General features: G+C 73.3%; 41 protein-coding genes (1 of these 41 running past the window's edge). 20 read left to right on the top strand and 21 right to left on the bottom strand.

What is annotated here, in order from left to right; all coding sequences use genetic code 11:
* Positions 1-309 precede the first annotated feature (309 nt).
* Together HNP84_RS46690 and HNP84_RS46685 are read right to left on the bottom strand one after the other, a co-directional pair.
* Positions 310-2,520, bottom strand: a complete 2,211-nt coding sequence (locus HNP84_RS46690) for an MMPL family transporter (protein WP_185056573.1) — start codon at positions 2,518-2,520, stop codon at positions 310-312.
* On the bottom strand, positions 2,517-3,356 hold the full coding sequence (locus HNP84_RS46685) for an SDR family oxidoreductase (RefSeq protein WP_185056572.1): 840 nt from the start codon (positions 3,354-3,356) through the stop codon (positions 2,517-2,519). Before HNP84_RS46685 ends, HNP84_RS46690 begins: the two co-directional genes overlap by 4 nt.
* 92 nt (positions 3,357-3,448) lie before the next feature.
* On the opposite strand from HNP84_RS46685, the gene HNP84_RS46680 reads away from it, so the two are divergent.
* The 4 genes from HNP84_RS46680 to HNP84_RS46665 all read left to right on the top strand — a co-directional run bounded on the left by HNP84_RS46680 (position 3,449) and on the right by HNP84_RS46665 (position 7,648).
* A complete protein-coding gene (locus HNP84_RS46680; protein WP_185056571.1) occupies positions 3,449-4,075 on the top strand; it encodes a TetR/AcrR family transcriptional regulator in 627 nt (208 codons plus the stop codon).
* A 909-nt stretch (positions 4,076-4,984) separates the two neighbouring features.
* Complete coding sequence (locus tag HNP84_RS46675) at positions 4,985-5,746, top strand: ABC transporter permease (RefSeq protein WP_312927258.1); 762 nt, start codon at positions 4,985-4,987, stop codon at positions 5,744-5,746.
* Positions 5,747-5,763: 17 nt separating this feature from the next.
* Positions 5,764-6,819, top strand: a complete 1,056-nt coding sequence (locus HNP84_RS46670; protein WP_185056570.1) for a taurine ABC transporter substrate-binding protein — start codon at positions 5,764-5,766, stop codon at positions 6,817-6,819.
* Positions 6,800-7,648: an ABC transporter ATP-binding protein gene (locus HNP84_RS46665; protein WP_185056569.1), complete on the top strand. Its 849-nt coding sequence runs from the start codon at positions 6,800-6,802 to the stop codon at positions 7,646-7,648. Before HNP84_RS46670 ends, HNP84_RS46665 begins: the two co-directional genes overlap by 20 nt.
* On the opposite strand, the gene HNP84_RS46660 is transcribed toward HNP84_RS46665, so the two are convergent.
* On the bottom strand, positions 7,618-8,808 hold the full coding sequence (locus tag HNP84_RS46660) for an alkaline phosphatase PhoX (RefSeq protein WP_185056568.1): 1,191 nt from the start codon (positions 8,806-8,808) through the stop codon (positions 7,618-7,620). The genes HNP84_RS46665 and HNP84_RS46660 overlap by 31 nt on opposite strands.
* 398 nt (positions 8,809-9,206) lie before the next feature.
* Entirely contained in the window at positions 9,207-9,674 is a 468-nt protein-coding gene (locus HNP84_RS46655) for a Dps family protein (RefSeq protein WP_185056567.1), read from the bottom strand.
* Between the two features lie 129 nt (positions 9,675-9,803).
* On the opposite strand from HNP84_RS46655, the gene HNP84_RS54420 reads away from it, so the two are divergent.
* Together HNP84_RS54420 and HNP84_RS55665 are read left to right on the top strand one after the other, a co-directional pair.
* The gene (locus HNP84_RS54420) at positions 9,804-11,195 is read left to right on the top strand and encodes a MerR family transcriptional regulator (protein WP_246519504.1); all 1,392 of its coding nucleotides are present in this window, start codon (positions 9,804-9,806) and stop codon (positions 11,193-11,195) included.
* A 49-nt stretch (positions 11,196-11,244) separates the two neighbouring features.
* Positions 11,245-13,692 (top strand): VIT domain-containing protein, encoded by a 2,448-nt coding sequence (locus tag HNP84_RS55665; protein WP_185056566.1) that lies wholly within the window; start codon positions 11,245-11,247, stop codon positions 13,690-13,692.
* Between the two features lie 4 nt (positions 13,693-13,696).
* On the opposite strand, the gene HNP84_RS46640 is transcribed toward HNP84_RS55665, so the two are convergent.
* The 6 genes from HNP84_RS46640 to HNP84_RS46615 all read right to left on the bottom strand — a co-directional run bounded on the left by HNP84_RS46640 (position 13,697) and on the right by HNP84_RS46615 (position 19,661).
* Positions 13,697-13,843 (bottom strand): hypothetical protein, encoded by a 147-nt coding sequence (locus HNP84_RS46640; protein ID WP_185056565.1) that lies wholly within the window; start codon positions 13,841-13,843, stop codon positions 13,697-13,699.
* A 217-nt stretch (positions 13,844-14,060) separates the two neighbouring features.
* Positions 14,061-15,518 carry an FGGY family carbohydrate kinase gene (locus tag HNP84_RS56560; RefSeq protein ID WP_185056564.1) on the bottom strand — a complete coding sequence of 486 codons (1,458 nt, stop codon included), beginning with the start codon at positions 15,516-15,518 and terminating at the stop codon, positions 14,061-14,063.
* Positions 15,515-16,582: a 2-hydroxyacid dehydrogenase gene (locus HNP84_RS46630; RefSeq protein WP_221337623.1), complete on the bottom strand. Its 1,068-nt coding sequence runs from the start codon at positions 16,580-16,582 to the stop codon at positions 15,515-15,517. Before HNP84_RS46630 ends, HNP84_RS56560 begins: the two co-directional genes overlap by 4 nt.
* Before the next feature lie 70 nt (positions 16,583-16,652).
* Positions 16,653-17,438, bottom strand: a complete 786-nt coding sequence (locus tag HNP84_RS46625; protein ID WP_185056563.1) for a DeoR/GlpR family DNA-binding transcription regulator — start codon at positions 17,436-17,438, stop codon at positions 16,653-16,655.
* 136 nt (positions 17,439-17,574) lie between these two features.
* Positions 17,575-18,168 carry a histidine phosphatase family protein gene (locus HNP84_RS46620; RefSeq protein ID WP_185056562.1) on the bottom strand — a complete coding sequence of 198 codons (594 nt, stop codon included), beginning with the start codon at positions 18,166-18,168 and terminating at the stop codon, positions 17,575-17,577.
* Positions 18,165-19,661 (bottom strand): FGGY-family carbohydrate kinase, encoded by a 1,497-nt coding sequence (locus HNP84_RS46615; protein WP_185056561.1) that lies wholly within the window; start codon positions 19,659-19,661, stop codon positions 18,165-18,167. Before HNP84_RS46615 ends, HNP84_RS46620 begins: the two co-directional genes overlap by 4 nt.
* 199 nt (positions 19,662-19,860) lie before the next feature.
* Between HNP84_RS46615 and HNP84_RS46610 the strand changes: the two genes are divergently transcribed.
* The 8 genes from HNP84_RS46610 to HNP84_RS46575 all read left to right on the top strand — a co-directional run bounded on the left by HNP84_RS46610 (position 19,861) and on the right by HNP84_RS46575 (position 30,700).
* Positions 19,861-21,192 (top strand): extracellular solute-binding protein, encoded by a 1,332-nt coding sequence (locus HNP84_RS46610; RefSeq protein ID WP_221337622.1) that lies wholly within the window; start codon positions 19,861-19,863, stop codon positions 21,190-21,192.
* A complete protein-coding gene (locus HNP84_RS46605; protein WP_312927252.1) occupies positions 21,189-22,133 on the top strand; it encodes a carbohydrate ABC transporter permease in 945 nt (314 codons plus the stop codon). Before HNP84_RS46610 ends, HNP84_RS46605 begins: the two co-directional genes overlap by 4 nt.
* Complete coding sequence (locus HNP84_RS46600; protein WP_312927251.1) at positions 22,130-22,960, top strand: carbohydrate ABC transporter permease; 831 nt, start codon at positions 22,130-22,132, stop codon at positions 22,958-22,960. Before HNP84_RS46605 ends, HNP84_RS46600 begins: the two co-directional genes overlap by 4 nt.
* 32 nt (positions 22,961-22,992) lie before the next feature.
* Positions 22,993-26,451, top strand: a complete 3,459-nt coding sequence (locus HNP84_RS46595; RefSeq protein WP_185056560.1) for a glycosyl hydrolase family 2 protein — start codon at positions 22,993-22,995, stop codon at positions 26,449-26,451.
* Positions 26,448-27,329 carry a homocysteine S-methyltransferase gene (gene mmuM, locus HNP84_RS46590; protein WP_185056559.1) on the top strand — a complete coding sequence of 294 codons (882 nt, stop codon included), beginning with the start codon at positions 26,448-26,450 and terminating at the stop codon, positions 27,327-27,329. Before HNP84_RS46595 ends, mmuM begins: the two co-directional genes overlap by 4 nt.
* Before the next feature lie 80 nt (positions 27,330-27,409).
* Positions 27,410-28,666: a sigma-54-dependent transcriptional regulator family protein gene (locus tag HNP84_RS46585; protein WP_185056558.1), complete on the top strand. Its 1,257-nt coding sequence runs from the start codon at positions 27,410-27,412 to the stop codon at positions 28,664-28,666.
* 109 nt (positions 28,667-28,775) lie between these two features.
* Entirely contained in the window at positions 28,776-30,293 is a 1,518-nt protein-coding gene (gene adh, locus HNP84_RS46580) for an aldehyde dehydrogenase (protein WP_185056557.1), read from the top strand.
* Entirely contained in the window at positions 30,293-30,700 is a 408-nt protein-coding gene (locus HNP84_RS46575) for a DUF779 domain-containing protein (RefSeq protein WP_185056556.1), read from the top strand. Before adh ends, HNP84_RS46575 begins: the two co-directional genes overlap by 1 nt.
* Positions 30,701-31,128: 428 nt before the next feature.
* On the opposite strand, the gene HNP84_RS46570 is transcribed toward HNP84_RS46575, so the two are convergent.
* Positions 31,129-31,647, bottom strand: coding sequence for a nuclear transport factor 2 family protein (locus tag HNP84_RS46570; protein ID WP_185056555.1), 519 nt, complete (start codon positions 31,645-31,647; stop codon positions 31,129-31,131).
* 84 nt (positions 31,648-31,731) lie between these two features.
* Here HNP84_RS46570 and HNP84_RS46565 point away from each other — a divergent pair, with 84 nt between their 5' ends.
* From HNP84_RS46565 to HNP84_RS46555, 3 genes are all read left to right on the top strand, one after another.
* Positions 31,732-32,385 (top strand): TetR/AcrR family transcriptional regulator, encoded by a 654-nt coding sequence (locus HNP84_RS46565; protein WP_185056554.1) that lies wholly within the window; start codon positions 31,732-31,734, stop codon positions 32,383-32,385.
* A 96-nt stretch (positions 32,386-32,481) separates the two neighbouring features.
* Positions 32,482-32,895, top strand: a complete 414-nt coding sequence (locus HNP84_RS46560; protein ID WP_185056553.1) for a hypothetical protein — start codon at positions 32,482-32,484, stop codon at positions 32,893-32,895.
* On the top strand, positions 32,892-33,218 hold the full coding sequence (locus HNP84_RS46555) for a winged helix-turn-helix domain-containing protein (RefSeq protein ID WP_185056552.1): 327 nt from the start codon (positions 32,892-32,894) through the stop codon (positions 33,216-33,218). The genes HNP84_RS46560 and HNP84_RS46555 overlap by 4 nt, the downstream gene beginning before the upstream one ends.
* 342 nt (positions 33,219-33,560) lie before the next feature.
* On the opposite strand, the gene HNP84_RS46550 is transcribed toward HNP84_RS46555, so the two are convergent.
* Positions 33,561-34,127: a TetR/AcrR family transcriptional regulator gene (locus tag HNP84_RS46550; protein ID WP_185056551.1), complete on the bottom strand. Its 567-nt coding sequence runs from the start codon at positions 34,125-34,127 to the stop codon at positions 33,561-33,563.
* 355 nt (positions 34,128-34,482) lie between these two features.
* On the bottom strand, positions 34,483-35,397 hold the full coding sequence (locus HNP84_RS46545; RefSeq protein WP_185056550.1) for a TIGR03620 family F420-dependent LLM class oxidoreductase: 915 nt from the start codon (positions 35,395-35,397) through the stop codon (positions 34,483-34,485).
* A gap of 112 nt (positions 35,398-35,509) precedes the next feature.
* Here HNP84_RS46545 and HNP84_RS46540 point away from each other — a divergent pair, with 112 nt between their 5' ends.
* A complete protein-coding gene (locus tag HNP84_RS46540) occupies positions 35,510-36,061 on the top strand; it encodes an RNA polymerase sigma factor (RefSeq protein ID WP_185056549.1) in 552 nt (183 codons plus the stop codon).
* The gene (locus HNP84_RS46535; protein WP_185056548.1) at positions 36,061-37,275 is read left to right on the top strand and encodes a CU044_5270 family protein; all 1,215 of its coding nucleotides are present in this window, start codon (positions 36,061-36,063) and stop codon (positions 37,273-37,275) included. Before HNP84_RS46540 ends, HNP84_RS46535 begins: the two co-directional genes overlap by 1 nt.
* A 144-nt stretch (positions 37,276-37,419) precedes the next feature.
* Here HNP84_RS46535 and HNP84_RS46530 read toward each other — a convergent pair whose 3' ends face one another.
* The 8 genes from HNP84_RS46530 to HNP84_RS54400 all read right to left on the bottom strand — a co-directional run bounded on the left by HNP84_RS46530 (position 37,420) and on the right by HNP84_RS54400 (position 47,388).
* Positions 37,420-38,853 (bottom strand): L-fucose/L-arabinose isomerase family protein, encoded by a 1,434-nt coding sequence (locus tag HNP84_RS46530; RefSeq protein WP_185056547.1) that lies wholly within the window; start codon positions 38,851-38,853, stop codon positions 37,420-37,422.
* Positions 38,854-38,884: 31 nt separating this feature from the next.
* A complete protein-coding gene (rhaS, locus tag HNP84_RS46525) occupies positions 38,885-39,976 on the bottom strand; it encodes a rhamnose ABC transporter substrate-binding protein (RefSeq protein WP_185056546.1) in 1,092 nt (363 codons plus the stop codon).
* Positions 39,977-40,004: 28 nt separating this feature from the next.
* Positions 40,005-41,024 (bottom strand): ABC transporter permease, encoded by a 1,020-nt coding sequence (locus HNP84_RS46520; protein WP_185056545.1) that lies wholly within the window; start codon positions 41,022-41,024, stop codon positions 40,005-40,007.
* Positions 41,014-42,060, bottom strand: coding sequence for an ABC transporter permease (locus HNP84_RS46515; RefSeq protein ID WP_185056544.1), 1,047 nt, complete (start codon positions 42,058-42,060; stop codon positions 41,014-41,016). The genes HNP84_RS46520 and HNP84_RS46515 overlap by 11 nt, the downstream gene beginning before the upstream one ends.
* On the bottom strand, positions 42,057-43,523 hold the full coding sequence (locus tag HNP84_RS46510; RefSeq protein ID WP_312927246.1) for a sugar ABC transporter ATP-binding protein: 1,467 nt from the start codon (positions 43,521-43,523) through the stop codon (positions 42,057-42,059). Before HNP84_RS46510 ends, HNP84_RS46515 begins: the two co-directional genes overlap by 4 nt.
* Positions 43,524-43,831: 308 nt before the next feature.
* Entirely contained in the window at positions 43,832-45,862 is a 2,031-nt protein-coding gene (locus tag HNP84_RS46505; protein WP_185056542.1) for a bifunctional aldolase/short-chain dehydrogenase, read from the bottom strand.
* Positions 45,862-47,022, bottom strand: coding sequence for an L-rhamnose isomerase (rhaI, locus tag HNP84_RS46500; RefSeq protein ID WP_185056541.1), 1,161 nt, complete (start codon positions 47,020-47,022; stop codon positions 45,862-45,864). Before rhaI ends, HNP84_RS46505 begins: the two co-directional genes overlap by 1 nt.
* A gap of 45 nt (positions 47,023-47,067) precedes the next feature.
* On the bottom strand, positions 47,068-47,388 hold the full coding sequence (locus HNP84_RS54400; protein ID WP_185056540.1) for an L-rhamnose mutarotase: 321 nt from the start codon (positions 47,386-47,388) through the stop codon (positions 47,068-47,070).
* Positions 47,389-48,772: 1,384 nt separating this feature from the next.
* Here HNP84_RS54400 and HNP84_RS46490 point away from each other — a divergent pair.
* A protein-coding gene (locus HNP84_RS46490; RefSeq protein ID WP_185056539.1) for a LacI family DNA-binding transcriptional regulator crosses the window boundary here: on the top strand, positions 48,773-49,340 show its 5' portion. The gene runs 437 nt beyond the window's last position; 568 of the gene's 1,005 nt are visible here — the first part of the coding sequence; its start codon is at positions 48,773-48,775; its stop codon lies beyond the right edge, outside the window.

Genomic DNA, 49,340 nt, shown 5'->3' with positions numbered 1-49,340 from the left:
GCCCGCCCGTGCGGAGCACGGGCCATAAGCACAGCGCGGGTCGTGTCTGGAGGAGGAGCGCAGGGAGCGAAGCGACCGGAGCGACGAGGGAAGACGCGACCCTGAAGAGCGCCCAAGCCCGCCCGTGCGGAGCACGGGCCATAAGCACAGCGCGGGTCGTGTCTGGAGGAGGAGCGCAGGGAGCGAAGCGACCGGAGCGACGAGGGAAGACACGACCCTGCAAGAGCGCCCAAGCCCGCCCGTGCGGAGCACGGGCCATAAGCTCAGCGCCCAAGCCCGCGTATTGCGAAGCAATCGCCATAGGTTCGCTCAATCACGCAGGCCGATGCGGGCGTGGAGGCGGCGCAGGGGGGCCGGGGCCCACCAGTTGGCCTCGCCGGCCAGGCGCATCACCGCGGGGACGAGGACGGCGCGGATGATCGTGGCGTCCACGAGGATGGCGACGGCCATGCCGACGCCGAGCATCTGGACGAAGGTCACGTCCGCGGTCGCGTACGCGGCGAAGCTCAGGGCCAGGATGCCGCCCGCGGCGGTGATGAGGGGGGCGCTGCCGCGCAGGCCCGCGGTCACGGCCGCCGTGGTGTCGCCGCTGCGGTCGTGCTCCTCCTTGATCCTGGAGAGCATGAAGACCTCGTAGTCCATGGACAGGCCGTAGCCGATGCAGAACATCAGGATCGGGATGCTCGGGTCCAGGGTGCCGGTGGGGGTGAAGCCGAGCAGGCCCGACAGGTTGCCGTCCTGGTAGATCCACACCAGCGCGCCGAGCATCACGGCCAGGCTGAGCACGTTGAGCACGGTGGCCTTGAGCGGGATGAGCAGGCTGCCGGTCATCAGGAACAGGACCACGAAGGTGAGCGCGAAGATCAGCGCCAGCACAACCGGGAGCCGGTCCACCACCGCCTGACGGTAGTCGGCCAGCTCGGCGGGGTAGCCGCCGACCTGCACCGGGAAGGGTGAGTCGAGCGCGCGCACCGCCTCCACCATGCGCACCGGATCGCGTTCCATCAGCTCGGCGCTGGGCACCACCGAGAACCAGGTGCCCTCGCCGCCCTGGAAGCGGCTGGGATCGCCGTCGCCGACCCGCTGCCCGCCCGCGTACGAGCCGGCCGCCGAGTCCACCTGGGACACGCCCGGCACCCGGGACAGGGCCTCGGCGTACGCGGCCACCTGGGCGGAGGAGCCGGCCGGGCCGGTGGTGACGACCTGGAGGGCGTCGGTCTCCTCGGCCGGGAACTCGTTCCTGATCACCTCGGAGGTCTGCCGCACCGGGGCCGACAGGGGCAGGATGCGGTCGTCGGCCACGCCGAACTCCAGGCCGAGGAACGGCGAGCCGAGCAGGAGCAACAAGGCGGTGGCGACGCCGCCGTACACGACCGGCCTGCGCATCACGCGGCCGGCCAGGCGCTCCCAGAACGTCCCGGAGCCGGCGGCGCGGGTCCGGCGGGTCAGCACCCTGTCTCCGATCGAGGCGAGCACCGCCGGCAGCACGATGATCGCGCCGACGACGCCGCCCGCGACCACGGCGATGCCGGAGTAGCCGAAGGAGCGCAGGAAGTCGAAGGGCATCAGCAGCAGCACGGCCAGCGAGACCGCGACGACCACGCCGCTGAACAGCACCGTGCGACCGGCGCGCTCGACGGCCCGTGCGACCGCCTCGTGCCGGTCGTGGCCGAGGCGGATCTCCTCCCGGAACCGGGAGATCACGAACAGGGAGTAGTCGACGCCGAGGCCCAGCCCGAGCCCGAGTGTGAGGTTGAGCGCGAAGGTGGACACGTCGGCGTACAGCAGGGGGATGCGCAGCAGGCCCAGGGCGACGACCATGGCGAACACGCCGAGCAGCAGCGACACCGCGGCGGCCACGACGCGCCGCAGGTACAGCCACAGCAGCGCGAACACCAGCGGGATCACCACCATCTCCGCGCGCACGAAGTCCTGCCTGGCCAGCGGCACGGTCTGGCGGAACACCTCCTCGCCGCCGCCCGGCCTGACCGTGATCGCGGCGTCGCCGGCCGTCAGGCCGGGCAGGATCGCGGGCAGGATCCGGGAGCGCACGGTGTTCGCGTCGCCGGGGATGCGGGCCACGATCAGGGCGTGCCTGCGGTCCTCGCTGCGCAGCGTGGCGGGGTTGCCCCGGGTCCAGTACGACGCCGCCTCCGCCACGCCCTGGGAGCGGGCGAAGCGCTCGGTGAGCGCCCTGCCGGAGGCGACGACGGCGGGATCGTCCACGGTGCCCTGCCGGGCGGTGACCAGCAGGACGACGTCGATGCTGCCGGTGCCGAACCGCTCGCCGAGCGCGATCTGCGCGCGGTCGGACTCCGAGCCGGGGGCGTCGTAGCGGGCCAGCGACAGCCCGCCGACGGTGCCCGCGGCGAGCGCGCCCATGATCACGACCCCGAGCAGGGACAGGATCATCACCAGGCGGCGGCGGCGTACGAGGAGGTACCCGAGGCGGCGCAGCCGGGGCACCTCGTGCGGCGGCGCGGGGCGCGTCTCCTGGCGCAGCGTCTCTCCGGCGGTCATGAGGCCAGCCCCGGCAGCGCGAGCGCCGCGCCGATCTCACGCTCGAACTCCTCCTGCGTACGGGCCCGGCGCAGGTCGTGCACGAAGCGGGCGTCCGCGCCGACCAGGCGGCGGAACTCGGCCGCGGGGTCGTCGATCGCGGCCACGATCGCGTCGGCGACCTGCTGCGGGTCGCCGCGCCCGCCGGCGTGGGCGCTCGCGTACGCCTCCCAGAACGCGTCGTGCGCGGGCCGCTCCGGGTGATCGGGGCCGAAGGCGGCGGCCCAGCGGGTCTTGGCCAGGATCTCGGTGCCGAAGGAGCCCGGCGCGACCAGCACGACGCGCACGCCGTACGGGCCGAGCTCGAAGCGCAGCGCCTCCGACAGCGCGTCGAGCGCGTGCTTGGTCGCGCAGTAGGCGCCCTCGTACGGCGCGCCGGCCAGCGCCGCGACCGAGGAGACGTTGACGATCGTGCCGGCGCCCCGCTCCCGCATCCCGGGGGCGACCGCGCGGATGACGCGCACGACGCCGAACACGTTGGTGTCGAACTGGGCCCGCAGCTCGTCGTCGGACAGGGCCGTCACGGGGCCGCGCAGCACGTAGCCGGCGTTGTTGACCAGCGCGTCGATCGGCCCGGCGGCGGCCACGGCGGTGCGCACCGAGTCGTCGTCGGTCACGTCGAGCCTGCGGACCTCCAGGTCCAGCCCCTCGTCGGCGGCGATCTTGGCCAGCGACACCGCCTCGGGGGTCCCGGGATCGCGTACGGTCGCGCAGACCCGGTCGCCGCGCCGGGCCAGCGCCATGGCTGTGAGCCGGCCGAAGCCGCTGGCGCAGCCGGTGATGAGCACGCTCTTCATTGCCACCCTCGAACTCGGTAAACTACTCGTGTTTTACGGTCCGAGACGAGAATGCAAGTAAATACTCGTATTTGTCAAAGTGGGGGTGCAGCATGCCCGAGCCCGGCCCGGCCGAGGAGCGGCCCGTACGCAGGCAGGCGCGCGGGCTCAAGCGCATGGAGGCGATCCTCGACGCAGCCGAGGAGGAGATCGCCGAGGTCGGCTTCGCCAACGCCACGACCAACTCGGTGGCCGCCCGCGCCGGGATCTCGCCCGGCTCGCTGTACCAGTTCTTCCGCAACAAGGACGAGATCCTGGAAGGGCTGGTGCGCCGCTACGAGACCGAGCAGGGCGCGTTCTGGCGGGCCCACCTCACCGACGACGACGCGCACACCGAGATGGGCGCGCTGATCGACCGGCTGGTCGACGCCATGGTGGAGTTCAAGGCGTCACGCCCGGCGTTCTGGGCCCTGTTCCACGGCTCGGCCACCAGCGACCGCCTCGCCGAGGTGGCCCGCGACCTGCACGAAGGCGTCGCGTTCCGCCTGGCCGAGGTGTTCGAGCTACGCTCTCCGCACCTGCCACCCGAGCGCTGCCTCACCCTGGCCCGCATGGCCACCGCCATGGTCCGGGCCGTCATGCCCCTGGTGGTCACCGCCAAGCCGGAGGACTCCCCGGCCCTGGTCGAGGAACTGAAGACGATGCTGCGCGCCTACCTCACCCCCGCCCTGGACGGGTGAACGTCTCCCTTCACCCCTCCTCCCAGCCCGCGACGGGCAAGCGGCAACCTTCCCTCCACCGCTCCCCCGGCCCCGGGACGGGCGAGATGCCCCTTCCCCGTTCCCACAACTTGGGCTGGGCGAGCGGCACCCTTCCGCCCTTCACGCAGCCCGCGACAGGCGAGCGGCATCCTTCCCTCCACCGCTCCCCCGGCCCCGGGACGGGCGAGATCTCCCTTCCCCCCTTTCCGCAGCTTGGGCTGGGCGAGCGGCATCCGTTCCACCCCCAACCCGGGACCGGCGAGCGGCGTCCTTTCCGCCCTTCCCTCAGCCCGCGACGGGCCGCGCCCTATCCGCCCCTCCCCGGCCGGGGCGGACAAGCGGCAGATTTCCGTCTTTTCTAGTGGGAAATAGTGGGATATGCTTGGCCGGGCGCGGAGGCTCCGCCGCGCCACGCCTCACCGACCCGAAGATCGCTGCATGAGGGGAACCCGGCTACCCTCCTGTATAGCTGGATAAGTCCCGATATATCCCCACACTCGGAACACCATGCCCCAAACCCCCGCCTCCGGCCCTCCTCCTCCGACCCCCTCCCCCGCCACGACCCCGCCGGACATCGGCGTCTCTCCCGCCCCCGACCACCTCACTGACCCCGGTGGGGCGAGGGAGCCCCAGGCCGCCACCGAGCCCCGTGCCGCGGCCCAGCACGGCCGGGCCACCGAGCCACGGACCGCTGCCGCGCCCGCGGAGCCCAGTGCGTCCGCCGAGCCAGGGGCCGCCACACAGCCCGCCAGGCCCGATGCGTCCGCCGAGCCCAGTCCGTCCGCGGAGCCCAGGGGGTCCGGTGAGCCGAGTGCGTCCGCCGAGCCCAGTGCGTCCCTTGAGCCGGGGGCCGTCCCCGCGCCACGCCGGCGGCTGTCCGGGGGGCTGGTGCGGGCCGCCGGGCTGCGGATCGGGGCGGTGCTGTTCCTGCTGGTCGTCTGGCAGCTCGTGGCGGCGGCGCGGATCTGGCCGCCCGTGTTCGTGCCCGAGCCCGCCGCCGTGTGGGAGGAGTTCCTCAACACGACCACCACCGGCTTCAGCGACTACACGCTGCAGGAGCACCTGCTGGCCAGCCTGCGCCGCATCCTGCTCGGCTGCCTGTACGGCATCACCGGCGGCATCGCGCTCGGCCTGGTCATCGGCATGGTGCCCACCGTGCGCGCGCTGCTCGGCCCGTTCGTCACCTTCGTACGCACCCTGCCGCCCCTCGCGTACCTGAGCCTGCTGGTGATCTGGTTCGGCATCGACGAGGAGCCCAAGGTGTGGCTGCTGCTGATCGCCGCGCTGCCCCCGGTCGCGGTGGCCACGGCCGACGCGGTGCGCGGCGTGCACGAGGACTACCTCAACGCCGCCCGCTCGCTCGGCGCGGGCCGGCTCCAGCTTCCGTTCCGGGTCGTGCTGCCCAGCGCGCTGCCGGAGATCATCACGGGGGTGCGGGTCTCGGTCGGCGTGGCGTACACCACCGTCGTCGCGGCGGAGACCGTGAACGGCGTGCCCGGCATCGGCGGCATGATCAGCGCCGCGCAGCGCTACAACAACACCGACGTGGTGGTGCTCGGCATCATCGTGATCGGGCTGTCCGGGCTGCTCATCGACTTCCTGCTGCAAGCGCTCGACCGCCGGCTGGTGCCCTGGCGCGGTCGTGCCTGATCGCGACAAGGACCCATATGAGATTCCTCAGGACCCGCCTCTTCGGCGTGGCCGCCGTGCTCGCCGCCCTGCTGCCCCTCGCCGCCTGCGGCGGCGGTGACGACGGCGCGGCGGCCCCCAAGGACGGCATGCCCGCCCAGATCCGCATCGGCTACCAGCTCATCCCCAACGGCGACCTGATCGTCAAGGACCAGAAGTGGCTGGAGCAGGCCCTGCCCGGGACCGAGATCAAGTGGAGCCGGTTCGACTCCGGCGGCGACGTCAACACGGCCATGATCTCCGGCGCGATCGACATCGGCCTCGCCGGCAGCAGCCCGGTGACGCGCGGCCTGTCGGAGCCGCTGAACATCCCGTACCAGGTGCCGTGGATCTTCGACGTGATCGGCGACAACGAGGCCCTGGTCGTCAGGGACGGCGCCGCCACCGACGTCAAGGGGCTCGCGGGCAAGCGGATCGCCACGCCGTTCGCCTCCACCTCGCACTACAGCCTGCTCGCGGCCCTGGCCGAGGCCGGGGTGGCGGAGTCGGCGGTGAAGATCCTGGACATGGAGCCGCCGGACATCCAGGCCGCCTGGCAGCGGGGCGACATCGACGGCGCCTACGTCTGGACGCCCAACCTGGCCGAGCTGCAGAAGAACGGCGGCAAGACCCTGGTGACCAGCCGCGAGCTGGCCGGTCGCGGCAAGCTCACCGCCGACCTGGCCGTGGTCAGGACCGAGTTCGCGCAGCAGTACCCGGCCACGCTGCGGGTGTGGCTGCAGCAGCAGGACCGGGCGGTCAAGCTGGTGCGCTCCGACAAGACCGCCGCCGCGGCGGCGATCGGCCGCCAGCTCAACCTCGACCCGCAGGAGGCGTCCCGGCAGCTCGACCAGCTCGTGCTGCTCGACGCGGCCGAGCAGCGCTCCCCCGAGTACCTGGGCACCCCGGACGCGCCCGGCAAGCTCGCCGAGAACCTGCGCAGCGCCGCGGAGTTCCTCAAGGCGCAGGGGCAGGTGGACGCGGTGCCCGAGCTGAGCGTCTTCCAGAAGGGCCTGGCCACCAAGGAGCTGGCGGATGCCTTCCCCGGCCAGTGACCGCGCCACCGGCGCCACCGGCGCGACCGGCACAGTAGGCACATCCGGCACGGCGATCTCGCTGAGCGGGGTCACCCAGGTCTACCGGGGGCGCGGGCGCGGCCGGGAGGTCGCGGCGCTCGGACCGGTGGACCTGGAGCTGGCCGCGGGCGCGTTCCTGACCGTGGTGGGCCCGTCGGGGTGCGGCAAGAGCACCCTGCTGCGGCTCGTGGCCGGGTTCGCCGCGCCCACGACCGGGACGATCCGGGCGGGCGGCGCCCCGGTCACCGGGCCGGACCCCTCGCGCGGGTTCGTCTTCCAGCAGCCGCGGCTGTTCCCGTGGCTGTCGGTGGCGGGCAACGTCGGCTTCGGGCTGCGCGGGCGGCCCAGGGACGAGCGCCGGGCGCGGGTCGCGGAGCTGCTCGACCTGACCGGGCTCGCGGACGTGGCGCGGCTGCGGCCGTACGAGCTGTCGGGCGGCATGCAGCAGCGCGCCGCCATCGCGCGGGCGCTCGCCCCGGGGCCGGACGTCCTGCTGATGGACGAGCCGTTCGCGGCGCTGGACGCCTTCACCCGCGAGCGCATGCAGGACGAGGTGCGCGAGCTGTGGCGGCGCACCGGCGCCACGATCGTGTTCATCACGCACAGCGTGGACGAGGCGGTCTACCTCGGCACGCGGGTGATCGCGCTGAGCAGCCGCCCCGGGCGGATCGTGTTCGACCGGTCCTCCGAGCTGCCCGCGCTCGACCGCCCGCGCGCCGACCCCCGCTTCGCCGAGCTGCGCGAGGAGCTGGCCGAGGTGATCAAGAACTCGGCGCGTCAGTCGCGGAACGGCCCGGTGACCTCGTAGGTGATGCCCCCGGTGCCCTCGCGGGCGCCGCTGGGGCCGCGCCTGGAGGAGAAGTACAGGCGGCTGCCGTCGGGCGAGAACGCGGTGCCGGTGATCTGGGAGCGGTCCTGGCCGGTGACGCGCAGGAACGGGGCCACCACGCCCTCGCGGGAGATGATGCCGATCTCCATCAGGCCCCCGGTCTCGGCCACGAACAGGTCGCCGCCGCGGGTGCCGGTGATGTCGTCCACGCCGCGCAGCGGCGCGTCGCCGTCGTAGACGATCTCCAGCATGCCGGCCGCGGCGTCGTAGGCCCACACGCGGTTGTCGCCGCCGCTGGTGAAGTAGCAGATCCCACCGGCGTAGTGGCAGCCCTCGCCGCCCGCGAAGTGGACCGCGCGCGGCACCTGGTGGCGGGCCGGGGTGCCGATCGCGGCCGGGCTCGGCACCGGCTCCCAGCTCACCGGCCCGGGGGCTGCCTTCGCGCCCGGCCCGGTGCCGACCGGATCGCACAGCACCTCCAGGCGGCCCTCGGTCAGGTCGCCCCACACGATCGGGACGAACCGGTAGAAGCAGCCGTCGGGCTCGTCCTCGGTCATGTAGATCACCCGGCGCTCGGGGTCGCACGCGGCGGCCTCGTGCCGGAACCGGCCCATGGCCAGGCGCGGCATCGCCGCCCGCCCGCCGTAGGGGTCGCACTCGAAGACCTGGCCGCGCGGGATCTCCTCGCACGACAGCCAGGTGTGCCACGGCGTCGCGCCGCCGGCGCGGTTGAGGTCGGTGCCCGACAGGATCCGGTACGCCTCGCGCACCTCGCCGCCGGGCCCGAACCTGATCGCCGAGGCCCCGCCCAGCAACGGCACCTCGCAGTTGGAGACGTAGATCCAGCCGTCGCCGTCGGGGAAACAGGCCCCGCCGTCGGGGGCCGCGTGCCAGGTGAGCCCGCCGACCTTCTCGCCGGAGCGCGCGACGATCCGGCTGGTGAAGCCCGCGGGCAGGGAGATGCCGTTCGCGTCGGGGGCGCCGAGCGGGCCGTACGGGCTGTCGCCCGCGCGCACCCGGGGAGCCTGCCTGGTGGGACCGCCGCCCGATCCGGCGGGCGCGGTACCGTGCCAGGGCGAGCCGGCGAACGCCGCGTCCGCGGCGGCGCCGCCCGAGCGGAGGAACGTACGGCGCAGCATGAGGACCTGCCTCCACAATCTTGTTCGGCACTCGGTTGTGATGTGCGAGGTGTGCTCAAGGCCCACGCTACGCGCGTGCGAGGGGCGGCCCGGCACGATTGGACCCCTGGCACGTGAACGCACCGGGATTTACGGTGTTCGGGCCCGGTAACTTCACGCGAACCGCAGTATCCGCCCGGATCATGACCCACCCCCGCCGACGCGGTGGGGCCGGCGCCGCTGTCGATGTGGCGAGGGCCGGAGAGGGCCGCCCCCCTGTTGACGTGGCGAAGGTTGACGTGGCGAGGGTTGACGCGGCGAAGGTTGACGCGGCGAAGGTTGACGTGGCGAGGGTTGACGTGGCGAGGGCCGGGCGGGTGCTGCCCCGCCCGGCCCCGGTCATATGGACGCGCCGCCCGTTACCGCTGCGCCTGGACCATCCAGTGCTGCTTCTCCAGCCCCTGGGTGACGCTGATCAACAGGTCCTGGGTGACGGGGTCGGGCTCCTCGGTGGCCCGCACGCGCTCCCGCATCCTCTTGATCATCGCGTCGAGGATGTCGGTCATCGCGGCGATCACCTTGCCGTCCTGTAGGTAGCCCGCTTCGAGCTGCTGCACCGGCGTGCTCTTGGCCACCGTGCCGACCCGCCCGTCCGGGTTGATCCCCAGGGCGACCGCGCGCTCGGCCATGACGTCCATGTGCTCGCGCGCCAGCGAGACGATCTCGTCGAGCTGGAGGTGGATCGAGCGGAAGTTGTGCCCGATCAGGTTCCAGTGCGCCTGCTTGGCGATGAGCGAGAGATCGATCAGATCGACCAGTGCCCCTTGCAGCGCCTCGGCGACGACCTTGCGGGCTTCGTCGGGCAGCGGGCTGGTGATCGTGGACATGCTGCTACCTCCCCGTGGTGTGACAGCGACGGTGACTTCGTGCGTGTCCGCAGCCCCATACCCGGTCACATGCGCCCTATGCACCTTCCCCCATTGACAGTGTCATTATTACAGTGTCACTATCGAGGCATGAGCGAGACCTGGACCATCACGGAGCTGGCGGAGCATGCGGCCGGCGTGCTGCGCGCCGCACCCGCGCCCGGCGCCACCGGCGCGCAGGAGGCCGCGCGGCAGCTCAACGGGAGGGTCCGCGAGGTGCCCGGCGAACGTCTCATCCGCTGGTACACCACGATCGGCCTGGTGGACCCGCCGCTCACCAGGCGCGGCAGGATCGCCCTGTACGGACGGCGCCACCTGCTCCAGCTCGTCGCCATCAAGCGCCTGCAGGCGTCCGGCCGCTCGATCGCCGACATCCAGGCCGAGCTGAGCGGCGCGACCGATGCCCACCTGGCCCACGTGGCGGGCCTCCCCGCCGCCACCGACCCGGCCCCCACCCCACCCACCCGCCGCGACCGCTTCTGGACCTCCCCGCACCCCGTGGACACCCACACGGCCGCCGACATCCGCACCGGAGGTGACGTCCGGCAGGGGGCGGACGTCCGCGCCGCCACGGACACCTGGGACAACATCAGCGGCACGGGCCGCCCGCACGCCACCCGTGGAGCCGGGGAGCACCCGGCCTCGCTGGGCCATCGCGACGGCGAGGAGCGACCGGCCCCGGCTCAGGACCACGCCGGCAACGCGAGGGACCTGGACGGCCACGGCCACACCGAACCGGCACGCCCCGGCGGCCGGACCGGCACCGGCCCGGCCGACCTCGGCGGCACGGGCCGCCTCCACGCCGCCCGCGAGCCCGGCGAGCACCCGGCCCCACCCGGCCATCGCGACAGCGAAGAGCGACCGGCCCCGGCCCGAGACAGCAGCGGCGCCCCGAGAGCCGGGGAGCGCACGACCCCGGCCGGCGACCGTGACGGTGAGGGGCGGCTCTTCGCGGGCGGGCGCCGTGGCGGTGGGGAGTGGGCGGTTCCAGGGGGTGGGCGCAGTGGTGAGGAGCGGCCGATCGGGCCGTTGCCGCCGCTGGGGGGCACACCGCCTATCGCGCCGCTGCCCACCGTGGTGCCGCGGCGGGAGCGGGGGGCCGTGCCGCAGGATCCCGGGCAGCCGTACCCGGTGCCGCCCTATCCCGCGCCGCCGGCGCCGGAGCCGGCGCCCGTGCCCGGGGGGCCGGAGCCGGATCTGCCGGGGGCTCCGCAGCCGCCGGTCTCCGCGGTGCCGATGAGCGGCGTGCGGATCTGGCCCGGGGTGACCGTGCTGCTGGAGGGCGCCGGACGGCCGCTCTCCTCCGACGACCTGGCCGCCATCGCCGAGGCGGCCTCCCCGCTGCTCGACGTGCTGCGCCGCCGCGGGCTCATCGCCCCCGCGGCGATCGCTCCCCGGCGCGGCGGCCCGGCTCCCGGCACCGGAATCGGTGGCGGGAGCGGCGATGACGACGACGAGACGGGCGCGAGACGCCCGCTTTGACCCGCAGACCCGATACCGACGAAACGGTCGCCCTCGAAGGGAGCACCTCATGACCGTGCCCATCACTTCGCTCAAGCCGGACGAGTGCCGGCCGCTGCCCGACGCCGGGCTGGGCGCGCTGAGCACCGAGCGCGGCAATCTGCCGTTGCAGAGCGTGGACGTCACCGCCGACGTCGCCGGGCTGATCGCCGGGGTCGAGGTGGTCCAGGGCTTCCGCAACCCCTACGACGTGCCGCTGGAGGCGACGTACATCTTCCCGCTGCCCGACCGGGCCGCGGTCACCGGCTTCCGCATGGAGGCCGAGGACCGGGTCATCGAGGGCCTGCTCAAGGAGCGCGGCCAGGCGCGGGCCGACTACGACCGGGCCGTCTCCGAGGGCAGGCGGGCGGCCATCGCCGAGGAGGAGCGGCCCGACGTGTTCACCATCAGGGTGGGCAACATCGTGCCGGGCGAGAAGGTGCTGGTACGGCTGACGCTCAGCCAGCCGCTGCCGTACGAGGACGGCGCGGCCACCTTCCGCTTCCCGCTCGTGGTCGCCCCGCGTTACATCCCGGGCGCGCCGCTCGGCGACGACCAGGCCGGCGACGGCACGGCGCCCGACACCGACGCGGTGCCGGACGCGTCCCGCATCACTCCCCCGGTGCTGCTGCCCGGCTTCCCCAACCCGGTCGATCTGTCGCTGACCGTGAACGTGGACCCGGCCGGGCTCGACCTGCGTGAGATGCGCTCCAGCCTGCACGTCGTACGGGAGGAGCGCACCGGCGAGGCCGCGACGGTGCGGCTGGATCCGGGCGAGCGCCTGGACCGCGACTTCATCCTGCGCCTGTCCTTCGCCGCCTCCACCTCGCTGGTGCTGGTGCCCGACGAGCAGGAGCGGAGCGCGGGCACGTTCTCGCTGACCGTGATGCCGCCGGAGGCGCCGCAGACGCGGGCGCCGCGCGACGTCGTACTGCTGCTGGACCGCTCGGGCAGCATGGGCGGCTGGAAGATGGTCGCGGCCCGGCGGGCGGCGGCCCGGATCGTGGACACGCTCACCTCCGGCGACCGGTTCGCGGTGCTGTCCTTCGACAGCGTCGTGGAGCGGCCCGAGCGGCTGCCCGAGGGCCTGGCCGAGGCGAACGACCGCAACCGCTACCGCGCGGTGGAGCACCTGGCGCGGCTGGAGGCCCGGGGCGGCACCGAGCTGCTGGCCCCGCTGGAGCAGGCGCTCAGGCTGCTCGGCGGCGCCGAGCCGGCCCGGGAGCGGGTGCTGGTGCTGGTCACCGACGGGCAGGTCGGCAACGAGGACCAGATCCTGGAGCGCGTGGGCGCGGGCCTTTCCGGGGCGCGCGTGCACACGGTGGGCATCGACCGGGCGGTCAACGCCGGGTTCCTGGGCCGCCTGGCGATGCTGGGCGCGGGCCGGTGCGAGCTGGTGGAGTCGGAGGACCGGCTGGACGAGGCGATGGAGCACATCCACCGGCGCATCGGCGCGCCGCTGGTCACCGACCTGGCGCTGAAGGCCGAGGGCGTGGACCTGGTGGCCGGGAGCGTGACGCGCCTGGGCTCGCTGTTCTCCGGCGTGCCGCTGACGGTCTCGGGCCGCTACTCGGCGCAGGCGGGCGCCGACGGGGCGGCGCTCACCGTACGCGGGCTGGCCGCCGACGGGCAGCCGTGGGAGCGGCGCGTCGCCGGCACGGTGTCGGCGAACGCGGCGGTCCGCGCGATCTGGGCCCGCGCGCACCTGCGCGAGCTGGAGGACCGGTACGCGGTCGGCGAGCGCTCCCTGGAGCAGGCGATCGTGGACACCTCGCTGAAGTACGGCGTGCTGTGCCGGTTCACCGCGTTCGTGGCCGTGGACACCAAGGTGGTGGCCGAGGGCGGGCCGCAGCACCGGGTCGTGCAGCCCGTGGAGCCGCCGAGCGGCTGGGAGCCGCCGGGGGCGCCCGCGGCGATGCCGATGTCGTTCGCGGCGGGCGCGGTGGCGGCGTCCTTCGGCGGGGCCCCGGAGATGCTGGCGTCCGACGCCGGCGGCGGGGCCGTGTCCGGCGGGCCCGCCCCCGGTGGGCCGCCGCCGGTCGCCGGAGGACCCGTGCCGCCCCCGGCCCCCGCGCCGATGGCGGCGTACCCGGCCCCGCGCCCGCGCGGGCGCATGTTCGCGCCGGGCCGCGGCTCAGCCCGTCCGGTCCCGCACCCCCTGGACGCGGTGCGCCCGCAGCTCGCCGCCGAGCTGGACCGGCTGCGCGCGGCCGAGTCGCTGCCCGCGCCCGTGCGGCTGAGCCTCCTCGCCGACCTGGGCAGCAGGCTGGCCGCACTGGCGGTGTACCTGGGCGGTCACGCGGAGCTGTCGGCCCTGGCCGCCGACCTGGCCGAGGCCGAGCGGCCCGGCGCCGACCTGCCGGGCCTGTGGGAGCGCACGGTACGCCTGCTCACCGCGCTCACCGAGGACCCCGGCGGCGCCGGGGCGGCCCGCCGGCCCGAGCAGCCCCGCACGCGCCGCGCCTTCTGGAAGCGCTGAGCCGTCACGGCCCCGGCGGCCCCCACCGGCCGCCGGGGCCGGCGGGGCAGGAGAAGACCTCGACCTCGATGATGCGGCTGTAGTCGCCGCTGTTGGACCCCAGAATGCGGACGGCGTCGGCCGTCACGGCCGGGAACTCCGAGCGGACCATGCCGGCCGTGTTGCTGGGCGACGGTGCGCCGCTCGCCGCCGGCCCGCACGTCCCGGTCGCGCAGGCCGTACCTGGTGGCCGGGTGGCGCTCGGTGTCCAGGGTGCAGAGGTCCACACGGGCGATGTCGAAGGTGCCGGGCCAGACGCGGGAGGGTCGAGCGGGGCCACGGAGACCACACCTTTACCAAGCTTGGTGAGTTCTTACCAAGCTATCACGTTAGAAATCTCGGTGACATCGCATCGACCGGTCGGCGTCCTCGCGGAGACGGGCCACGTCGGCCAGGTAGCGGGCGTAGCGCTCGTCGTGGCCGGCGGCGTCGCGGCGCGGGCTCGGCTCGTACGCCCGTGTGCCGGCGGTCCAGGCCGCCTCGTCCACCGCCACGCCGAAGCGGCGCGCGGCGGCCAGGGCGGCGCCCCGGGCGCCCACCTCGGGGCCGCGGGCGACCCGCAGCGGGCGGCCGATCACGTCGGCGAAGATCCGGGCCCAGGCCGCCGAGCCGGTGCCGCCGCCGCACACCGCGACCTCGCCGCTCAGCCCGGCGGCCTCGAAGCAGTGCCGGGCGGCGTACGCCAGGCCCTCGCAGGCGGCCCGGACCACGTCGGCCCGGCTCCTGGCCAGCTCAAGGCCGTCGATGCGGCCGCGTACGCGCGGGTCCACGAACGGGGCGCGCTCCCCCGCCGGCGACAGGTACGGCAGGAATCGCACGCCGTTGGCGCCCGGAGGGCTCTGCGCGAGCAGCGCGTCGAGGTCGCCGTGCGCGGCCCCCACGAGGCGCAGCACCCAGTCCAGCGCCGCGGTGCCGGTCATCGCGGGCATGGCGCGCAGCCAGCCGCCTCCGGGCACGCACAGGGTCTGCCCGGCGGGCTCGGGCCCGCCCGCACCGGCGTCGTCCCGCGCGACCAGGCAGGCGAGCGTGGTGCCGATGATCAGCAGCCCGTCGCCGGGCGCGGTGACGCCCGCGCCGATGGCGCAGGCCGGCAGGTCGTACGGCCCGGCCGCCACCGGCGTGCCCGCCGGCACGCCGCCCAGCGCCTCGCGCGACTCCCCCGCCGGCAGGTCCTCGGCCACCGGCGGCAGCAGCCCGGCCCGGTGGCCGAGCCCGCACAGCCCGAGCAGCCCGGGGTCGCGCCGCCGCGCCCGGGTGTCGGTGAACAGGTTGGAGGCGTCGGAGACGTCGGTGGCCCGGACGCCGGTGAGGCGCTGCATGACCATGTCCTTGCACCGGGCGGCGGTGGCCATGGGGCCGTCGAGCAGGGCCGGGTCCTCGCGGTCCAGCCAGGCCAGCAGCGGCGCGCCCGCGCCGGGGAAGGGCGCGTTGCCGGTGCGGGCGTACAGCTCGGCGAACAGCCCGGAGCGCCGCCACTCGGCCACGACCGGCCCGGCGCGCCCGTCCAGCCAGGAGATCGCGGGGGCGACCGGCGCGCCCGCGGCGTCCAGCGGCCACAACCCGTCGCCCTGCCCGGTGACGCCCACCGCCGCGGGCGCCCGGGGCAGGCCGAGCCGCGCCACCACCTCCCGCACCGCGGCCACGACCTCGTCGGCGTCCTGCTCCACGCGGCCGGGGGCGGGGTGCAGCAGCGAGATCGGCCGCGACTCGGCCGCGGCGACCTCTCCGTCCTCGGTCACGGCCACGGCCTTGGCCACGGACGTGCCGACGTCGATCCCGACGATCACGCCGTCCGGCCTTCCCGGTCGCGGCCCTGGTCGCGGCTCTCGTCGCGGCCCTCGTCACGGCCCTGCCTGGTCGCGGCGTAGTACGCGGCGACCTCGCGCGCGGCCATGGCCACGGCGCGGTCGGCGGTCTGCCTGGTGGCCCCGGCGAGGTGCGGGGTGAGCAGGACGTTGGGCAGGGCACGCAGGGGATGATCCGCGGGCAGGGGCTCGGGGTCGTAGACGTCCAGGGCGGCCCCGGCCAGCCGGCCCGAGGTCAGGGCCTCGGTCAGCGCCTCGGTGTCCACCAGGGCACCGCGGGCGGTGTTGACCAGGACGGCGTCGCGCGGCATGAGCGCCAGCTCGGAAGCGCCGATCATGTGCCGGGTCTCCGGTGTGAGCCGGGCGTGCAGGCTGACGACCCGCGAGCGGGCCAGCAGGTCGGGCAGCTTGACCTGCTCCATGGACGGCGGGGGCGCGGCGAACGGGTCGTGCACCAGCACCCGGGCGCCCAGCGCCTCGAACACCGCGGCCACGCGGCGGCCGATCGCGCCGAAGCCGACCACCCCGACCTCGGCGCCGGACAGCTCGCCACCGCAGGCGTCGTAGGCGTACAGGTCGGAGCGCCACTCGCCCGCCCGCATGGTGGCGTCCACCTGGGCGAGGCGGCGCAGCGCGCCCAGGGTCAGCGCCACGGCCAGCTCGGCGGCGGCGGGCGCGTTGCGGCCCGGCGTGGAGCGGACCTCGACGCCCCGGGCCTCGGCGGCGGCCAGGTTGACGTTGACCGGGCCGCCCCGGGTCACCACCACGAGCCGCAGTGCGGGGGCCGCGGCGAGCACCCGCTCGGTGAACGGCGCCATCTGCGTCACCGCGACCTCGGCGCCGTCGAGGGCGGCGATCAGCTCGTCCTCGTCCCCGGACGCCTCGTGCACCTCCGCGACCGGCCCGAACGGCTCGATCGGCCAGGGCCCCGTCAGCTCGCGCACCGAGGCGCGCCCGCCCAGCTCGGCCCGGATCGCCTCCGCGACGGCGCCCGGCCGCACGAAGTGGTCGCCCGCGGCAAGCACCTTCAACACATCTCCCGACATGCCGCCAGACGCTACCACCACTGCTGTGATATTTAACAGGTGCAGTGTTATCTCAGAGCTCGGCGTTATCTCAGAGCTCGGCGACCTCTACGTTGAGGTGGCGCTCGCGCAGGCGGTCGATGGCGCTCGCGGGGGCGCGGCCGTCCACCACGATCAGGTCGAAGGAGTCCAGCGGGGCCACCCGGTGCAGGGCCACGCGCTCCAGCTTGCTGTGGTCGATGGCCAGGACCCGGCGGGTGCCGGAGTTCAGCATGGCCCGCTTGACCAGGACGATCTCCTGCTCCTGGTGGAAGGCGTACCGGTCGGAGATCGCGGAGGTCGAGACGATCACCAGGTCGGTGCTCATCGCCTCCACCGCGTCCACGCAGGCCACGCCGAGGAAGGAGTCGTGGGTCGGGTGGTACTCGCCGCCCAGGGCGATCAGCCGCACCCCGCCCACGCCGGTGAGCAGCTTGATGCCCTCCAGGAAGTTGGTGACCACGGTCAGCGGGGTGACCTCGCCGATGTGGCGGGCCACGGCCAGGGCGGTGGTGGAGTCGTCCAGCATGACCGAGCTGCCGGGCTCGATCATCCGCACGACGTGCCGGGCGATGGCCTCCTTCTCCTCCTGATTGGCGGTCAGCCGGTAGACGATGTTGCTCTCGAACACGCTGGACGCCTGGGCGGTGGCGCCGCCGCGGAACTTGCGCACCATGCCCTGGCGCTCCAGCTCGTCCAGGTCGCGGTGCACGGTCATCACGCTGACCCCGAAGGTGTCGGCCAGCTCGGTCACCGACGCCGAGCCCTGCCGCATGACGTGCTCGGCCATCGCCTGCCTGCGCGCGGCGGCGCCCACCGCCTGCTGTCGCATGCTCATTCGCCCCACTCGGATCCCGGCCCTGCTCCGTCATCTGGGCGGGCGGGACGAGGCTGAGCAGGTTCCCTCGTTCGCACGTCCGTCACGATCCTCTGCCGTGTGCCGATCTCCCGCCGCCCGCGCATCCTAACCGCCCTCAGGGGCCCAGCGGCGCGTTGAACCGGCGCAGCGCCATTCCGCCCGGGTACGGCCGCAGCTCGGTCACCGCGTCGTGCTCCACGAGCGGCAGCCGCCTACGGTAGTCGGCCAGCGGAATCCCGAGCAGCCCGCACAGCGCCAGGCGCAGGATCGTGTTGTGGGCGACCACGAGCACCGGCCCCGCCTCGGCGGCCAGCTCGCCCAGGCAGGCGGTCACCCGCTCGGCCGCCCGGATGGGGTCCTCGCCGCCGGGCAGGAAGTTCGCCACCGGGTCGGCCTCGAAGGCGGCCATCACGTCCGGGTCGATCTCGCCGCGCGGCAGGCCCTCGGCGACGCCGAAGTCCAGCTCGCGCAGCCGGGCGTCGGTGCGCAGCGGCACCCCGGCCGCCTCCGCGGCGCCGGTGGCCGTCTGCACCGCCCGGATCATCGGCGAGGACACCACCGCGGTCAGCCCGGCCGTACCGGCCCAGCGGGCCAGCCGGGCCGCCTGCTCGTGCCCGGTCTCGTCGAGCTCGACGTCGGTCACGCCCGTGTACAGGCCCCGCACGCTCCAGTCCGTACGCCCGTGCCGGGAAAGGAAGATCGTCATCATGCCACCGCCCTGGCCGCCAGTTCCGGGGAGAGATAGTCGCGTTCCGCCAGCGCCTCGACCAGGCGCCGGAACCCCTTGTCGAAGCGTTCGACGCGGTCGGGGCGCGGTTCGATCCGCGTGCCCGCCGGCACCATGCGCGCCGCCGTCTCGGTGAGCGAGCCGCCCGAGGCCGCGGCGAGCACGGCCATGCCGGCGGCGGCCTCGGGGTTGCGCGGGATCTCGACCGGCGCGCCGAGCACGTCGGCGCGGAGCTGGCACCAGTACGCGCTGCGGGTCGCCCCGCCGATCAGGGCGAGCGGGCGCGTCACCGGGGCGCCGAGCAGGCCGAGCGCGGCCAGGCCCAGCCGCTCGCCGTACGCGACGCCCTGCAGCAGGGCCGCGTAGTGCTCCTCCGCCGTGCGCGGCTCGCCCACGGTCACCGGCTCGGCGTCGGGGCGGTAGAAGGGGAACCGCTCGCCGCGCGCGGTGAGCGGGTAGACGATCTCGGCGGCCGGCTCGTACGCCGCCGCGGCCCGGTCCAGCTCGGCCAGGTCGCGCCCGGGGAACGCCGCGCCGAGCGCGCCCGCCCCCACGTTGGACGCCCCGCCCGGCAGCCAGCCGCCGTCGGGGTGGCGGTGGCTGTAGACGGCGCCGGCCGGGTCGTGCAGCAGCCGCTCGCTGACGGCCTTGAGCACCAGCGTGGTGCCGAGCACCGACACGCCGCTGCCGGGGGCCAGCGCGCCGGCGGCGATCTGGCCGGCGCAGCCGTCGGTCATGCCGGCCACGATCGCGCAGCCCTCGGGCAGGCCGGTGGCGCGCGCGGCCTCGGCGCTGACCGCGGCGACCCGGGCGCCGGGGCGCACGACCGGGCCGAACAGCGAGGCGGGCAGGCCGAGCCGGGCCAGCACCTCCTCCGGCCAGCGCTCACGCAGCGAGTCGTAGCCGGTCTTGAGGGCGTGGCTGGAGTCGGTGGCGGCCGGGCCGCCCGACAGGCGGGCGACCAGGTAGTCGGCCGAGTGCAGCACCCGGGCGCCCGCGCCGAGCGGGCCGTGCTCGGCCAGCCACAGCAGCTTGGGCAGCGGCCAGGACGCCTGGATGCGCAGGCTGAGCTCGTGCCACAGCTCGCGGCCCGCCGCGGCGACCCGCTCGGCGTACGGGGCGCCGCGGTCGTCGTCGTACATCAGCGCGGGGGTCAGCGGCCGGCCGGCGGAGTCGGCGAGCAGGAAGGTGCCTGAGGTGCTGCAGATGGCCAGGGCGCGCACGGCGGCGGCGTCCAGCCCCGCGGTCGCCTCGGCGCAGGCGGCGCACGCCGCCCGCCACCAGTCCTCGGGGTCCTGCTCGTGCCGGCGGCCGGGGCCGCCGCGGCGGCTGCGCAGCGGCGCGGAGCCGGTGCCGAGCACGGTCCCCGCGCCGTCGGCTATCAGCACCCGTACGCCCTGGGTCCCGATGTCGATGCCGGCCCACAACGCGCCCGGGATCTCCCCGGGAGATCGTGCGAAGTTATCAGCACCCATGTGCGCAGACGGTCCTCTCACCCCGGGCCGTCCACGGAGATCCCGCGGTTGTGACCCTTGACACTCCGAACGGTGGCTCATAGTCTCCACCCAACAATCACAAAATCACACCATAAAACGTTAGATTTAACAAAGCCGTAGCGGGGATCACCGGTCCCGCTGCGACGCGGGCGGGACGCCGCGGACGAGGAGAGTCGAGATGAGCCGTGAGAGCGACTGGCTGCGTGAGGCCAGGATCAGCCGCGCCCAGTTCTTCAGGATGATGGGCGGCCTCGCCGTGGCCGCGGCGGCGCCGGCGGCGCTTTCGGCCTGCTCCACGCAGCAGAACACCGGCGCGACGGCGGGCGCGGGCGGCGATGCGGCCACGGCGCTGAAGTTCATCGGCGTCGCCGACCAGAAGGCGCCCATGGACGAGCTCGTCGCGGCGTACCGGAAGGTGAAGCCGGGCGTGACGATCACCACGTCGTTCGCGCCGACCGACCAGGTGCAGACCTCGGTGCGCACCCAGCTCGGCGCGGGCAACGCGCCCGACCTGCACGTGGTCTACCCCGGCAACGGCAGCGCCATGTCGATGACCCAGATCGCCCAGGCGGGGCTGCTGGCCGACCTGTCGGCCCAGGCGTGGACCACGACGATCCCGTCCGGGTTCAAGCCGGCCTTCCAGTTGGACGGCAAGACCTACATGTTCTCCGCGGGGTCCTCGGTCATCGGCGCGATCTACAACAAGAAGGTGTTCGAGGAGGCCGGGGTCGGCGAGCTCCCGACGACGTGGAGCGAGTTCCTGGCCGCCTGCGAGAAGATCAAGAAGTCGGGCAAGCCGCCGATCGCGCTGGGCGCGCAGACGCCGTGGGTCACCCAGCTCATCACGTACGCCCTCGTCCCCTCCACCGTCTACGCCAAGGACCCCGCCTTCGACGACAAGCAGCTCGCCGGGCAGGCGACCTTCGCCGGATCGGGGTGGCGCCAGGCCATGGAGATGTACCTGGAGCTGCACAAGCGCGGCTACTTCAACGACAACCCCAACGGCACCACCTTCGAGCAGCAGACCTCGATGGTGGCGACCGGCAAGGCCGGGATGGCGATCCAGGTCTCGGCCGTGCTGCCCGACTTCCGCAAGGCCGCCGCCGGCGACGCCGCCGACCTGTCCATGTTCCCGGTGCCCGGCGCCGACGACGCCGCCCAGGTGTGGATCCCGGCGGGCGTCGTGGTCGGCCTCGGCGCGAGCGCCAAGTCCGGGAACCTGGCCGAGGCGACCGCGTTCATCGACTTCCTGGGCCGTCAGGAGAGCATCAACGCCTGGGCCAAGGCCATCGCGGCGATCCCGCTCACCCAGGACTCGGGCTCCACCATCGACCCGGCCGTGGAGTCGTTCCTGCCCTTCACCAAGGACCGCGCGGTGCCGTTCATGGACCAGCGCTGGCCCAACGCCGAGGTGCAGCCGACCCACTTCGCGGTGATCCAGGAGCTGCTGGCCGGCAAGTCCACCATCGACGAGGCGCTGAAGAAGATGGACGAGGCGTACCAGAAGTGAGTGTGACCACCCGGCCCGCCGCCGCTGCCGAGGCCGTCCCCGCCGCCGGGCCGCGGCGGCGGTGGCGGCGGGGCGGCGCGCTGTCCCCGCCGTGGCTGTTCGCCGCGCCCGCCCTGTTCGTGTACGCGGTCGTGGTGCTCTACCCGAGCATCGCGGGCGTGCTGTACGCCTTCACCGACTGGAGCGGCATCGGCGGCGAGATGTCCTTCGTCGGCCTGGCCAACTTCCGCGCCATGCTGGACGACGAGCAGGCGCTCGGCTCGATCGCCAACACGCTGCTGCTGACGGTGGCCATCCTGGTGGTCCAGAACGGCGTCGGGCTGCTGCTCGCGCTCGGCGTGCACGCCCGGATCAAGAGCAAGGCCCTGCTCCGGGTGATCTTCTTCGCGCCGGTCGTGGTCAGCCCGGTCATGATCGCGTTCCTGTGGAAGTACATCTACAACCCGGCCCCCGACGCCGGGCTGAACGGGCTGCTCGCGGTCTTCGGGCTGCCGGGCCGCGACTGGCTGGGCGATCCGTCGCTGGCGCTGTGGTCGATCGCCGGCATGGTGATCTGGCAGAACGCCGGCTACTCGATGGTCATCTTCCTGGCCGGCCTGGAGGGCGTGCCCGCGGAGCTGCACGAGGCCGCGATGATCGACGGCGCGGGCCCGTTCCAGCGCTTCCGCTACGTGACCTGGCCGCTGCTGGCCCCGGCGCTGACCATCAACCTGATGCTCTCCACGATCGGCGGGCTGAAGCTGTTCGACCAGGTCTTCGCCGCCACCAACGGCGGCCCCGGCTACGCCACCGAGACCCTGTCCACGGTGCTGTACAAGCAGGCGTTCGTCTACGGCGACTTCGGCTACAGCACCGCGGTCGCGCTGGTGCTGGCGCTGTTCGTCGCGGCGGTCTCCTTCGTGCAGATCTCCTACCTGCGCTCGCGGGAGGTGGCGCAGTGAGCCACGTGCGCTACGGACGCCGGACGTTCCTGCTCGAACTCGTGATGATCGCGGCCGCCGTCGCGTTCATGTTCCCGGTCTACGCGCTGATCACGCTGTCGCTGAAGGACCCGGGCCAGATCGCCGAGTCGCCGCTGTCGCTCCCGGCCCCGCCGACCGCGCGCAACTTCACCGCCGCGTGGTCCTCGGCCGCGCTCGGCCCCTCGCTGGTCAACAGCACCGTGATCACGGTGGCCAGCCTGGTCGCGCTGGTGGCGCTGGGCTCGTTCGCGGCCTACTTCCTGGCCCGCGCGCGGACCCGGCTGGGCTACGGGCTGTACATCCTGTTCCTGCTGGGCATCGTGCTGCCGTTCCAGCTCGGCATGATCCCGCTGTACCAGCTCGTGAACAACCTGGGGCTGCTCGGCACGCACGCCGGGATGATCGTCTTCTACACCGGGATCCAGCTCCCGTTCACCGTCTTCCTCTACACCGGCTTCATCCGGGCGCTGCCGCGCGAGTACGCCAGCGCCGCCCAGATCGACGGCGCCTCGCACCTCGTCGCGTTCACCCGGGTCGTCTTCCCGCTGCTGCGCCCGATCACCGGCACCGTGCTGATCCTCAACGCGGTGTTCATCTGGAACGACTTCTTCACCCCGCTGCTCTATCTCGGCGGCTCCGGCTTCGAGACGGTCCCGGTGAGCATCTTCGCCTTCGTCGGGCAGTACGTCTCGGACTACGGCCTGGTCTTCGCCGGCCTGGTGCTGGGGGCGCTGCCCATCGTCGTGGTCTTCCTGCTGCTCCAGCGGTACGTCATCAAGGGGTTCTCCAGCGGCCTGAAGGGGTGACCCGTGCACCACGTCTACGGAAGGGGCCGCTGATGCGGCGTGTCCTCGCTGCGCTGGCCGGCCCGCCGCGCACCCACTCCCCGGCGGCCATCTGGTGGTGGAGCGGCGAGCCGCTGCGCCGCGACCGGCTGCGCTGGCAGATGGAGCGCCTCGTCGCGGGCGGCGTGGCCAACCTGGTGATCCTCAACCTCGCGCCGTCGGGCCCGCTGTTCGGCGCCGACGCCGACGACCCGCCGTTCTTCTCCGAGGCGTGGTGGGAGCTGCTGGACGGGGTCTGCCAGGACGCGGCGGAGCTGGGGGCGTACCTGTGGTTCTACGACCAGCTCGGCTTCTCCGGCGCGGACATCCAGGCCCGGCTGGTGCGGGAGCGCCCGGAGTACGCCGGGCAGTGGCTCGCCCCCGACGGGAGCGTGACCCGGCGCGGCTTCGACTACCTGTCGGCCGAGGCGTGCGCGACGCTGATCGACCGGGTGCACGGCGAGTTCGAGCGCCGCCTCGGCCACCGCTTCGGCGGCGTGATCGCCGGGTCGTTCCAGGACGAGCTGCCCGCGGTGCCCACCTGGACCTCCGGCTTCGCCGAGCGGTTCGAGGAGCTGCGCGGCCGCCCCCTGGACGTGGCGGCGCTGTCCCGCGACCCGGCCATGCTGCGCGACTTCCACCGCACCCGCGCCGACCTGGCCGAGGAGGCGTTCTTCAAGCCGCTCGCCGCCTGGCACGAGCGGCACGGCCTGCTGCACGGCTGCGACCAGCAGGACCCGGCGCGCGCCGGGCACCCGGTGGAGGGCGTGCGGCTGTACGCCGACTACACGCGCACCCACCGCTGGTTCGGCGCGCCCGGCTCCGACCACCACGGCGACGCCCGGCTGCACGCCTCCCTGGCCCACCTGTACGGCCGCCCGCGCACCTGGATCGAGGCGTTCCACTCCACCGGGTGGGGCGGCACGCTGGAGGAGACCTTCGACTGGCTGCTGCCCTGGTTGCGCGCCGGGGCGAACCTGTACAACCCGCACGCGGTGTACTACACGACCAAGGCGGGATGGTGGGAGTGGGCGCCGCCCTCGACCGACTGGCGCCAGCCGTACTGGCGGCACCACCGGGTCTTCGCCGACGCGGTGACCCGGCTGTGCGCGGCGCTGTCGCTGGGCCGGCACCTGTGCGACGTCGCCGTGCTGTTCCCGGCCGCGACCGCCCAGGCCGGCACGGCGCTGGACGGCTCGACGGCCGGCTTCGCGGCCGAGGCGACCCGGACGTACCGGGCGCTGGTGGGCGACATGGCGTGGTTCGACACGGTTCCCGGGGTGCTCGACCGGCTCAACCTGGACGCCGACGTCATCGACGAGGACTCGGTGCGCCGCGCCGCCGTCGTCCCCGGCGGGCGGCTGGAGGTGGCGGAGGAGTCGTACCGGGTGATCGTGCTGCCCGCGGTGACCGAGCTGGACGACGACATCGCGGCGCGGCTGGCGGAGTTCGCCGCGGCCGGCGGCGTCCTGGTCGCGGTCGGCACCCGGCCGATCCCCGCCGCGATCCCGTGCGCCGCGCCGGAGGACCTGGGCGAGGCGCTGGCCGCGGCCGGCTTCCGCCCCCGCGTCGAGGCGCCGGTGCCGCCGCTGGTCCGCGAGGTGGACGGCACCACGCTCGTGTTCCTGACCGCCGCCGCGCCCCGGGCCAGCCGGGTCGGCGTGGGCCGCCCGGAGGAGCGCGGGGTGGACCTGGGCTGGCTGGACGCCGCCTACGACTTCGACCCGGGGCGCTACGCGCGCGAGATGCGGGTCCGGGTGCGCGGCGTGACCGGCACCCCGTTGCTGGCGGAGGTCTTCGGCTCCGGCCCGCCGCGCCCGCTGCCGCATGAGGTGGTGGACGGCGTGGTGGAGGTGGTGGTGCCGTTCACCGACGGCCCCGCCGCGCTGCTGCTGTTCCCCGGGACGGACACGCCCGTGCCGGGGCCCCCGCCGGAGGCGGAGGCGTACGAGCTGGATCTGGGCCGGGAGTGGGACTGCGAGCTGGTCCCGACGCTGGACGACACCTGGGGCGACTTCGGCGTCGGGCCGGGCGTCGTCGAGCGCCGCGAGGTGGGCGGCCTGCACGCGACCTACGGCCCGCACGGCGTGTGGCGCACCCCCGGCGCCGGCTGGCGCCCGGCGGTCTACTCGACGTCGCGCGGGCTGCTCAAGGACCCGATCCACCGCGACCGGCTGGGCCCCAAGGGCCACGTGCCGGAGGAGTTCCTGGACTTCGGGACGGTCGCGGCCGGGACGGAGGTGACGTACCGGACGAGGGTCACGGTGCCCGAGGAGTCCTGGCTGGTGGCCGGGGCGCCCACGGCGAAACGGGCCAGGCTGGACGGCCGTGACCTGCCCCTGGCCGACGCCGGCTACCTGGCCGTCGCCCGGGTGCCCACGCCACCCGGCGTCCATGACCTGGAACTGGTCCTCACCGCCGAGGAGGACGGCCCCGTGCGCGCGCACGTCTCCTTCGCCCGCGACCCGGTCTCGCCCGTCCGCCCCGAGTGGATCACCGGCGCGCTCGTCTCGACCACCGAGCTGACCGGGGAGACGACGCTCCAGGTGGCGTCCCTGGCCCCGTGCGCCGTCCACCTCAACGGCCAGCGCCTGGGCGTGCAGGGCGGCTTCGACCCGTACGCGGAGGCGGACATCCCCCGCGTACGCCGCTACGACCTGACGGGCGTGCTGCGGCCGGACGGCAACACGATCGCCATCGAGGCGTCGGGCCCGGTGCTGGTGGACGGCGCCGCCGTCTCGGGACCGCACTGGACCGGCGCCACCGTACGCCGGCGCCAGCACGGCGATCCCGCGGCCCTGCACCTGCGCCGCCGCCCCCACCCGCTGCCCGGCGCGGGCTGGCTGGAGGAGGGCGAGACCGCGGTCCCGGCGGTGTTCGCGTGCCCGGACGCCGTGCCCGGCGAGCTGGAGCTGACCCTGCTCCCTCCCCCGGGCGCGACGAAGGTGGAGATCCCCGCGATCGACGGGCTTCGCACGCTCCACGTACCGGACAAAAGTCGCCCTATAACCATAAAAATCCCGACGGCGCCGGGCTTCGAGCAGGGCGCCGCCCTCACCGGCCCCATCCGCTTCACCTGCGTCCCGTCCCGCATCGCCCTGGGCGACTGGGAGGCCCTGGGCCTGCCGGAGTACTCGGGCGGGGTGCGCTACACGACCCGGATCGAGCTGGCCGAACGGCCGCCCCGCGCGAGCCTCGATCTGGGCAGGGTCAGGGGCACGGCCGAGGTGCGGGTCAACGGCGTGCCGGCGGGCGTGCGGGTCTGCTCGCCCTACGCCTTCGACGTGTCGGACGCGCTGCGGGCCGGGGAGAACGCGATCGAGGTCCTGGTGCTGAACACCCTTGCCCCCCACTTGGACTCCGCGAGCCCCACGCACTTCGTCTTCCCAGGTCAGCGCATATCCGGACTGTTCGGCCCGGTGACTTTGCGCGCCACGCGCCCGCCGGAGGCGAGGCATAAGCTGGTCGGGTGACTACTGGGTACGGTGCGAAGAATGTCCTGATTCTGGATGGGGGCCTGGCCACCCATCTGGAGACCCTGGGCGCCGATCTTCGCGACGAGCTGTGGTCCGCCAAGGTCCTGGTGGAGGATCCGGACATGATCCGCCGCGTCCACCTCGACTACTTCGCCGCGGGCGCCGACGTGGCGACGACGTCCAGCTACCAGGCGAGCCTGCCCGCCCTGACCCGCCGCGGCCTCACCCTGGCCGAAGCCGAGCGGCTGCTGCTGCTCTCGGTCGAGCTCGCCGCCCAGGCGCGCGACGAGGCCGGGGGCGGCCTGGTGGCGGCCAGCGTCGGCCCGTACGGGGCGTACCTCGCCGACGGCTCGGAGTACACCGGTGACTACGACCTGGACGAGGACGCCCTGGCCGACTGGCACCGCCCCCGCTGGCAGATCCTGGCCGGCGCCGGAGCCGACCTGCTGGCCTGCGAGACCATCCCGTCGTACCCCGAGGCCCGCGCCCTGGCCCGGCTGCTCGCCGAGACCCCCGAGGTCAAGGCGTGGATCAGCTTCTCCTGCCGCGACGGCCGTCACATCAACGACGGCACCCCGCTGGCCGACTGCGCCGCCCTCTTCGCCGGCTACCCGCAGGTCGTGGCGGTGGGCATCAACTGCACCCCGCCCCGCCACATCCCCAGCCTGATCGCCGAGATCCCCGACCTCCCGGTCGTCGTCTATCCCAACTCCGGCGAGACCTGGGACTCCGCCCGTCAGCGCTGGACCGGGGCCTCCGACCCGGTCGACTTCGGCCTGTCGGCCAAGCGGTGGCAGGCCGCGGGCGCCGGGCTGATCGGCGGCTGCTGCCGTACCACGCCCGCCCACATCTCCCAGATCCGTGCGCACCTGTGAGGCCGGCTCCCGCGTCCGTGTGTCACTATTAACGGAAATGTAACCTGCGACTACGGCAGTTTCGGTCATGCGGGGCGCGAATGTCAGAACATGCGTCACTCCTCCATCGGCGTGCCGAGCTGGAGCGGGAGTGGGACCGATGGGTGCCCGCGCTGCGCGCCGCCGGCGGGGTGCCCAGGGCGGCCGGCGGCGGGAGCGTGCGGCCTGAGGTCGCCGAGTCGTGGCTGAGGTCACTGGGCAGCGTCGATCCGGGGCGCGACAGCGCGCCCGTCTCCGATGAGGAGGAGGCGCGGCTGCGGTGGTCGGTCTCCCCCCTGCGCGCCCCCGTGCAGGCCCTGGGCGACGAGCTGCGCAGCATCGCCGAGGACGCCGGGTTCGTGGCCGCGGTCACCGACGAGTCCGGGACGATCATGTGGACCTGCGGCGGCCGGGTGATGCGCAGGCGGGCGGAGCAGGTGAACTTCGCGCCCGGCGGGCGGTGGGACGAGCGGGCCATGGGCACCAACGCGCTGTCGCTGGCGCTGTGCACCGGGCGGCCCAGCACGGTGTTCTCCGCCGAGCACCTGGTGGCCGCGCTGCACGGGTGGGTGTGCTACTGCGCCCCGATCCGCAGCCCCGACGGCCGCATCCTGGGCGTGCTCGACCTGTCCACCACATGGGACCGGTCGCATCCGCTGGCCATCTCCACGGTGCGGTCGCTGACCGCGGGCATCGAGGCGCAGCTCCGGGCCGCTCCCGGCATCTCCCCCGGCCTCGCCCCCGCGCCCGAGGCCGGGGTGAGGGTGAGCTGCCTGGGCGGGGCCGGCGAGGTCGTGCGCGACGGCGTCCCGGTGCGGCTGCGGCCCCGGCAGTTGGAGATCCTGACCTTGCTGGCGCTGGAGCCCGGCGGGTTCTCCCCCGAGCGGCTGCGCGAGGCGCTGTACGGCGACCGGCCGGTGTCGTCCTCGACGTTCAAGGCGGAGGTGTCGCACCTGCGCCGGGCGCTGGGCGGGCACATCGCCACCCGCAGGTACGCCGCGACGGCGCCGATCGCCTGCGACGCGGTGGACGTGCTGCGGGCGCTGGAGCGCGGCGACACGGCGGAGGCGGCCGAGCGCTACCGGGGGCCGCTGCTGCCCGAGTCGGAGGCGCCGGGGATCGTGGAGTGGCGCGAGCACCTGGAGGTCGCGATGCGGGAGGCGATCCTGGCCAGCACCCGGCCCGAGCTGGCGCTGCGGTACGGCGAGCGGGCGCCGTACGACGCGGAGGTGCACGAGCACGCGCTGCGGCTGCTGGGCGAGGGCGACCCGCGGCGCGGGATCGCGGCCGGGCGGCTGAGCAGCGCCCTGCGCCCGTGACACCCCGAGGGCGCGCCCGCGGCACCCGGCCGCGCGGGCGCGCCAACCTTTCGCCAACCTTCCTGGCGCACAGTGAGGCGCATCACAGCCGAGTGCAGGAGGTTCGGTCATGGTGTACGCGCAGCCGGGCGCCGAGGGCAGCGTCGTCTCGTTCGCCCGCCGGTATGAGAACTTCATCGGCGGAGACTGGGTCGCGCCGGTCGAGGGACGCTACTTCGACAACCCCTCGCCGGTGGACGGCAAGGTCTTCTGCGAGGTCGCCCGGTCCACCGCTGCCGACATCGACCTGGCGCTGGACGCCGCGCACGCGGCGGCCGGGAAGTGGGGGCGCACCTCGGCCACCGAGCGGGCCGTCATCCTCAACCGGATCGCCGACCGGATCGAGGAGAACCTGGAGCGGCTCGCCGTCGCGGAAACCTGGGAGAACGGCAAACCCGTACGCGAGACGCTGGCCGCCGACCTGCCGCTCGCGGTGGACCACTTCCGCTACTTCGCCGGGGTGATCCGGGCCCAGGAGGGCAGCATCGCCGAGATCGACGCCGACACGGTGGCCTACCACTTCCACGAGCCGCTGGGCGTGGTGGGGCAGATCATCCCGTGGAACTTCCCGATCCTGATGGCGGCCTGGAAGCTGGCGCCCGCGCTCGCCGCCGGCAACTGCGTGGTGATCAAGCCAGCGGAGCAGACCCCGGCGAGCCTGCTGCTGGTGATCGAGCTGATCGCCGACCTGCTGCCGCCCGGCGTGGTGAACGTGGTCAACGGGTTCGGGGTGGAGGCGGGCAAGCCGCTGGCGTCCAGCCCGCGCATCGCCAAGATCGCCTTCACCGGCGAGACCACCACCGGCCGGCTGATCATGCAGTACGCCAGCGAGAACATCATCCCGGTCACGCTGGAGCTGGGCGGCAAGAGCCCCAACATCTTCCTGCCCGACGTGATGGCCGCCGACGACGACTACCTGGACAAGGCCGTCGAGGGCTTCGTGATGTTCGCGCTCAACCAGGGCGAGGTGTGCACCTGCCCGTCGCGGGCGCTGATCCACTCCTCGATCTACGACGAGTTCATGGCCCGCTGCGTGGAGCGGACCCGGGCCATCGCCGGGGGCGACCCGCTGGACCCGGCGACCATGATCGGGGCGCAGGCCAGCAACGACCAGTACGAGAAGATCCTGTCCTACATCGACATCGGCAAGAAGGAGGGCGCCGAGGTCCTGACCGGCGGCGGCCCGCGTACCGTGGCCGGGCTGGAGGGCGGCTACTACATCGAGCCGACGATCTTCCGCGGCAGCAACGACATGCGGATCTTCCAGGAGGAGATCTTCGGCCCGGTGGTGTCGGTGACGACCTTCGACAGCGTGGACGAGGCGCTGAAGATCGCCAACGACACCCTGTACGGCCTGGGCGCGGGCGTGTGGACCCGCGACGGCAATGCCGCCTACCGGCTCGGCCGGGAGATCAAGGCGGGCCGGGTGTGGACCAACTGCTACCACGCCTACCCGGCGCACGCGGCGTTCGGCGGCTACAAGAAGTCCGGCATCGGCCGGGAGAACCACCGCATGATGCTCGACCACTACCAGAACACCAAGAACCTGCTGGTCAGCTACTCCCCCAAGAAGCTGGGCTTCTTCTGATGGACCGGGCCCGGGTCGAGAGGGTGGCGCTCACCCCGGCCGCCGAGGAGCTGGTGCGCCGTCTGGAGGAGCGGCACGGGCCGGTGATGTTCCACCAGTCGGGCGGGTGCTGCGACGGCAGCTCGCCGATGTGCTACCCGCGCGGCGAGTTCCGGGTGGGCGGGGTGGACGTGCTGCTCGGCCACGTCGCGGGCGGCACGCCGTTCTGGATGAGCGCCGACCAGTACGCGTACTGGCGCTTCACCCACCTGACCGTGGACGTCGTCCCCGGGCGGGGCAGCGGGTTCTCCCTGGAGGCCCCGGAAGGCGTACGGTTCCTGCTCCGCTCCCGCCTGTTCACCGAGGAGGAACTGACCCGGCTGGAGGCGGAGCCGCCCCTCCCCACCGGAGCCGCCACCACCGGCTGACGCCGTACGAGCCGGGGGCGAGTGCAAGCCCGGGACGCGTGCGAGCCCGGAGCGAGTGCAAGCCCGGGACGGGTGTGGGCCCGGGACGCGTACGGGCCCGGGACGCGTGCGGGCCCGGGACGCGTGCGGGCCCGGGACGCGTGCGGGCCCAGCGTGTGCGGGCCCGGGGCGAATGCGGGCCGGGAGCGAATGCAGACCCGGACGCGTGCGCGGGGAGGGGAGGCGCACGCGTCCTCCCCTCCTCCTCCCCCCGTGCCCCCGCATGCCCCCGCGTGCGGGGGTGGCGGCCCTCGGACGGCCGAGTACGGGCCTACTCACTGATGAGCACCTGGTCACAGGCCGGCCATGAGGCCATGACCGGTCCATGAGGCCATGACCGGTTGCGGGAGCGGCCCCGGCGGCGGGAGGACGCCGGGGCCGGCCGACGTTCAGCAGCCGGGCGCGCCGAAGGTGTCGCAGAAGGTGATCGGGTTGGCGTACTCGGCCGCCTTGGTCACGCGGCCGTCGCGCCACTGGAAGTGGTAGACGTACACGTTGCGGTAGGGCCGCCCGTCGGCGGTGGTCAGCTCTCCGTCCGCCTGGACGAACGACTCCTTCCCGTTGCCGGTCACGCTCACCCTGACGTTGACGAAGTCGATCTTCCCCATCATGGAGAAGGCGTTGCGGACGTAGCCCATCACCTCGTCCTTGCCGGTGAAGCGGGCCGCGTCCTCGCGCTTTCCGTTCAGCGCCAGCGGGATCGTGAAGACGCTGTCGGCGGTGAACATCGCCGAGACCGCCTCGAAGTCCTTGCGCTCGAACGCGCTGATCAGCGCCTGCGTACGCCGCTCGGTGGCGCGCGGGCCGCCTCCGGCCTCCTCCGCCCCGGAGGCGTACGCCGCCCCGGCCCCGGCCGCCGTGACCGCCAGCGCCGCCGTGACCGCCGCGAGCATCGTCCGTGTCCTCATCGCCTGCTCCATTCATCGTGATACTGAGTCTCGTGAGATATTCAGTATCATAAGCCATGTGGAGGGCGTCACTACACTGAGGACATGGATCGGCAGCGCGGGGCCGCGGGCTCGCTCAGGGAACGCAAGCAGCGGCGCGCGCGAGAGGCGATCATCGAGGCGGCGCACGCGCTGTTCGAGGAGCGCGGCTTCGAGAAGGTCACGGTCTCCGACATCGCCGAGCGCGCCGAGGTGGGCCGGGCCACGTTCTTCCGCTACTTCGGCGACAAGCAGGAGGTCGTCTTCGCCGACGAGGGCGAGTTGGACGAGATCCTGGCCGAGTTCCTGGGCGAGGCCGGACGCCTCCCCGAGGGCGACCAGACCGGCGACCAGTCCGGCGGCCAGATCGGAGGCCCGGCCAGTGGCCCGATCGGCGACTCGCTGCCCGCGGCCCTCGCCCTCGTACGCGCCGTCGTGGTCTTCTACGTCGGCCGGCTGACCGCCGACCCGGCCGGCTACATGCGGCACGAACGCCTGGTGGCCAGCAGCCCCGAACTGCGGGCGCGCAGCCTGACCAAGCAGCGCCGCTACGCCGAACTGCTGCGCGACCTGCTCGCCGCCCAGGGCGCCACCCCCGAGACCGCCGCCCTGGCCGCCGAGATCGGCATGGCCGCCTACTACGCCGCCCGCACCGTCACCGGCGACGACCCCGCCCGCCTGCCCGCGGCCGTCGAGGCCGCGTTCGACCGCCTCACCTGACATCCGGCCGATCCGGGCCCCTGCCACCGCGTGGGCAACTACTTGACAATCTGGAAAGTAGTTTCCATCCTACCAAGGACAGGTAAGGGAGGATCGATGGACGAAGGCATGCCCGCGAGCGCGGCGCTGGCCGAGATGGACCGCGTGGCGCAGGCCGTACGGCATCGCTCGCGCTGGTACGGGCGGTTCCTGCTGGCGCTCGGCGCCGGCACCGTGGTCTACTACGCCGGCATCGAGGCCGCCGACCGGCGGCTGCCCGCCGTCATCGGCCTGATGCTGTGCTGGCTGGGGTTCGTCCTGGCGCTGGTGCTGTGGGCCGAGCGGCAGCCGGTCTGGGCACGGGACCTGCGGCCGTGGCGGTGGCCGCTCTTCGCCCTGTACTTCGCCACCGTGTCCGGCACCGTGGCCCTGAGCGCCACCGTCTGGGCCGGGCAGCCCGGCCGCTGGGTTCTCGGCGTCATCCCGGCCGTCCCCTGCGCGGTGGGCGCCTGGGTGGTGCTGCGGCGATGAAGGTCGCCGGCAGCCATCCCCGGCACCGGCTGGACGAGCTGATCCACTCCCCGGTCCGCTTCTCCGTCATGGCGACGCTGGCCTCGGCCGACCAGGCCGAGTTCGGCTTCGTGCGCGACCTGGTCGAGGTGAGCGACTCGGTGCTGTCCAAGCAGGTCGCGCTGCTGGAGGAGGCCGGGTACGTGACGGTGCGCAAAGGCTATGTGGGCAAACGGCCCCGCACCTGGCTGGCGCTCACGGCCACGGGCCGCGAGGCGTTCCACCGGCACGTCGCGGTGCTTCAGGAGATCGCGGCCACGGCCGTGCCGAAGGGGGAGCGGTGACCGGCGGGCCGCCGCCCGGACGCCCCGGGATGGCGTCCGTGACATGGCGAACGGCCCCGGCTGACGCCGGGGCCGCTGCCACGTGTGGGTACCGGTGTGCGTGTCGCCTCTCGGCGAAAAGCGCAACGCGGCTCCAGCCGAACGGTAGTCCGCGAAGGCGGTGGTTGAGGCCCGGGGACACTGGGCACACCGGCCACGTGTCATGTAACCACGGCCGCGCGGGGGATGTTCCCGCCTCCCCGGATTTTTCCCGGCCGATATTCCAGTGACCCGCCCCGGCGGCCGTGACCCCCGCCGTGACCAGCCCCGCCACCACCATGCCCGCCGTGACGAGGTCCGCCGTCACCGTGCCCGCAGGCCGTCGAGCACCACGGCGACCAGGCGGCGGCGCTCGTCGCCCCCGCCGCCCAGCCAGTCGGCGCCCGCGAAGACCCCGATCAGCAGCGCCTTGACCTGACGTGGGGTGACGTCGGCGCGTACGGCCCCGGCCCGCTGCGCCCGCGCGAGCAGAGCCCCGAAGGCGTCGAGCAGGTCGCGCCCGGCCTGCCCGGCGACGGCGCCCATGTCCACGCCCGCCTGCCTGAGCACCTCGGTGAAGGCGCGGTTCATCATGCCCTCCTCGGCCAGGCGGGCGAAGTACGCCGCGAAGGCCGCGCCCGGGTCGTCGGAATCGCAGCCCGCGCGGGCCTCGGCGGCCAGGGACTCCATGGTGCCCAGGATGATCGCCTCCAGCAGCGCCTCCTTCGTCGGGAAGTGCCGGTGCACCGTGCCGGCCCCGACCCCGGCCCGCCGCGCGATCTCGTCCAGCGGCACGCCGACGCCCTCGGCCTCGAAGGCCGCCCGCGCGGCGCGCAGCACCCGCTCGCGGTTCCGCCTCGCATCGGCCCGCAGCGGACGGCCGCGCGCCACGCCATGGTCGGCCTCAGGGCCAGGGTCGGCCTCAGCGCCAGGGTCGGCCCCAGCCCCGCGACCGCCCTCCGCCCGGCGGTCGGCCCCCGCACCACGGCCAGCCGCCGCGCCCGGACCGGCCCCAGCACCAGGGTCAGCCCCCGCACCACGACCGCCCTCCACGCCCCGGCCGGACTCCGCACCGCGACCGCCCTCCACGCCCCAACCGGCCGCCGCGCTCCGGCCGGACTCCGCGCTCCGGCCGGACTCCGCACTGCGGCCGTGCTCCGCCTGGGTCATCGTGCGACTCCCTTCCCATCGCCGCCGGAGAGGCCGCCAGGCTAGCGCGCCGCTCCCCCGCGCGATGCGGGAAGGGCTACCCGGCCTGGATCGGGGCGAGGTAAGGGGCGAGCCGGTCGAGCTGGTCCACCAGGCCGGGCAGGCTGGGGCCGAACGGCTGGACCACCACGTGGTCGGCGCCCGCGTCGAGGTGCTCGCGGACCCGTGCGGCCACGGCGGCCTCGTCGCCGCAGGCGAAGACGGCGTCGATGATCCGGGCGCTCGGGGCGCCCTCGCCGGTGATCTCCTCCTCGGCGTATCCGAGGCGGCGGAGCTGGGCGGCGTACGGCGAGCCGGGCATGCGGAACAGCGGATGCTCGCGCAGCATGGCGTGGGCGCGTCCGGGGTCGCCGAGGAACACGCCGACGCCGGTGACGAGGAGCTTGTCCGGGCCCAGCACCCGCCGGGCCTGGGCGGTGTTCTCGACCGGCATGGTGTGCGGGTAGGCCCCGTCGGCCCGGTCGCGGGCCAGTTCCAGCATGCGGGGGCCCAGGGCGCCGAGGAGCCGGGGGAAGGGGACGGCCGGGCGCACGGCCTGCCCGGTCGCGGCGTCCATCTGGTCCAGGTAGGCGCGCATTTCGGTCAGCGGCTTGCCGTACGCGTGCCCGGCGCGCTCCGCCATGGACCGGCTGCTGACGCCGAGGCCGAGCGCCAGCCGCCCGGGGTAGGCGTCGGCCAGCGTCGCGGCCCCGGCCTGCATGGAGGCGCCGTGGCGGGCCCACATGACCGCCACGCCGGTGCCCACCACGATCCGGTCGGTGGCCGCGAGGACCATGCCGAGCTGGGAGAACACCTCGCGGTCGCCGATCAGCTCGTTGATCCACATGGACCCGTAGGGCATCGCCTCCAGGCGGGCCAGCTCCGCCCGCCAGACGGCCGCCGGGGTGGGCGGCGCGGCGATGCCCACGCCCACGCGGCCCCATCGCCGCGACGCCGTCGCATCCGTGCTCATGATCGCTCCCCTTCCTCGGGAGAATAAGCGGGGCGAGCGCCCCGGTTACACGATACGGCATGAGTTTTCGGTGCGGCCGGTAATCCTGGAGCCTCCGGAGGGACTTCTGGACGTGAACGATTCCCAAGAACGATTCACCGGGCTCTACGACCGGCACTACCGCAGCGTGCTGGGCTACGCCCTGCTGCGCGCCGAGCGCGAGGCCGCCGAGGACGTGGCCAGCGAGGCGTTCCTGGTCGCCTGGCGGCGGATCGGCGAGATCCCCGAACCCGCCCTGCCCTGGCTGCTCGGGGTCGCGCGCAACCTGCTGGCCAAGCAGCGCGACTCGCGCTACCGGCGGCAGGCCCTCGTGGAGCGGATCACCGCGCTCACCACCGAGCGCGACCGCGTGAGCTGGGACGTCGCCGAGCACGTCGTGGACCGGGAGAGCGCGCTGGAGGCACTGGGCGCGCTGCCCGAGAAGGACGTCGAGGCGATGGTGCTCGCCACCTGGCACGGGTTGCCGCCCGACCAGGCCGCCGCCGTCATGGGGTGCTCCACACGCACCTACAACGTGCGGCTGCACCGGGCGCGCAAACGGCTGCGCGCCGCGCTTCGCGTGGAGGCCAGGACCACCGGCCCCGCACCCCGTCCCGCGCACCGCACGTTCGCCGAGGAGGCGTGATGTCCCGCAGTCCCTTCGATGAGGAGAAGGAAGTACACGACATGACCGACCGCATGCTCGCCCAGCTCCGGCCGGCGGCCCTGGACGAGCTGACCGAGGACGCCTACCAGCGGCGGCGCGCGGCCGACCTGCACCGGGCGTTCGAGACCCCGCGCGAACCGGCCGCCCGGCGGGTCGTCCGCCGCCCGATGCTGCTGATCACCGGTACGGCCGCCGCCGCCGCGGGCCTCGCCGCCGCGGTGATCATCGTGCCGAGCCTCGGGGGCGGCGGGCAGACCGCCGTGCCGGGCCCGGGGGCGACCTCCCGCGCGCCCGCCGAGACCACCGAGAGCACCGGGACGACGACCATCGACGCGCGCGGCTTCCTGCTGGCGGCGGCCGAGACCGCGGCCAAGGAGCCGGCCACCACGGGCCGCTGGTGGTACACCCGCGACCGCACCTTCCAGCGACTGAGCGTGGACCCGGTGGCGAGTGAGAAGGAGCTCAGGAAGCAGGTCCGGGAGCGGGGCCCCGACAAGATCGACAAGCAGGAGATCCTGGAGAAGTCCAAGCTCCCGTACGCCGCGTTCATCACCAGCACCGACGAGCTGTGGCGGGCCCGCGCCCAGGGCGACGCCAACCGCTCCACCAGGAGGAACGACCCCAAGGTCACCTTCGGCTCGCCCGCGGACGAGGAGAAGTGGAAGGCCGCGGGCTCCCCCAAACTGGTCGAGAACACCAAGCCCAGGACGTACGACGCCCCCGAGCGGGTGCTGTCGATCGCCAACCCCGCCCTGAACATGCGCAACGTGGACGAGCTGCCGACCTCGCCGGAGGCGCTGGAGCGCAAGCTGCGCGGGCTGTTCGACGCCAGGCCCCAGAGCAGCGGCTCGGAGGACTTCGCGGGCTACCTGTGGCAGACGGGGGTCGATCTGCTGTCGGCGCCGATCACGCCGGGGACCAAGGCGGCGCTGTACCGCGTCATGGCCGACGAGCCCGGCATCACCGCCGAGGGCACGGCCACCGACTCGATGGGACGCACCGGGGCCGTCCTGACGGTCCTCGGCCCGGACGACCGCGACCGGCCTGACAAGATCAGGTACCGCCTCCTCATCGACCCCGAGACCGCGGACCTGCTCCAGTACGAGGTCATCGAGGTCGATGACGACTCGCCCCTGCTCCGGGTGACGCTGCAGGAGGCGGGCTGGGTGAACAAGCTGGGCAAGCGGCCCTAGCGGGAGGCCGCACGGGGGACTTCCGGCCGGGCGGAGGGCGCAAGGCCCCGCCCGGCCGGACCGCGTCTCACACCTGTCTCACACGCCCGTCCCACGCGTCTTACACACGGGTCCCACGCGGGTCACACACGCGTCCCACTCGCGTCACACCCGGACCAGATCGACCTCCAGCAGGTCGGCCACGGCCTGCAGCTCGGCGATGCGGTGACCGGTGCCCAGGGCCCAGTGGTGGGAGATGCCGGTGGCGCTCCAGGCGTCGGTCCACTCCCCCGGGTCCATGCCGAAGTCGACCCGGCTGGTGGTGTTGCCGATCTGCAGCAGCGGCCCGTCCACGACCTCGCCCTCGGAGGCGACGAAGCCGAAGCGGCCGTCGCGCTTCTGGATCAGGCCGAACGCGGTGACCGGGCCGTGCGCCACGTCGAACTCCACCGACACGCCCCAGCCGCGCTTGCCGTGGTAGACGCCGAGCCCGCGCAGCAGGGGCCGCTTGGAGCTGATGGCGAGGTGGGCCGGGCCGTCGTGGCCCATCTCGACGTGGCCGCGGCCGAAGTCGAGCGCCTGCAGCTCGGTGAACGAGCCGCCGCCGCCCAGCCGGTCCATGATCAGCATGGCCAGCGAGGTGCGCAGCTCGTACTCCCCGGCGGCGGGCACGCCGCGGGCGGTGAGCAGCGAGGCGCCCAGGATCATGCCGGCGCCCAGCCGCTCGTGGATCTCGCCCTCCAGCCCGCGGTGGTAGTACGCGAGGCTGTCCAGCTCGAAGTCCGCAACCAGCCGGTCCAGGCCGGCCGAGACGCGCGCGGCCCAGGCGAAGTCCTCCTCGTCCACCGAGTCGTCCAGGGTGAAGACGTCCCTGGCCAGGTCCATCCGCGCCTTGACCTCATCGTCGCCGACCTGGTTCACCCGCACCCGCAGGTCGTCGAACTCCAGCACCTCGACGTGCCCGCCGAAGTTGGCCGAGACCAGGGTGAGGTCGGTGGAGACGTCGAGCATGCCCGGGTACAGGTGGCCCATCAGGCCGTGCCGCCCCCGGCGCAGCGCGGCCCGTACGCCCGCCGCCTTCACCCAGCGCCCGATCTTGGCCCAGGCCCGCCCGTCCTCCAGGTAGCCGGAGACCGAGCGGAACGGGATGCCGGCGCGGGTGAAGGCGTTGGCCATCTCCGGCAGCGGGCAGGCGCCGCAGTAGGCCAGCCACTGCCCGGTGTCGAAGGTGGCGTGGTCCATCGACTCGCTCGGCTGCAGGTTGATCAGCAGTACGGGCGCGCCGCTGCGCTGGGCCACCGGCAGCAGCATGTTCGCGGTCATGTAGGTGGTCAGGAAGCCGACGATGATGTCGCAGCCGGCCTCGCGCAGCCGCTCGGCGGCCCTGGCCCCCTCCTGGGCGTCGGAGATGAACCCGACGTCCACGACCTCGCAGCCGAGGGCGTTCATCCGCTCCGACACCCGCTCCGCCGACCGCTGGAGCTGCGGGAGCAGGTCGGGGAACTGCGGCCAGTACGCGCCCAGTCCGCCCGCGACGAGGCCGACCTTGGTCCGCGGCGCGGTGATCCTGTCGAGGCGAGGGGTTACGGCGGTGGTCATGCGGATGTCCTCCCAGCGAACGGCCCGGGGTCTAGAAGTCGAACTGGTCGATGTTGCCGGAGTCGAAGGTGAACGGCGGGCCGAGGATGACCTCGCCGTCCTTGCCGATGGTGCGCTCGCCGAGCTTGCCCGCCTTGAACGTCTCGCCCTCGGCGCCGGTGATCTGGCCGGAGGCGAGCGCGGCGGCGGCGTACGCGGCCAGGTAGCCGAGGTCCTTGGGGTTCCACAGCGCGAACTTCTGCACGGTGCCGTCCTTGATGAACTGCCGCATCTGGTTCGGCGTGCCCAGGCCGGTCAGCGTGATCTCGCCCTTGTACTTGGAGCCGGAGATGTAGCGCGCCGCCGCCGAGATGCCGACCGTGGTGGGCGAGATGATGCCCTTCAGGTTCGGGTACGCCTGCAGCAGGCCCTGGGTCTCCTGGAAGGACTTCTGGTCGTCGTCGTCCCCGTAGGCGACCTTGACCAGCTTCATGTCCTTGTACTCGGGCTTGGCGAGCTCGTCCTTCATGAACTCGATCCAGGTGTTCTGGTTGGTCGCGTTCGCGGTGGCGGACAGGATCGCGATCTCGCCCTTGTAGTCGATCATCTCGGCCAGCAGCTTGACCTGGCTGCGCCCGACCTCCTCGGAGCTGGCCTGGTTGATGAAGATGTCGCGGCAGTCCTTGGCCGCGTCCGAGTCGTAGGAGACGATCTTGATGCCCTTGGCCATCGCCTGCTTCAGCGGGCCGCACACCGCGTTGGCGTCGTTGGCCGCGATCAGGATGGCGTCCTGGTTCTGCTGGATCAGCGTGTTGATGTAGGAGATCTGCGAGGACGCCGAGGCGTCGGACGGCCCGACCTCCTTGGCCTCGCCCTTGAACTCCTTGGCCGCCTCGATGCCGGCGTTGTCGACGATCGTCTCGTAGGGGTTGTTGATCTGCTTGGGGAGGAAGGCCAGCTTCAGGCCCTCCTTGAGGGGGGCGTTGGGGTTGGCGCTGGCCGCCGCCGACTCGGCGGGGGCGGGTGCGGCGGAGCTGCTGGCGGAGTCCTTGGTGGTCCCGCCGCCGCAGGCGGCGAGGCCCAGGGCCAGCAGGCTGGTGACGGCGACGGTGGACGCGAACCGCCTCGCGATGCTGATCACCATGAGTGGTTTCCTTCGGTTAGGGGCGTTGTTACAGGGCCGGGGCGCGGCGTCGTTGTCGCACGATGGCCGCCAGTCGCGGGGTGAGCACCGAGATGATCAGGAGCAGGCCGGTGACGATCGACTGGATCTCGGTGGCCACGTCGTTCAGCATGAGCAGGTTGCGCAGCAGGCCGATGAGGAGCACACCGGCGATCACGCCGCCGAGGGTGCCCTTGCCGCCGTCGAAGTCCACGCCGCCGAGCAGCACGGCCGCGATCACGGCCAGCTCGATGCCCATGCCGTTGTCGGCGCGGGCGCTGCCGTACCTGAGGGTGAACACCACCCCGGCGAACGCCGCGACCGTGCCCGACAGCACGAACAGCAGCAGCTTGATCCGCTTGACCCGGATGCCGGCGAAGAACGCGGCCTCCTCCTGCGCGCCGATCGCGAACAGCGAGCGGCCGAAGCCGGTCGCGTGCAGCACGATCCCGGTGATGACCGCCAGCACCGCGAACAGCGCGACGGGGTACGGGATCGGGGTGCCGGGCACGTCGTCCACGGCCAGCGAGACGTAGTTCGCGGGGAACTCGGCCACGGCCTTGTCGCCGAGCACGACGTACGCCAGGCCGCGATACAGCGCCAGCGTGCCGATCGTGACCGCGAGCGACGGCAGCCCGAGCCGGGTCACCAGCAGGCCGTTGATCAGTCCGCACACCATGCCGACCACGACGACCAGCGGGATGATCGCCTCGATCGCCCAGCCGCCGTCCCACAGCGCGCCGATCAGCGCGCTGGACAGGCCGAGCACCGAGGCCACCGACAGGTCCACCTCGGCCGCGACCACTAGCATGGTCATGGCCAGCGCGATCAGGGCGATCTCGCCCAGGTCGCCGAGCGCGAAGGACAGGTTGTCGATGGTGGCGAAGCCGTCGCTGCCGGCCGAGCCGGCCAGGAAGACCGCGATCAGCAGCGCGGTGACCAGCACGTCCCAGCGCAGGAAGCGGCCCAGGCCGCCGCGCGCCTCGCCGGCCGGCCGCACGGGGATGTCGGAGGCGGTGTCAGGAGCCATGGCGGACGTTCCTCTTTCGCAGCAGCCGCGCGACGCGCAGGGCGAGCACGCGGTCGACGCTGATCGCCAGCAGGAGCAGCGCGCCGGTCACGGCCTGCTGCCAGAAGGGGTTGACCCGCAGCACCACCAGGGCGCTGCCGATCGTGGTGAGGAGCAGCGCGCCGAGCACCGCGCCGTACACCGAGCCGACGCCGCCGGTGATCGCGACGCCGCCCACGACGACCGCGCTGACCACGGTCAGCTCCCAGCCCTGCGCCGAGTCGGCGATGACGGTGCCGAACCTGGCCAGCCACAGCACCCCGCCGAGCCCGGCCAGCGCCCCGCTCAGCAGGTACGCCGCCAGGATGCGCCGGCGTACCGGCACGCCGGCCAGCCGCGCGGCCTCGGGGCTGGAGCCGATCGCGTAGAACTCCCGGCCCGAGGGGTAGGACCGCAGGTAGTAGCCGACCGCGAGCATGATCACGACCGCGATGAGCGGGAGGTACGGCACGCCGAGCACCCCCTCGTTGCCCAGCGCGAGCATCGCGGGCGGCAGGTCCACCGCGTTGATCTGGCGGCCGTGCGCGATGTAGTGGTCCAGGCCCTGGACGACGTAGAGCGTGCCCAGCGTCACCACCAGCGCGGGCACCCGCAGGAAGCTGACCAGCAGGCCGTTGACCACCCCGCACGCCGCGCCGATGGCCACGCCGATCAGGATGCCCAGCGGCATGCTGCCGCCGGAGGCCAGGAAGTCGCCGGTGACGAAGGCCACCAGGCCCACCACCGAGCCGACCGACAGGTCGATGTTCCTGGTGATGACCACCACCGACTGGCCGACGGCGAGCAGGGCCAGGATCGAGGTGTTCAGCAGGATGTCGGTGACGCCCTGGCCGGACAGGAAGTTGGAGTTGGCCGCGGCGGTCACCCCGATCAGCACGGCCAGGGCCGCCACGATGCTCAGCTCGCGGGCGCGGAAGACCGTGTCCACGATCGTGCGCGCGCCACTGCGCTCCGGGACGCCGGCGGCCTGCGGCGCCTTGCCGTCCACGACGCTCATGCGGCGGCCCTTCCGGTCGCGGCGGCCATCACGCTCTCCTCGGTGGCCCGTTCCCTGGGGATCTCGGCGGTGATCCGGCCCTCGTGCATGACCAGCACCCGGTCCGCCATGCCGAGCACCTCGGGCAGGTCGGAGGAGATCATCAGCACCGCCATGCCCTGCCCGGCCAGCTCCGACAGCAGCCGGTGCACCTCGGCCTTGGTGCCGACGTCGATGCCCCGGGTGGGCTCGTCCACGATCAGCACCGAGGGGCCGATGGCCAGCCACTTGGCCAGCACCACCTTCTGCTGGTTGCCGCCGGACAGCACCCCCACGCCGTCGTTGAGCCGGGCGAACTTGAGCCTGAGCTTCAGTGCCCAGTCGCGGGCCCGGTCGCGCTCGGCGGCGCGGGAGATCACCGGGCCGCGCCGCAGCGCGGCCAGCCCGGTGAGGCCGATGTTGCGCTCGATGGACATGTCCATGACCAGCCCCTGCTGGCGCCGGTCCTCCGGGACCAGCGCGAGCCCGGCGCCCATGGCGGCGGTCGGCGAGCCGGGCGGCAGCTCCCTGCCGTTCACGGTCACCTTGCCGGCGTCGAACCGGTCGATGCCGAAGATCGCCCGCGCCACCTCGCTGCGTCCGGCGCCGACCAGCCCGGCCAGCGCGGCGATCTCGCCCCGGCGCACCTCGAAGGACACGTCGGTGAACACGCCCTCCCTGGTCAGCCGCTCCACCTTCAGCGCCACCTCGCCGGGCGTGGTGTCCTGCTTGGGGTAGAGCGCGTCCAGCTCGCGGCCCACCATGCGGCGGATCAGGTCGTCGTGCGTCAGGCCCTCGACCGGCTCGCTGGCGATCCAGGCGCCGTCGCGCAGGGTGGTGACGCGCTGGCACAGCCGGAAGATCTCATCGAGCCGGTGCGAGATGAACAGCACCGCGCATCCCTGCGCACGAAGCGCTTCGACGACCCCGAACAACCGGTCCACCTCGTTGCCGGACAGCGCCGCGGTCGGCTCGTCCATGATCAGCACTCTGGCGTCGCGGGACAGCGCCTTGGCGATCTCCACGAGCTGCTGGTCGGCGATCGACAGCCCGCGCGCGGGCTGGTCGGGCGCGAGCCCGACGCCCAGCCGCTGGAACAGCGCCGCCGTCTCGGCCCGCATCGCCCGCCGGTCGATCCGCCCCAGCCCGGCGCGCGGCTGGCGTCCCATGAAGATGTTCTCGGCCACCGACAGGTCGGGGAACAGGGTCGGCTCCTGGTAGATCACCGCGACGCCGGCCGCCTGCGCGTCGGCCGGGCCGTGGAAGACCACCGGCTCGCCGTGCAGCAGCACCGTGCCCGAGTCGGGCCGGTGCACCCCGGCGAGGGTCTTGACGAGGGTGGACTTGCCCGCGCCGTTCTCCCCGGCGAGGGCGTGCGCCTCCCCGGCGTACAGCTCAAGGGACACACCGCGCAGCGCGCTCACCGCACCGAACGACTTGGTCACATCTTTGAGCGCGATTATGGGACGCGACGCCCCGGTTTCGCTCACGAGCACTCCGGCTTCAAAAACGTTTTAATACGTTCCTGAGCACGCTAAGCCGCGCCCTCGCCAGGTGTCAATGGAGTCAATCCGCCGTTTCCAGAGCGTTACACGGGCAAGGTCGCCCTGTCAGAACCCTTTACCGAAGCCTGGCCCGGACATGACGAAAGCCCGCGCGCGAACCTCGCGCGCGGGCGTCGCCCCCGGTCGTCTCGGGCGCGCGGCGGCGCCGCCCGGGTGGCAGGAACCCGGGCGGCGCCGCCGGATCGGGGTTACCGCAGGAAGGCGGCGGCCACGCCGGCGTCCACGGGGATGTGCGTGCCCGTGGTGTGGCTGAGCTGGGTGACCAGGAACACCGCGGTGGCGATGTGCTCGGGGAGCACCTCGCGCTTGAGCAGGGTGCGCTGGGCGTAGAACTCGCCCAGCTTCTCCTCCTCGACCCCGTACACGGCGGCGCGGTTGGCGCCCCAGCCGGAGGCGAAGATGCCCGAGCCGCGTACCACCCCGTCGGGGTTGATGCCGTTGACCCGGATGCCGTGCTCGCCCAGCTCGGCGGCGAGCAGGCGGACCTGGTGCGCCTGGTCGGCCTTGGCCGCGCCGTACGCCACGTTGTTCGGGCCGGCGAACACCGAGTTCTTGGAGGCGATGTAGACGATGTCGCCGCCCATGCCCTGCGCGATCATCACCCGCGCGGACTCGCGGGAGACCAGGAACGAGCCGCGGGCCATCACGTCGTGCTGGAGGTCCCAGTCGGCCACGGTCGTCTCCAGCAGCGAGCGCGACAGCGACAGGCCGGCGTTGTTGACCACCAGGTCCACGCCGCCGAAGGCCAGCACCGCCCGGCGTACCGCGGCGGCGATCTGCTCCTCGGAGGTCACGTCCACCTCGACCGCGACGGCCACGTCCTCCGGGCGCAGCGCCTTGGCGCCGATCTCGGCGGCGACCTTCTCGGCGCCGGCCAGGTCGCGGTCGGCGATGACCACGCACGCGCCCTCGGCGGCGAGGCGGCGCGCGGTCGCCGCGCCGATGCCCGAGCCGCCGCCGGTGACCAGGGCGATCCTGGTCGCCAGGGGCTTGGGCGCCGGCATGCGGCGCAGCTTGGCCTCCTCCAGCTCCCAGTACTCGATGCGGAACTTCTCCGACTCCTCGATCGGCCGGTAGCGGGAGACCGACTCGGCGCCGCGCATCACGTTGATCGCGTTGACGTAGAACTCGCCGGCGACCCGCGCGGTCTGCTTGTCCTTGCCGAAGGAGAACATGCCCACGCCCGGGACCAGCACGATCGCCGGATCGGCCCCGCGCATCGGCGGGGAGTCGGGGGTGGCGTGCCGCTCGTAGTAGGCGCGGTAGTCCTCGCGGTACGCGGCGTGCAGCTCGCCGAGCCGCTCCACCACCTCGTCCAGCGGGGCGTCCGCGGGCAGGTCGAGCACCATCGGCGCGACCTTCGTACGCAGGAAGTGGTCCGGGCAGGACGTGCCCAGCGCGGCCAGCTCGGGATGCCGCTCGCAGGCCAGGAAGTCCAGCACGACCTGGTCGTCGTTGTAGTGGCCCACCTGGCGCACGTCGGTGCTGCACAGGCCGCGGATCACCGGGAACAGCTCGGCGGCGCGGGCGTGCCGCTCCTCCCGCGGCAGCGGCTCGGCCACCCGCGCCCCGAACGGGTCGGGACGGCCGTGCTCGGCGAGGTAGCGCTCCGCCGTACGGATGATCTCCAGGGAGTTGGCCTGGCACTCCTCGGAGGTCTCGCCCCACGCGGTGATGCCGTGCCCGCCCAGGATGACCCCGATGGCCTGCGGGTTGTCCGCCTTGATGGCCGCGATGTCCAGGCCGAGCTGGAAACCGGGCCGCCGCCACGGCACCCACAGCACCCGGTCGCCGAAGATCCGCCGGGTCAGCTCCGGGCCGTCCTCGGCGGTCGCGATGGCGATGCCGGCGTCCGGGTGCAGGTGGTCCACGTGCGCGGCCTCGACCAGGCCGTGCATGGCCGTGTCGATGCTGGGCGCGGCTCCCCCGCGGCCGTGCAGGCAGTAGTCGAACGCCGCGACCATCTCGTCCTCGCGCTCGACCCCCGGGTAGACCTGGGTGAGCGCGCGCAGCCGGTCCAGCCGGAGCACGGCCAGGCCGCTCTCGGTGAGCGTGCCCAGGTCGCCGCCGGAGCCCTTCACCCACATCAGCTCGACGTCGGTCCCGGTCACCGGGTCCAGGCCGAGCCCCTTCGCCGAGGCGTTGCCGCCCGCGTAGTTGGTGTTGCGCGGGTCGGCGCCCAGCGTGTGACAGCGTTCGAGCAGTTTCTTGACGTCCATCAGGCCCCCCAGCCCGCCTGCGTGCCGCCGACGCGCTCGGCGGCGATCTTCTCGTGGTATCCCGAGTCGCGGTAGGCCGCCATCGGGTCGGCGGCCAGCCCCATCTCGGTACGCAGCTCCGCCAGCAGCGGGCGCACGTCGGTGTTGTAGGCGTCCATGAACACGGCGTTCGCGCCCAGCACGTCACCGGCCTGCTGCGCGGCGCTCAGCGCCTCCTGGTCGACCAGCAGCGCCTTGGCCGTGGCCTCCTGCACGTTCATCACCGACCGAATCTGGCCCGGGATCTTCGGCTCGATGTTGTGGCACTGGTCCAGCATGAACGCCACGTGCGGGCCGAGCCCGCCGCCGCGTACGACCTCGAACATGATCCGGAAGAGCTGGAACGGGTCGGCCGCCCCCACCATCAGGTCGTCGTCGGCGTAGAAGCGGGAGTTGAAGTCGAACCCGCCCAGCTTGCCCTCGCGCAGCAGGAACGCCACGATGAACTCGATGTTGGTGCCCGGCGCGTGGTGCCCGGTGTCCACCACGACCTGCGCCTTCGGCCCCAGCTTGACGCAGTGGGCGTACGCGGTGCCCCAGTCGGGCACGTCGGTGGTGTAGAACGCGGGCTCGAACAGCTTGTACTCCAGCAGGAACCGCTGGTTCTCGCCCAGCCGCTCGTACACGGTGGCCAGCGCCTCGGCCAGGCGGTCCTGGCGGGCGCGGATGTCGTCCTGGCCGGGGTAGTTGGTGCCGTCGGAGAACCACAGCTTGAGCGTGTCGGACCCGGTCTGGTCCATGATGTCCACGCATTCCAGCAGGTGGTCGGTGGCCTTGCGGCGCACGGCCGGGTCGGGGTTGGTGACGCTGCCGAGCATGTAGTCGTCGTCCTGGAAGACGTTGGAGTTGATCGCGCCGATGCCCACGCCCAGCTCACGGGCATGACGCGCCAGGTCGGCGTAGTCGTCCACCTTGTCCCAGGGGATGTGCAGGGCGACAGTGGGCGCCACGCCGGTGTACTTGTGCACCTGGGCCGCGTCCGCCAGCTTCTCGTACGGGTCGCGCGGCACGCCCCGCTGCGCGAACACCTTGAAGCGCGTGCCCGAGTTGCCGTACGCCCACGAGGGCGTCTCGATGTGCTGCGCCCTTAGGGCGGCCTTGATCTCCGTGGTGTCCTTCATCGATCCCTGATTCGTCTTCTTGTGGAGGGGGAAACGGGGGGCTCGTCAGTCGAGGTGGAAGATCTCTTCGAGGGGCACGAACCCCTCGTCGGGGCGGCGGCCGTCGAGATCTTCGAAGAACGGCGCCATCTCCGCCTGCCAGCGAGCGTTGACCTCGGTCTCGGCCATCGCGGCCCGCGCAGCGTCCAGATCCTCGGTCTCCAGATAGCCGACCAGCAGGCCGTCCTCGCGCAGGAACAGCGAGTAGTTGCCCCAGCCCGCCTTCCGCAGCGCCTCACGCATCTCGGGCCACACCGAGGCATGACGTTCGCGGTACTCGTCCAGGCGATCGACCCGGACCTTCAGCAGGAAGCACACCCGTCGCACGAAAGCTCCACGATCAGCGTCTGAGGCCACAAAAAACGTTTTAACAAACCTACCTCCAGACGCTACGGCCGACGCACACGGGGTGTCAATGCCCTGTGCGCATCCCCACCCCCACGACAGCGGCCCTTCCCCGGGCCGAGACCGGCCCGGCCGCCGGCCTCTGCCCGTACGTGGCCCTCCCGCCCTCTCCTCCCGAACACGCACACCCAGGCGGCGGGCATCAGGAGCGCGCAGAGTGAGTGTGCGGGGAGGCACGACCGGGCACCGCCCCCGCCGCTTCCGGCGCACGTCCCGGGCCTCGGCCTTCCCGCGCCCGGCCCGCCGCACGCTCGACACTCCCCACGTGGGCGCGGGCAAGCGCGGGCGAGATGGCCCTTTACCGGGATGGGGCTCGGAAGGACGCGACGCGAGGGCCGGATGAGCACGGCGGAGAGGGCGGGGCGGGGAGGATGGCCGGTCGGCGAGGGGCACGGGCGGCAGGCGGAGACCGGATGAACACCGGCCGCAAAGGCACGGGCGACGCGCACAGGCCGGATGAACGCCGGCTGTAAGAGCACAGGGGGCAGGCGCAGGCCAGACGGGCGACAGCGGTGAGGTGGTGGAGGCGGGATGGGCGATAGCGGCGAGGGCATGGGCGAGGGGTGGAGGCGGGATGAGGCGGCAAGGAGGGGCGCACCCGGCGCCCTGCCCGCAAGGAGGGGCGCACCCGGCGCCCTGCCCGCAACGCGGACCCCAGCCGGCGCCTTCGCCGTCCGTGCCGCCGCCCGCCACCTCCGCCCGCCACCTCCGCCGCGCGGCGGTTGACCAAGTCGGCACCGGGCTCGGGTTCGCCGCAGGCGTGGAGCCGGACCTTGCGGGGCACCGGTGCCGCGCGGCGAGCGGCGCTCCGGCGTGCGCAGCTCGCCCGGCCCTGCCGACCACCGAAGGGCAAGGGGCGGGCGGTGGATAGGCGGGCGCGACGGGACTTCCCGGGGTGGGACGTGCGACTGCGAGGAGTGGAGGTTCGATGGCGGCGGGAGGGCGGGAGCCGAAAGGGGCATGGCCGAGAGGGCGCAGAGCGGAAGATCTCGGGGGCGGAAGGTGGCACGGCGTCGCCAGGCGCCCGTGCCCGGACCAGCGGACATTCGACACCTCCCCCATGGGCGCGGAAGGCGCGGGCGAGATGAGCCCGGCCGGGGGAGCCCGGAAGGATGCGGCGCGAGGGCCGCATGAGGGCGGGGCGGGGAGGAGCGCCGACGCAAGGGCGCGGGCGGCAGGCGCAGGCCGGTGGAGGAGAGGGGTGGCTTGTCTGACTGAATCGATTTACGGGTTATTTCGCGACATGCGGGGGTCAGAACGCGGCACAAGTGGCACTTTGCGGCTTGATACGTTTTAATAATTTGTCATGGGCTCGGTGAGCATCAAAGACGTGGCCGCTCGGGCGGGCGTCTCCCCCGGGACGGTGTCCAATGTGTTGAACCGGCCCGAGAAGGTCGCGGCCTCCACTCGGACGCGGGTCGAGCGGGCGATCAGTGAGCTGGGGTTCGTGCGGCACGGGTCGGCGTCCAGCCTGCGGGCCGGGCACAGCCGTACGATCGGCCTTTCGGTGATCGACATCGGCAACCCCTTCTTCACCGACGTCGCCGCGGGGGTCGAGGACGTGGCGAGCGACCGGGGGTATGCGGTCATCCTCGGCAACTCCTCGGGCGATCGGATGAAGGAGCAGCGTAACCTGCTCGTCTTCGCCGAGCAACGGGTTCGGGGGGTGCTCATCACCCCGTCCGACGAGGACCAGGCCCGCCTTGACCGGATCAAGGAGCGGGGTATCAACGTCGTGTTCGTGGACCATCCGGCCACCCGTCCCGACCAGTGCTCGGTGGCGGTCAACGACGTGACGGGCGGGGCGATGGCCGTCGCGCACCTCATCGAGGGCGGGGCCGAGCGGGTGGCGTACGTGACGGGGCCGACCAGCA

Source organism: Thermocatellispora tengchongensis, assembly GCF_014202315.1.
GTDB lineage: Bacteria > Actinomycetota > Actinomycetes > Streptosporangiales > Streptosporangiaceae > Thermocatellispora > Thermocatellispora tengchongensis.
This window is presented reverse-complemented; position numbering and strand designations above follow the sequence as displayed.

Coding starts and splice junctions, on each gene's coding strand:
- HNP84_RS46690 (WP_185056573.1), bottom strand. CDS start 2,520: ATGACCGCCGGAGAGACGCTGCGCCAGGAGACGCGCCCCGCGCCGCCG.
- HNP84_RS46685 (WP_185056572.1), bottom strand. CDS start 3,356: ATGAAGAGCGTGCTCATCACCGGCTGCGCCAGCGGCTTCGGCCGGCTC.
- HNP84_RS46680 (WP_185056571.1), top strand. CDS start 3,449: ATGCCCGAGCCCGGCCCGGCCGAGGAGCGGCCCGTACGCAGGCAGGCG.
- HNP84_RS46670 (WP_185056570.1), top strand. CDS start 5,764: ATGAGATTCCTCAGGACCCGCCTCTTCGGCGTGGCCGCCGTGCTCGCC.
- HNP84_RS46665 (WP_185056569.1), top strand. CDS start 6,800: ATGCCTTCCCCGGCCAGTGACCGCGCCACCGGCGCCACCGGCGCGACC.
- HNP84_RS46660 (WP_185056568.1), bottom strand. CDS start 8,808: ATGCTGCGCCGTACGTTCCTCCGCTCGGGCGGCGCCGCCGCGGACGCG.
- HNP84_RS46655 (WP_185056567.1), bottom strand. CDS start 9,674: ATGTCCACGATCACCAGCCCGCTGCCCGACGAAGCCCGCAAGGTCGTC.
- HNP84_RS54420 (WP_246519504.1), top strand. CDS start 9,804: ATGAGCGAGACCTGGACCATCACGGAGCTGGCGGAGCATGCGGCCGGC.
- HNP84_RS55665 (WP_185056566.1), top strand. CDS start 11,245: ATGACCGTGCCCATCACTTCGCTCAAGCCGGACGAGTGCCGGCCGCTG.
- HNP84_RS46640 (WP_185056565.1), bottom strand. CDS start 13,843: ATGGTCCGCTCGGAGTTCCCGGCCGTGACGGCCGACGCCGTCCGCATT.
- HNP84_RS46630 (WP_221337623.1), bottom strand. CDS start 16,582: ATGTCGGGAGATGTGTTGAAGGTGCTTGCCGCGGGCGACCACTTCGTG.
- HNP84_RS46625 (WP_185056563.1), bottom strand. CDS start 17,438: ATGAGCATGCGACAGCAGGCGGTGGGCGCCGCCGCGCGCAGGCAGGCG.
- HNP84_RS46620 (WP_185056562.1), bottom strand. CDS start 18,168: ATGATGACGATCTTCCTTTCCCGGCACGGGCGTACGGACTGGAGCGTG.
- HNP84_RS46615 (WP_185056561.1), bottom strand. CDS start 19,661: ATGGGTGCTGATAACTTCGCACGATCTCCCGGGGAGATCCCGGGCGCG.
- HNP84_RS46610 (WP_221337622.1), top strand. CDS start 19,861: ATGAGCCGTGAGAGCGACTGGCTGCGTGAGGCCAGGATCAGCCGCGCC.
- HNP84_RS46595 (WP_185056560.1), top strand. CDS start 22,993: ATGCGGCGTGTCCTCGCTGCGCTGGCCGGCCCGCCGCGCACCCACTCC.
- HNP84_RS46585 (WP_185056558.1), top strand. CDS start 27,410: ATGTCAGAACATGCGTCACTCCTCCATCGGCGTGCCGAGCTGGAGCGG.
- adh (WP_185056557.1), top strand. CDS start 28,776: ATGGTGTACGCGCAGCCGGGCGCCGAGGGCAGCGTCGTCTCGTTCGCC.
- HNP84_RS46575 (WP_185056556.1), top strand. CDS start 30,293: ATGGACCGGGCCCGGGTCGAGAGGGTGGCGCTCACCCCGGCCGCCGAG.
- HNP84_RS46570 (WP_185056555.1), bottom strand. CDS start 31,647: ATGAGGACACGGACGATGCTCGCGGCGGTCACGGCGGCGCTGGCGGTC.
- HNP84_RS46565 (WP_185056554.1), top strand. CDS start 31,732: ATGGATCGGCAGCGCGGGGCCGCGGGCTCGCTCAGGGAACGCAAGCAG.
- HNP84_RS46560 (WP_185056553.1), top strand. CDS start 32,482: ATGGACGAAGGCATGCCCGCGAGCGCGGCGCTGGCCGAGATGGACCGC.
- HNP84_RS46555 (WP_185056552.1), top strand. CDS start 32,892: ATGAAGGTCGCCGGCAGCCATCCCCGGCACCGGCTGGACGAGCTGATC.
- HNP84_RS46545 (WP_185056550.1), bottom strand. CDS start 35,397: ATGAGCACGGATGCGACGGCGTCGCGGCGATGGGGCCGCGTGGGCGTG.
- HNP84_RS46535 (WP_185056548.1), top strand. CDS start 36,061: ATGTCCCGCAGTCCCTTCGATGAGGAGAAGGAAGTACACGACATGACC.
- HNP84_RS46530 (WP_185056547.1), bottom strand. CDS start 38,853: ATGACCACCGCCGTAACCCCTCGCCTCGACAGGATCACCGCGCCGCGG.
- rhaS (WP_185056546.1), bottom strand. CDS start 39,976: ATGGTGATCAGCATCGCGAGGCGGTTCGCGTCCACCGTCGCCGTCACC.
- HNP84_RS46520 (WP_185056545.1), bottom strand. CDS start 41,024: ATGGCTCCTGACACCGCCTCCGACATCCCCGTGCGGCCGGCCGGCGAG.
- HNP84_RS46515 (WP_185056544.1), bottom strand. CDS start 42,060: ATGAGCGTCGTGGACGGCAAGGCGCCGCAGGCCGCCGGCGTCCCGGAG.
- HNP84_RS46505 (WP_185056542.1), bottom strand. CDS start 45,862: ATGGACGTCAAGAAACTGCTCGAACGCTGTCACACGCTGGGCGCCGAC.
- rhaI (WP_185056541.1), bottom strand. CDS start 47,022: ATGAAGGACACCACGGAGATCAAGGCCGCCCTAAGGGCGCAGCACATC.